The 57,671-nt window shown below is 64.9% G+C and carries 50 protein-coding genes (1 of these 50 running past the window's edge); 40 read left to right on the forward strand and 10 right to left on the reverse strand.

The window, feature by feature from the left end; translation table 11 throughout:
* The first annotated feature begins 255 nt into the window (after positions 1-255).
* Genes BG61_RS20405 through BG61_RS44990 form a run of 3 tightly spaced genes read left to right on the forward strand, consistent with a single transcriptional unit; the run spans position 256 to position 2,611 of the window.
* A complete protein-coding gene (locus BG61_RS20405; RefSeq protein ID WP_035940212.1) occupies positions 256-1,578 on the forward strand; it encodes an MFS transporter in 1,323 nt (440 codons plus the stop codon).
* A 57-nt stretch (positions 1,579-1,635) separates the two neighbouring features.
* The gene (locus BG61_RS20410) at positions 1,636-2,196 is read left to right on the forward strand and encodes an RBBP9/YdeN family alpha/beta hydrolase (protein ID WP_035940209.1); all 561 of its coding nucleotides are present in this window, start codon (positions 1,636-1,638) and stop codon (positions 2,194-2,196) included.
* 49 nt (positions 2,197-2,245) lie between these two features.
* Positions 2,246-2,611, forward strand: a complete 366-nt coding sequence (locus tag BG61_RS44990; protein WP_129572350.1) for a DsbA family protein — start codon at positions 2,246-2,248, stop codon at positions 2,609-2,611.
* Here BG61_RS44990 and BG61_RS44995 read toward each other — a convergent pair.
* The gene (locus BG61_RS44995; protein ID WP_370818107.1) at positions 2,535-3,194 is read right to left on the reverse strand and encodes a hypothetical protein; all 660 of its coding nucleotides are present in this window, start codon (positions 3,192-3,194) and stop codon (positions 2,535-2,537) included. The genes BG61_RS44990 and BG61_RS44995 overlap by 77 nt on opposite strands.
* Before the next feature lie 307 nt (positions 3,195-3,501).
* Between BG61_RS44995 and BG61_RS20420 the strand changes: the two genes are divergently transcribed.
* From BG61_RS20420 to BG61_RS43575, 12 genes are all read left to right on the forward strand, one after another.
* Complete coding sequence (locus tag BG61_RS20420) at positions 3,502-10,659, forward strand: beta-1,3-glucanase family protein (protein WP_035940207.1); 7,158 nt, start codon at positions 3,502-3,504, stop codon at positions 10,657-10,659.
* 89 nt (positions 10,660-10,748) lie between these two features.
* A complete protein-coding gene (gene gspG, locus BG61_RS20425) occupies positions 10,749-11,222 on the forward strand; it encodes a type II secretion system major pseudopilin GspG (RefSeq protein WP_051672675.1) in 474 nt (157 codons plus the stop codon).
* A 97-nt stretch (positions 11,223-11,319) separates the two neighbouring features.
* Positions 11,320-12,507 (forward strand): type II secretion system F family protein, encoded by a 1,188-nt coding sequence (locus BG61_RS20430; protein ID WP_035940206.1) that lies wholly within the window; start codon positions 11,320-11,322, stop codon positions 12,505-12,507.
* The gene (locus BG61_RS20435; RefSeq protein WP_232256448.1) at positions 12,504-14,216 is read left to right on the forward strand and encodes a GspE/PulE family protein; all 1,713 of its coding nucleotides are present in this window, start codon (positions 12,504-12,506) and stop codon (positions 14,214-14,216) included. The genes BG61_RS20430 and BG61_RS20435 overlap by 4 nt, the downstream gene beginning before the upstream one ends.
* Entirely contained in the window at positions 14,209-15,084 is an 876-nt protein-coding gene (locus tag BG61_RS20440) for a hypothetical protein (protein WP_063741069.1), read from the forward strand. Before BG61_RS20435 ends, BG61_RS20440 begins: the two co-directional genes overlap by 8 nt.
* Positions 15,081-15,632, forward strand: a complete 552-nt coding sequence (locus BG61_RS20445; protein WP_035940205.1) for a pilus assembly protein — start codon at positions 15,081-15,083, stop codon at positions 15,630-15,632. The genes BG61_RS20440 and BG61_RS20445 overlap by 4 nt, the downstream gene beginning before the upstream one ends.
* Complete coding sequence (locus BG61_RS43570; RefSeq protein WP_174479731.1) at positions 15,629-17,023, forward strand: hypothetical protein; 1,395 nt, start codon at positions 15,629-15,631, stop codon at positions 17,021-17,023. Before BG61_RS20445 ends, BG61_RS43570 begins: the two co-directional genes overlap by 4 nt.
* Positions 17,020-17,538 (forward strand): hypothetical protein, encoded by a 519-nt coding sequence (locus tag BG61_RS20455; protein ID WP_035940204.1) that lies wholly within the window; start codon positions 17,020-17,022, stop codon positions 17,536-17,538. Before BG61_RS43570 ends, BG61_RS20455 begins: the two co-directional genes overlap by 4 nt.
* A 76-nt stretch (positions 17,539-17,614) precedes the next feature.
* Positions 17,615-20,119 (forward strand): secretin N-terminal domain-containing protein, encoded by a 2,505-nt coding sequence (locus BG61_RS20460; protein WP_420912386.1) that lies wholly within the window; start codon positions 17,615-17,617, stop codon positions 20,117-20,119.
* Positions 20,116-20,667 (forward strand): type II secretion system protein, encoded by a 552-nt coding sequence (locus BG61_RS20465; RefSeq protein ID WP_081868138.1) that lies wholly within the window; start codon positions 20,116-20,118, stop codon positions 20,665-20,667. Before BG61_RS20460 ends, BG61_RS20465 begins: the two co-directional genes overlap by 4 nt.
* Positions 20,668-20,672: 5 nt before the next feature.
* On the forward strand, positions 20,673-21,068 hold the full coding sequence (locus tag BG61_RS20470; protein WP_035940219.1) for a type II secretion system protein: 396 nt from the start codon (positions 20,673-20,675) through the stop codon (positions 21,066-21,068).
* Complete coding sequence (locus BG61_RS43575) at positions 21,065-21,949, forward strand: hypothetical protein (protein WP_174479732.1); 885 nt, start codon at positions 21,065-21,067, stop codon at positions 21,947-21,949. The genes BG61_RS20470 and BG61_RS43575 overlap by 4 nt, the downstream gene beginning before the upstream one ends.
* 360 nt (positions 21,950-22,309) lie before the next feature.
* Here BG61_RS43575 and BG61_RS20480 read toward each other — a convergent pair whose 3' ends face one another.
* Positions 22,310-23,377 (reverse strand): Ldh family oxidoreductase, encoded by a 1,068-nt coding sequence (locus BG61_RS20480; RefSeq protein ID WP_035925147.1) that lies wholly within the window; start codon positions 23,375-23,377, stop codon positions 22,310-22,312.
* An 8-nt stretch (positions 23,378-23,385) separates the two neighbouring features.
* Between BG61_RS20480 and BG61_RS20485 the strand changes: the two genes are divergently transcribed.
* The 9 genes from BG61_RS20485 to BG61_RS20525 all read left to right on the forward strand — a co-directional run bounded on the left by BG61_RS20485 (position 23,386) and on the right by BG61_RS20525 (position 33,537).
* The gene (locus BG61_RS20485) at positions 23,386-24,084 is read left to right on the forward strand and encodes an FAS1-like dehydratase domain-containing protein (protein ID WP_232255960.1); all 699 of its coding nucleotides are present in this window, start codon (positions 23,386-23,388) and stop codon (positions 24,082-24,084) included.
* Positions 24,085-24,132: 48 nt separating this feature from the next.
* A complete protein-coding gene (locus tag BG61_RS20490; RefSeq protein ID WP_232255959.1) occupies positions 24,133-24,582 on the forward strand; it encodes a hotdog family protein in 450 nt (149 codons plus the stop codon).
* Complete coding sequence (locus tag BG61_RS20495; protein WP_075584193.1) at positions 24,579-25,862, forward strand: CaiB/BaiF CoA transferase family protein; 1,284 nt, start codon at positions 24,579-24,581, stop codon at positions 25,860-25,862. The genes BG61_RS20490 and BG61_RS20495 overlap by 4 nt, the downstream gene beginning before the upstream one ends.
* Positions 25,862-27,031: a CaiB/BaiF CoA transferase family protein gene (locus BG61_RS20500; RefSeq protein WP_035925139.1), complete on the forward strand. Its 1,170-nt coding sequence runs from the start codon at positions 25,862-25,864 to the stop codon at positions 27,029-27,031. The genes BG61_RS20495 and BG61_RS20500 overlap by 1 nt, the downstream gene beginning before the upstream one ends.
* 44 nt (positions 27,032-27,075) lie before the next feature.
* Positions 27,076-28,008 (forward strand): hydroxymethylglutaryl-CoA lyase, encoded by a 933-nt coding sequence (locus tag BG61_RS20505; protein WP_035925138.1) that lies wholly within the window; start codon positions 27,076-27,078, stop codon positions 28,006-28,008.
* A 120-nt stretch (positions 28,009-28,128) separates the two neighbouring features.
* Positions 28,129-29,487 carry a citrate/2-methylcitrate synthase gene (locus BG61_RS20510; RefSeq protein ID WP_051672676.1) on the forward strand — a complete coding sequence of 453 codons (1,359 nt, stop codon included), beginning with the start codon at positions 28,129-28,131 and terminating at the stop codon, positions 29,485-29,487.
* A 303-nt stretch (positions 29,488-29,790) separates the two neighbouring features.
* Positions 29,791-31,239 (forward strand): MFS transporter, encoded by a 1,449-nt coding sequence (locus BG61_RS20515; protein ID WP_035925135.1) that lies wholly within the window; start codon positions 29,791-29,793, stop codon positions 31,237-31,239.
* Between the two features lie 25 nt (positions 31,240-31,264).
* Positions 31,265-32,659: an MFS transporter gene (locus BG61_RS20520; protein WP_035925134.1), complete on the forward strand. Its 1,395-nt coding sequence runs from the start codon at positions 31,265-31,267 to the stop codon at positions 32,657-32,659.
* Positions 32,656-33,537 carry an SMP-30/gluconolactonase/LRE family protein gene (locus BG61_RS20525; RefSeq protein ID WP_051672677.1) on the forward strand — a complete coding sequence of 294 codons (882 nt, stop codon included), beginning with the start codon at positions 32,656-32,658 and terminating at the stop codon, positions 33,535-33,537. Before BG61_RS20520 ends, BG61_RS20525 begins: the two co-directional genes overlap by 4 nt.
* A gap of 432 nt (positions 33,538-33,969) precedes the next feature.
* Here BG61_RS20525 and BG61_RS20530 read toward each other — a convergent pair whose 3' ends face one another.
* Entirely contained in the window at positions 33,970-35,163 is a 1,194-nt protein-coding gene (locus tag BG61_RS20530; protein ID WP_035925133.1) for a phytanoyl-CoA dioxygenase family protein, read from the reverse strand.
* Positions 35,164-35,261: 98 nt separating this feature from the next.
* Between BG61_RS20530 and BG61_RS20535 the strand changes: the two genes are divergently transcribed.
* Together BG61_RS20535 and BG61_RS20540 are read left to right on the forward strand one after the other, a co-directional pair.
* Entirely contained in the window at positions 35,262-36,308 is a 1,047-nt protein-coding gene (locus BG61_RS20535; RefSeq protein WP_035925177.1) for a LacI family DNA-binding transcriptional regulator, read from the forward strand.
* Between the two features lie 424 nt (positions 36,309-36,732).
* Positions 36,733-36,936 carry a DUF2970 domain-containing protein gene (locus BG61_RS20540; protein WP_035925131.1) on the forward strand — a complete coding sequence of 68 codons (204 nt, stop codon included), beginning with the start codon at positions 36,733-36,735 and terminating at the stop codon, positions 36,934-36,936.
* 5 nt (positions 36,937-36,941) lie between these two features.
* Here the strand turns inward: BG61_RS20540 and BG61_RS42035 are convergent, their stop codons facing one another.
* The 7 genes from BG61_RS42035 to BG61_RS20575 all read right to left on the reverse strand — a co-directional run bounded on the left by BG61_RS42035 (position 36,942) and on the right by BG61_RS20575 (position 43,496).
* Positions 36,942-37,127 carry a hypothetical protein gene (locus tag BG61_RS42035; protein ID WP_129572026.1) on the reverse strand — a complete coding sequence of 62 codons (186 nt, stop codon included), beginning with the start codon at positions 37,125-37,127 and terminating at the stop codon, positions 36,942-36,944.
* 54 nt (positions 37,128-37,181) lie between these two features.
* On the reverse strand, positions 37,182-37,937 hold the full coding sequence (locus BG61_RS20545; RefSeq protein WP_035925130.1) for a COG4705 family protein: 756 nt from the start codon (positions 37,935-37,937) through the stop codon (positions 37,182-37,184).
* A 785-nt stretch (positions 37,938-38,722) separates the two neighbouring features.
* On the reverse strand, positions 38,723-39,595 hold the full coding sequence (locus tag BG61_RS20555; RefSeq protein WP_035925126.1) for an isocitrate lyase/PEP mutase family protein: 873 nt from the start codon (positions 39,593-39,595) through the stop codon (positions 38,723-38,725).
* Positions 39,596-39,607: 12 nt separating this feature from the next.
* The gene (locus tag BG61_RS20560) at positions 39,608-41,017 is read right to left on the reverse strand and encodes an MFS transporter (RefSeq protein WP_035925125.1); all 1,410 of its coding nucleotides are present in this window, start codon (positions 41,015-41,017) and stop codon (positions 39,608-39,610) included.
* Between the two features lie 83 nt (positions 41,018-41,100).
* Entirely contained in the window at positions 41,101-41,763 is a 663-nt protein-coding gene (locus BG61_RS20565) for a GntR family transcriptional regulator (protein WP_051672678.1), read from the reverse strand.
* A gap of 122 nt (positions 41,764-41,885) precedes the next feature.
* On the reverse strand, positions 41,886-42,584 hold the full coding sequence (locus BG61_RS20570; RefSeq protein ID WP_051672684.1) for a GntR family transcriptional regulator: 699 nt from the start codon (positions 42,582-42,584) through the stop codon (positions 41,886-41,888).
* Positions 42,585-42,728: 144 nt separating this feature from the next.
* A complete protein-coding gene (locus tag BG61_RS20575; RefSeq protein WP_174479733.1) occupies positions 42,729-43,496 on the reverse strand; it encodes a glutaredoxin domain-containing protein in 768 nt (255 codons plus the stop codon).
* A gap of 165 nt (positions 43,497-43,661) precedes the next feature.
* On the opposite strand from BG61_RS20575, the gene BG61_RS20580 reads away from it, so the two are divergent.
* The 14 genes from BG61_RS20580 to BG61_RS20645 all read left to right on the forward strand — a co-directional run.
* The gene (locus BG61_RS20580) at positions 43,662-44,549 is read left to right on the forward strand and encodes a LysR family transcriptional regulator (RefSeq protein ID WP_035925123.1); all 888 of its coding nucleotides are present in this window, start codon (positions 43,662-43,664) and stop codon (positions 44,547-44,549) included.
* 78 nt (positions 44,550-44,627) lie between these two features.
* Positions 44,628-45,404 (forward strand): GntR family transcriptional regulator, encoded by a 777-nt coding sequence (locus tag BG61_RS20585; RefSeq protein WP_232255958.1) that lies wholly within the window; start codon positions 44,628-44,630, stop codon positions 45,402-45,404.
* A gap of 251 nt (positions 45,405-45,655) precedes the next feature.
* A complete protein-coding gene (locus BG61_RS20590) occupies positions 45,656-46,681 on the forward strand; it encodes an ABC transporter substrate-binding protein (RefSeq protein ID WP_232255957.1) in 1,026 nt (341 codons plus the stop codon).
* A gap of 15 nt (positions 46,682-46,696) precedes the next feature.
* A complete protein-coding gene (locus BG61_RS20595) occupies positions 46,697-47,560 on the forward strand; it encodes an ABC transporter ATP-binding protein (protein ID WP_035925120.1) in 864 nt (287 codons plus the stop codon).
* On the forward strand, positions 47,557-48,318 hold the full coding sequence (locus BG61_RS20600; RefSeq protein ID WP_035925116.1) for an ABC transporter permease: 762 nt from the start codon (positions 47,557-47,559) through the stop codon (positions 48,316-48,318). Before BG61_RS20595 ends, BG61_RS20600 begins: the two co-directional genes overlap by 4 nt.
* Entirely contained in the window at positions 48,315-49,091 is a 777-nt protein-coding gene (locus BG61_RS20605) for an ABC transporter permease (RefSeq protein WP_035925115.1), read from the forward strand. The genes BG61_RS20600 and BG61_RS20605 overlap by 4 nt, the downstream gene beginning before the upstream one ends.
* A gap of 24 nt (positions 49,092-49,115) precedes the next feature.
* Positions 49,116-50,579 carry a 3-isopropylmalate dehydratase large subunit gene (gene leuC, locus BG61_RS20610; RefSeq protein WP_051672679.1) on the forward strand — a complete coding sequence of 488 codons (1,464 nt, stop codon included), beginning with the start codon at positions 49,116-49,118 and terminating at the stop codon, positions 50,577-50,579.
* Between the two features lie 12 nt (positions 50,580-50,591).
* The gene (gene leuD / locus BG61_RS20615) at positions 50,592-51,212 is read left to right on the forward strand and encodes a 3-isopropylmalate dehydratase small subunit (protein ID WP_035925166.1); all 621 of its coding nucleotides are present in this window, start codon (positions 50,592-50,594) and stop codon (positions 51,210-51,212) included.
* Positions 51,213-51,240: 28 nt separating this feature from the next.
* Entirely contained in the window at positions 51,241-52,122 is an 882-nt protein-coding gene (locus BG61_RS20620) for an isocitrate lyase/PEP mutase family protein (RefSeq protein WP_035925113.1), read from the forward strand.
* A 1,363-nt stretch (positions 52,123-53,485) separates the two neighbouring features.
* Positions 53,486-54,286 (forward strand): ABC transporter permease, encoded by an 801-nt coding sequence (locus BG61_RS20625; protein WP_232255962.1) that lies wholly within the window; start codon positions 53,486-53,488, stop codon positions 54,284-54,286.
* 2 nt (positions 54,287-54,288) lie between these two features.
* Positions 54,289-55,350: an ABC transporter ATP-binding protein gene (locus BG61_RS20630; protein WP_035925109.1), complete on the forward strand. Its 1,062-nt coding sequence runs from the start codon at positions 54,289-54,291 to the stop codon at positions 55,348-55,350.
* Between the two features lie 22 nt (positions 55,351-55,372).
* Entirely contained in the window at positions 55,373-56,434 is a 1,062-nt protein-coding gene (locus tag BG61_RS20635) for an extracellular solute-binding protein (RefSeq protein ID WP_035925105.1), read from the forward strand.
* A 9-nt stretch (positions 56,435-56,443) separates the two neighbouring features.
* On the forward strand, positions 56,444-57,343 hold the full coding sequence (locus BG61_RS20640) for an ABC transporter permease (RefSeq protein ID WP_081868140.1): 900 nt from the start codon (positions 56,444-56,446) through the stop codon (positions 57,341-57,343).
* A 58-nt stretch (positions 57,344-57,401) separates the two neighbouring features.
* Positions 57,402-57,671: the beginning of a M24 family metallopeptidase gene (locus tag BG61_RS20645; RefSeq protein ID WP_035925103.1), read on the forward strand. 921 nt of this gene lie beyond the right edge of the window; only the first 270 of its 1,191 coding nucleotides appear in the window; it begins with the start codon at positions 57,402-57,404; its stop codon lies off the right edge, out of view.

Consider the following 57,671-nt stretch of genomic DNA (forward strand, 5'->3'; position numbering starts at 1 on the left):
GCAATACAAGGACGCCGACGAGACGCTCGCCGCGAACGGCATGGCGCCGAGCCGCGTGGCAGGCGTGAAGAACCTGCCGCTGCGCGCCGCGTGAGTGAACATGGCCCGGTGGTGACGTGATGTCGTCACACCGGTGCCGGACATGAAAGGACTGCCCTCGGCGTGCGCCGGGGCCAACGTACAAGTATCGAAAAGCGGCCCTTTGCCCATGTGCGCAAGGTAAGTCGCTCGCGAGATTCTGGAAGGAGACATTCCATGCTCATGCATCACGCCGAACCCACGATGGGTGAAGTTTCAAAAACACGAGGCGACGTGCACGCCTATGCCTGGGTGGTGTTTGCGCTCACGGTCGGGTTGCTGCTTTCCGACTACATGTCGCGGCAGGTGTTGAATGCCGTCTTTCCGATGCTCAAGTCGGCATGGGGTCTTTCCGATACGCGCCTCGGATCGCTCAGCAGCGTGGTCGCGCTCATGGTCGGCGTGCTGACCTTCCCGCTGTCGGTGCTCGCCGACCGCTGGGGCCGCGTACGGAGCATCGTGCTGATGGCTGCCATGTGGAGTCTCGCGACGCTCGCCTGCGCGATTTCCACCAGCTACGGCGAGATGCTCCTTGCGCGCGCTTTCGTCGGCATCGGCGAAGCGGCTTACGGCAGTGTCGGCATCGCGGTTGTCCTCAGCATCTTTCCGGTGCGGATGCGCTCGACGCTGACGGCCGCCTTCATGGCGGGCGGGGCGTTCGGCTCGGTGATGGGTATGGCGATCGGCGGCGCCGTCGCGGCGCACCTCGGCTGGCGCTCGGCGTTCTGCGCGATGGCCGCATTCGGGTTGCTGCTGGTCATCGTCTACCGGATCATTGTCACTGAAAAGCGGCTCGCGCCGTTGCAACCGGCCGGCAATAGCGTGAAGGCGGCGGGCCTCGACATGCGCATGAGCTTCCGCGCGCTGATGAAGGGACTCTTTTCGACCCGGTCGATCGTATGTGCGTACGTGGGCAGCGGCTTCCATCTGCTGGTGCCGGCCGCGCTGTGGGCATGGATGCCGAGCTTCCTGAACCGTTACTACGACATGGCGCCGGCCAAGGCCGCGATAGGCGCCGCGGTGTTCGTGATGGTGACGGGCCTTGGCATGGTCGTGTGCGGGATCCTGACCGACCGGATCAGCAAGAATGCGCGCGAAAAGAAGTGGCTCACCGCCATCGCCTTCTGCGTCGCGTGCTTCGCCTTTCTCGCGATTGGCTTCCAGATGCCCGCAGGACCGTTGCAACTCGTCCTGATTGGCGCCGGCATGTTCTTCAGCGCAGGCGCAACCGGCCCCTCGGGTGCAATGGTCGCGAACCTGACGCCTCCGTCGATCCATGCTTCCGCGTTCGCCACGCTCACGCTCGCCAACAACCTGCTGGGGCTGGCGCCTGCCGCGATCCTCACGGGCATCGTCGCTGACAAGATCGGGCTTCTGGGCGCCCTGCAACTGGTTCCCTTTGCGCCGCTCCTTGCTGCGATCGTGTTTTTCATCGGCAAGCGGACTTACGCCCGGGATCTCGATCGGGTTGCAACGCTGCGCGAAGAGGCTTCGCACTGACCAGGCAGGCTGCCACGCAACGGCGCCGCGATGTTCCGACCCAAAAAGGACTGATACATGACCCTGGATACGACACCCACCATTCTCATCGTGCCGGGCTTGCGCGACCACGTCGCCGAGCATTGGCAAACCCTGCTGCAGCAGAAGCTGCCCAACGCGGCCTCGGTGCCGCCACTCGAGCACGACAAGCTCAGTTGCGCCGCGCGCGTCGCGGCGCTCGATGCGGCCCTCGCGAAAATCGATGGCCCCGTGATCCTGGTCGCGCACAGCGCCGGCGTCATGATCACCGTGCATTGGGCGCGGCAGCACGACCGCAAGATTCATGGCGCGCTGTTCGCCACGCCGGTCGATCTAGAAAATCCGCTGCCCGATGGCTATCCGACCTTCGATGCGCTCGCTGAAAACGGATGGCATCCGGTTCCCCGCAAGCCGTTGCCGTTTCCGACCATCGTCGGGGCGAGCCGCGACGATCCGCTCGCCCGGTTCGAGCGCGTTGCGCAGATGGCGCAGGACTGGGGCAGCCGCCTCGTCGACCTCGGCGAGGTGGGTCACCTCAACCCCGCTGCGGGCTTTGGTGAATGGCCGATGGCGCAGACGTTGATCCGCGAACTTGCCTGAGCGGCAATGTGCCGCCACAGCGGGCCGCGAGGTTGGCGGCCGCCTCACGATGACGGTCGAGGTCTTCTTTGATTTCATCTGCCCGTGGTGCCGGATCGGCAAGCGGAATCTGGAGGCGGACGTCAGCCGCACCGGGGCGTCGCGAATCTTCTGGCGGAATCAAGAAGCAGGGCCGACCCGACCTGCCGCCGTGTGCCGCACACGGAACATAGCGTCAGCGGCGTTCCGCACTTCGTGTTCAACGTCCGGTACACGCTTTCGGGAACCCATTCTCCCGGTGACGAAGGCAGCATGTCGAATATTCATCGCTGCTGTACCGGGACCACTTCCAAATAGGTTTACCGCCCCATACGCCTGTCGTAACTACGCGATATGCGTTGAAGCAGTGTCGGATCGCGAGCGTCTGCTGAGTTAAACCGCACGACAACACTGCCATCCGGCTGCTGCTGTACACCGGCGGTGACGGTCATGCCATTGAGATTGCCGACTACGGTGCCACTCGCCGGATCCCGGACGGTGATCGCCAGACCCTCGTCACTCATCGCGCCCGCGGCGGCACTGAAGGACCGGTCGAAGCTGGCCGGCGTCGTGACGACGGTCCCGGCGGGCACATAGTATGGGCATCCCGTCAGAGGCAGCAGGGCGGCGAACATCGTGAAGACCAAGAGTCGCTTCAAGGTGACACCCCGCTCCTGAGCATGGTGGCACTCATCATAGCCCAGATTCGGCACGCTCCAATTCAGTGACATCTGGATGACGGACGCGCTGCGAATCAGGCTCGCGCTTGCGGCAATGGCGAGATTTGGGCCGTGCAGCGGTAGAGAACGCATCTTCGACAGATTTCCGAAGCAAAGAAAAAAGGGCTTAGCTAGGCCCTTTTTTCTTTTGGCAAGCCGTCCAGCCCATGCCTTCATGCGGGCCCGAATGCCCGACAAATTCCTTTCGACGTGTTTATTTAGTTTGGCAATAGAAAGCAATGTTTCACCGATTCGACACATTCCGGCCCCTATTTCGAGTTTCGGCAGTTATTTCCGAAAATATAGGGTTTACACCTACTAATTTTCGAAATCCTGGGCCGATATCCCCCTGAGGCTAGTAAGGGAGAACCCCTAATTGGCGCAGCAAACGTTTGCTTCCATTCCGTCATGAATGGGCTGGGGCGACGGCACAAAGGTCGTGAATAGCGCACGCGGGAATGCCGGAGCCGAACTGGCCGGTATCCCCGCGCCGCATGGCATGGGCGCGCGCGCTAGCGCGGCCTTGAATGCAACCAAATACCTAAACGCAAAAATTGGGAAACTCAACATGCGCAATAGTGTTAGGCATTTAGCCTGGCAGGGTGCGGGCTTGTTGCTCCTGTTATGGGGGCTCTCCCTGCTCGCGGTGCATGCGCACGCGGCCGTGAAGCTGCCACCGAGCAATCACATCCGGATCAACCTGGGTGCGACACCGTGGAAATACGTCAAGGACGTCGACGATCCGAACTCGATGCAACCGTCGTTCGACGATTCGAAGTGGCAGTCGATCGGCGTGCCGCAGACGCCCGCCGACAACGACACCTTCATCAACATGATGTCGGGCGGCGGTCAGGGACAGTTGACGGGTAATACCAACTGGTACCGCAAGCATTTCACGCTTGATCCGTCGTTCGGCCCCGACCAGCGCAATCGCAAGATCCTGGTCGAGTTCGAAGGCGCGCATACCGGCGTGCAGGTCTACATCAACGGCCACTTCATCCCGGGCAACAGCCAGGTGCAGACGAACGCGCAGGCGACGCACGTGGTCGGCTTCATTCCGTTCATCGTCGACATCACGCCGTACGTGCAGTTCAAGGACGCCAACGGCAAGCCGGTCGACAACGTGCTGGCCGTGAAGGTTTCGCGCGGCGACCGTTTCTTCGAGTCGCCGAGCTTCTCGGGCGCGTTCCGTTTCGGCCAGGACGACACGGGTCTGTTCCGTCCGGTGTGGATGCATATCACCGATCGCGTGCACATCCCCGAAAACATCTATGCGGTGCTGAACACCTGGGGCACCTACGTGTCGACGGTGTCGGCGAGTGACGCGTCGGCCACGATCCGCGTGCAGACCAACGTGCTCAACGAATATTCGTCGAGCCAGCAGGCCACGCTGACGACGCAGATCGTCGATGCGACGGGCAACATCGTCGCGACCGCGCAGGATTCGAAGCAGCTGCTGCCGAACAGCACGGGCCCGCTTAATCCGACGCTGTTCGACCAGGTGCTGACGGTCAACAATCCGACGCTCTGGTATCCGAACAACAGCACCTTCGGTCACCCGTACATGTACCGCGTGATTCACTCGGTCAGCATCAACGGCGTGGTGGTCGACACCAAGGAAAGCCCGCTCGGGATCCGGACCATTACCTGGGACCGCAACTTCCCGATCATCAACGGCCACCCGCACTATCTCTGGGGCGCCTCGGGCCGTTACGACTACCCGGCGCTCGGCTCGGCCGTGCCGCCCGAGCTGCAATGGCGGGATTTGTCTCTGCTCGCGCAGGCAGGCGGCAGCTCGTATCGCCCGGGCCATTCGAGCCAGGGCCGCGAGTGGCTCGATGCCGCCGACGAGTACGGGATCATGATGCTGCAGCCGAGCGGCGACGGCGAGAACGGTTTCGGCGCGATCTGCGCGACCGGCAGCCAGGGTAACTGCGCGACGCAGAACAACGTGACGCTGAAGGAAGAACTCCATCGCGACATGATCGTCCACGATCGCAACCATCCGTCGGTGCTCGCCTGGGAGGCCAACAATGGCGCGATGGACGAAGGTTTCGCGAAGCAGCTCAAGCAGATTTCGCGTACCTGGGATCCGGTCAACACGCGCGCGCAGGCCGACCGTACGCCGGACCCGGTAAACGGCGACATCCTCGGCTGTAGCGGCCAGGGATGCGACATCAATGTCAAGCAAACCTTCCAGAATTCACCGGCCTACGGCTCGGAATACTGGGGTGACGGGGTCGGCCGCTGGAAGTACGACTTCGAGATCCAGTTCGCGGCTTCGTACCTTCGCGACTGGGTGCACAGCGTGGCCGGCAAGTCGTTCGGCATCGCGCACTGGTATCTCGCGGATACGCCGGGCGAAATCAACACGCAGACGGACGGCACGCTGAACACCGCAGTGCGTTCGAACGGCGCGTCGATGATGGACTGGAACCGCCTGCCGCGGCTCATCTACTACATCTACGAGGCCGCCTGGACGCCGTACTCGATCAAGCCGGTGGTCAAGCTCGCGCATACCTGGAACCGCACCGGCAACGTGCGCGTCAACGCGTTCAGCAACTGCCCGCAAGTCCAGTTGCGCCTGAACGGCCAGTTGATCGGCGGTGCGAAGGCGCCGAACGCGGTGAACTCGGATCCGTCCGCGGACCTCACGCAGAACACCACGCTGCTGCCGGGCCAGGTTCACTGGGACAACATCGCGTTCCAGCCGGGCACGCTCGTCGCCGAGTGCCTGAACGACAACCTTCAGGTGGCGGCCACCGATACGCTCGTGACGGCCGGCCCCGCCGACCATCTCGTGCTGACGCTCGACCCGCAACTGGTCAAGCCGGACGGCGACCAGTTCCAGCTGACGGCCAACGGCACGGATGCGGCGACGCTGACGGCCAAGGTCGTCGACGCGAACGGCAACCTCGTTCCGGACGCAAGCCAGACCCTGACGTTCAGCGTCAGCGGCCCCGGCACCTATCGCGGTGGTTCGGATCACTACGTGGACGACACCCAGCCGCAGGGGTATCACGCGCCGAGCGACCCTCAGCTGTCCGCCGAGGGCGGCATGACGAAGGTCGCGGTTCGCACGCAGTTCACGACGGGCACCGTGAAAGTGACGGTGACGTCGGCGAACCTCGGCAGCGCGTCGGCCTCGTTCAACGTGGTGCCGGCTGTCGACGCGCAGGGTTTCGACGGCAACGGTACGATCGTTGGCCAGCAGGACCAGACCGCGCCGCAGATCGTCACGCAACCGGCCGACCAGGTCGCCACGGTCGGCCAGACCAGCACGTTTTCGGTGCTGACGGCCGGCGCGACGCCGATTGGCTACCAGTGGTTCAAGAACGGCCAGCCGATTCCGGGGGCGAACGACTACACCTACACGACGCCGACGTTGCAGCAGGGCGACAACGGCGCGACCTTCAGCGTCGAAGTCAGCAACACGATCGGTCGCATCGGCTCGCGCAACGCGATTATGACGCTGGTGCAGCCGGCCGCGCCGCAGATCGTCACGGCTCCGCTCGCGAAGAACATCACCGCGGGCCAAAGCGCCGAGTTCTCGGTGGTCGCTTCGGGTTCGCCGGTGCTCACGTACCAGTGGCTGAAGAACAACGCACCGATCGATGGCGCGACTTCGCCGGTGTACGACACGCCGGTGATGGCGGTGACGGACAGCGGCGCGTTGTACAGCGTCCTTGTCAAGAACAGCGCGGGTGCCATCACCTCGAATCCGGTGATCCTGTCGGTTAGCGTCGCGACGCCGCCGGTGGTCGTCTCGGATATCGTCGACCAGAACGTGCCGTTCGGCCAGAGCGTGACGTTCAGCATCAGCGTGACGGGCTCGAATCCGCTCAGCTACCAGTGGACCCATAACGGTCTGCCGGTCGGCGACAATTCGCCCAGCTTCCTGATCCAGCAGGCGCAAGCCAGCGACGCGGGCAGCTACGCGGTGGCGGTTACCAACAGCGCGGGCACGGTCAACAGCCGCACGGCCACGCTCGCGGTCAGCGGCACCGACGCGTCGAACCTGGCCCTCGGCGGTACCGCAAAGTCGAGCAGCGACCAGAACGGCGGCCTCGCGGCGGCCTTCGCGATCGACGGCTCGATCGGCACGCGCTGGTCGTCGGCGCCGGAAATCGATCCGTCGTGGCTCGAGGTCGATCTCGGTTCGGTGAAGACCTTCGACAAGGTCGTGCTGTCCTGGGAAAACGCCTCCGCGACGCAGTACGACATCCAGGTGTCGAACGACGAGAAGACCTGGACGACGGTGTTCCCGAACGGCCAGCCCGACGGCGCAGGCAATACCACCGCGCCGGTGGATGGCGCGGGCGGCACCGAGACGCGCTTCTTCCCGAGCACGTCGGCCCGCTACGTCCGCATGCTGGGCCTGAAGCGCGCCACGCAGTACGGCTACTCGCTGTTCGAATTCCAGGTGCTCGACGCACCGCAGTGCGGCGCCGATACCGAGCGCTACACGATGATCCCGGCGCAAACGGGTATCTGGCATTCGACGATCCCGGGTCTGCCGGATGGTCCGTTCATCCCGACCGTGAAGGACAACGTCAGCGGCCTGACCTGGCAGAACACGTACACCACGTTCGCGGCCGACGGCGCGCAGTTCACGCAGGAGGTGGCCAACAAGTATTGCCAGTCGATCGGCATGCGCGTTCCGACGTTGAACGAGGCGTTGACGGTGGCGCGCGCGAACTATTCGTCATGCGCGTTCCCGTCGCCGTGGCGCACCTGGACGACCACGCCGGTCCCGAACCTCGCCAACAACGCGTGGCTCGTCGATTCGTCGGGCAAGTCCTGGCCGGGCATCATCAACAACACGCCGGCCTGGGTGATGTGCGTCTCGGGTCCGACGGTCCCGGTGCCCGTGATCACCGCGCCGCCGGCGAGCGCGACGGCCAGCGAAGGCCAGAGCGTGAAGTTCACGGTTGGCGTCACCGGCAACGGTCCGCTCAACTTCGAATGGAAGCGCAACGGCCAGCTCGTCGCGATCACGACGATCCCGTCGTACACGACGCCGGCCCTCACGATCGCGGGTGACAACGGCGCCGTCTATACGGTCGACATCAGCAACGCGGGCGGCACGGTGACGAGCGCGCCGGCGGCGTTGACCGTGGTCGCGGCCAACGGCGGTACGGGTGGTGATGGCGGCAATGGTGGCAACGGCGGCAACGGTGGTGATGGCGGCGATAACGGCAACGGCAACACCGGTGGCGGCACGCCGCCACCCCCGCCGCCGCCGACCGCGCCGAGCTCGAACCTTGCGATCGGCAAGCTGACCACGTCGAGCGGCAACGAGAACGACGGCTACGCGCCGGGCAATGCGACGGACGGCAGCACGAATTCGCGCTGGTCGTCGGCGTTCTCCGATCCGCAGTGGATCGAGGTCGACCTCGGTGCGGTCCAGACCGTCGATCGTGTCGTGCTGCGCTGGCAGGATTCGCACGGGGTGGATTACAAGATCCAGACCTCGACGGATAACGCGGTGTGGAATGACGCGGTGACGAAAACCGGCAGCGCCGGGGGCACCGAGGACCTGCGTTTCAACGCGCCGGTCCAGGCCCGCTACGTCCGCATGTTCGGGACGAAGCGTTCGACGCAGTACGGCTACTCGCTGTTCGAGTTCGAGGTCTACAACTCGGCGAATACGCCGACATTCCCGATCACGGCAACGTCGACGGGCAGCGGCACGCTCACGCCGAACGGCAGCGCCTCGGTGCTCCAGGGTGGTGTGCAGACGTACCAGTTCGTGCCGGCGGCGGGGACTGCGGTGACGGGCGTGAAGGTGGACGGCCAGGACATCGGCATCATCGACCACTACACGTTCGACAACGTGCTCGCGTCGCATACGCTCAACGTCGCGTTCGGCTCGGCATCGGCCGCGGTGAATCTGTCGCTGGGCGCGACGGCAAGCGCGAGCGGGCTCGAGAACGATGGTTATCCGGCTTCGAACGCAATCGACGGCGATCTGAACTCGCGCTTCTCGTCGAACTACGCCGATGACGCGTGGCTCATGATCGACCTCGGCAAGGAAACCGCCTTCAACCGCGTGGTGCTCAACTGGGAGAACGCTTACGGCAAGCAGTACCTGATCCAGACCTCGAACGACAAGGACGACTGGTCGCATACGGCGTACACGCAGAGCAACGGCAAGGGTGGTGTCGAGGATCTTCCGCTCGACAACACCACGGCACGCTATATCCGCCTGCAAGGGGTGCAGCGATCGTCGGGCTACGGTTACTCGCTGTTCGAGTTCGCGGTCTACAACGACCCGGCGAGGGCAGGAACGGGTGGCGGCACGACCCAGCCGACGCAACCGGCGACTCCGTTCATCCTCCAGCCGGTCACCCAGACGGTGCCGGTCGGGCAGAACGGCCACTTCGCGGTGGTGATGTCGGGTACGGGGCCGTACACGTACCAGTGGCAGCTCGGCGGCAAGCCGATCGCCGGCGCGACGAGCCGGACCTACGACACGCCGGTCACCGTCGCCGCCGATAGCGGCAAGGTGTACAGCGTGATCGCGACCGGCCCGGACGGGACGGCCACGACGTCGGGCGGCGCGACGCTGACGGTCGACACGACGGTACCGAAGTACACCGTCAAGCCTGGTCTGATCGGCGTCGACCTGCAGAACAACACGCAGGGCGCCTTCACCGACGACAAGGTGTACGTCGCGGTGATCGCGCGCGACCCGGCAACGGGGCAGTTCGCGTGGCTCAAGCCGGACGGCACGATCATGCCGGCGCAAGTCTCCGACAACGACGCGCCGAACCACCTGACGGCGCCGAACGGCCAGAACTACAGCAACTACTTCTTCACGCTCGCACAGAGCAAGACGCTGCAGTTGCCGCCGATGTTCTCGGGGCGGATTTTCGTGTCGCTGGGCAGTCCGCTGTTCATCAAGATCAACTCGGCCGCGGACGGCTCAATCGGTTTCGCGCCGCCGGATCCGAACAACGGCACGGACCCGAGCCTTGGCATTCCGTTCGACTGGTACGAGTTCGCCTATGGCGGAAACGGTCTCTGGATCAACACGACGCAGGTCGACGAGTTCGGCATCCCGCTCACGCAGGATGTCTACTCGGCGAACGGCACCGTGCACCAGCAGTCGGGTATCACGCAGCGTCGCGCCGATCTGTTCCAGGCGTACTCGCGGGAAGTGTCGGCGGTGTTCCAGCCGGTGCAGGCCTCGAACTTCCGGATCATGGCCCCGGCGCACGCTTCGTTTGCCGCGAACCAGCCCAACGGCCATTACTTCGACGGTTACGTCAACGACATGTGGACGTATTACGCTTCGCACGATCTGCCGGTGGTGGCGGGCGCACGTTCGTTCGTCGGCCGCGCGACGGACACGCAGCTCGTGTTCGGCGAAATCGACCAGCACAACGGCCAGTTCGCCGGCAGCACCTATGCCGTCAACAAGCCGTCCACGCAGGACGTGCTGCTTTGCAACGGCGTGTTCCTCGATGGCGACGGTACGCAGCAGCAGATCGAGGCGCAGCTTTGCGCTGCGCTCAACCGCCATGTGATGGGCGACGTGACGAAGTGGAATGTCCCGTCCGCCTATTACCAGGCCGCGCCGTCCAACGAGTACGCCCGTTTCTGGCATGACCACGGCATCAGCGGTCTGGCCTACGGCTACGCGTTCGACGACGTGAACAACCAAAGCTCGACGGTGCAGGTGCCGGTGCCGGAGCACATCGTGCTCGGTATCGGCTACTGATGCCGTGCGGTTGAGGTCCTGACCGCACGCGCGATGGAACAAGGGCGCCCGAAACATGGGCGCCCCTCAATCTTTTAGATGGATGATCGATGAATAACAGGGCGAACGGGACGCTTGTCCTGCCACTGAACAAGCGCAACGAGCGGCGCGCGCAGCGGCGCCGGGCGAAGGGTTTCACACTGCTCGAACTGCTGGTGGTGCTCGTCATCATCGGCATGCTGGCGGCGATCGTCGGGCCGCGCTATTTCGCGCAGATCGGCAAGTCGCAGGCAACTGTCGCACGCGCGCAGATCGACGTTCTGAGCAAGGCGATCGACAACTTCCGGCTCGACGTCGGCCGTTTTCCGACGGTCGAGGAAGGGCTTCAGTCGCTGGTCGTGAAGCCAGCCAGCGCGGACAAGTGGAACGGTCCGTACCTGAAGAAGGACACGCCCCCCGATCCGTGGGGCCATCCGTACGTCTACCAGGTGCCCGGCACCAAGGGCGATTACGCGGTGATCTCGTATGGCCGCGACGGGCAACCGGGCGGTTCCGGCGAGGATGCCGACATCAGCAGCGAATGAAGCATGACGGGTCCGCCGCCGGCGGACCCGTCATGGGGGTGCGCCTTACGGGACGCACCCCCATGCAGCAAGTCACGACGAAAGGTAAGACAGCACCATGCAATATGAAGTAAGAGCGCTCTCGCCGGAGAACCGGATCATCGCGCTCGTGGTCGACGCCCAGGACGAGGCCGGCGCTCGCGCTCACACCGAAGCGCGCGGCCTGCACGTCACACGCGTGGCGCCCGTGCGCGCGCTGCGCCGGCCGGCCGGCTCGCGTGGCGGGATCTCGGTTGTGCTGTTCAGCCAGGAACTGCTCGCGTTGCTGAAGGCGGGCCTGTCGATCGTCGAGGGTCTCGAGGCGCTGCTCGAACGCGAGGGCGGCGCACGGTTGCGCGGCGTGCTCGACCGGTTGCTGGCCGGGCTGCGCGAGGGCAAGCGTTTCTCGAGCCTGCTCGGCGAGCAGCCCGATGTGTTCGCGCCGCTCTACGTCGGCATCGTCCGCGCGGCCGAGGGCACCAGTGATCTGCCGCGCGCGCTGCAACGCTACGTCGATTATCAGGGGCGCATCGATGCGGTGCGCAACAAGCTCGTCAGCGCGGCGATCTATCCGAGCATCCTGCTGGTCGTCGGCGGCGGCGTGTCGGCGTTCCTGATCACCTACGTGGTACCGCGCTTCGCCTCGATCTACGAGGGCACCGGCCGCGCGCTGCCGTGGATGTCGCAGATGCTGCTGAACTGGGGCAAGTTCGCCTCGGCGCACGGACTGCCGCTCGTGTTCGCGGCGCTCGGCATCGCCGTGGCGATCTTCATGGGCGTGCGCGCGACCATCGCGCGGTTCGGCCTCGTGAGCCTGCTCAGCCGCGTCCCCGTGCTCGGTCCGCATTTGCGGATCTATCAGTTATCGCGGCTCTACCTCACGCTCGGCATGCTGCTCGAGGGCGGCATTCCGATCGTCGCCGCGATGGAGACGGCCTGCGGCACGGTCTCGCCGGCCATGCGCGACAGCCTGCTTCGGGCCCGTGCGGCCGTGCAGTCGGGCGAACCGCTGTCCGCCGCGTTCCTCGCGCAAGACCTGACCACGCCGATCTCGCTGCGGATGCTGCGCGTCGGCGAGCGCTCGGGCGAACTCGGCGCGATGCTGACCCAGTCGGCCGCGTTCTACGACGGCGAGATCAGCCGCTGGATCGATCGCTTCACGCGAATGTTCGAGCCGTTGCTGATGGCGGCGATCGGCGTGGTGGTCGGCACCATTGTCGTGCTGCTCTACATGCCGATCTTCGATCTTGCGGGGAGTCTGTCATGAGCACGCATGAGATGCAGCCCGTTGCGGACGCACCGTTGTCCGCGCCGCTGTTCGACGCCGACTTGCTGGTCCGCGCCCGCGCGGCGGCGGCCGCCACGCAACGCCACCTCGTCGAGGAATTGCAGGCGCTGACGGGCGCCGAGCCGTTCGAATTGCTGAGCGCGCTCGCGCGCCAGCTTGCGATGCCCGTCATCGAGACGGCCGGCATGCTGGCGCTGACGCCCGCGTTCGACCGGGTGCCGCTGTCGCGCGCCATGCAGCGCCGCTGCGCGTTGCTGCGCGAGACCGATGGCGCGCTGGTCGGGGTCGTCACGAGCCCGTTCGATCTGGACCTGCAGACCTGGCTCGGCGCGCAGGCGGGCGCCGCCGTCGAGATGCGGCTCGCGCTGGCGGGCGACCTGCTCGCGTACCACACGCGCATGGAGGAATCGACGCGCGCGGTCGACAGCCTCGTGAACGTCGCTGAGGGCGTGCGCGCCGACGGCAGCACCGCGCAGGTACTGTCGTTCCAGACCGTCAACGAGGTGGCGAGCCCGGCCGTGAAGCTCGTCAACTCGACGCTCTACGATGCGCTGAAGGCGGGCGCGTCCGACATCCATCTCGAAAGCACGGCGACCGGGCTCGCGCTCAAATATCGCGTCGATGGCGTGCTCGACGCCGCCGCGACGATCCATGGCATCGAAACCGCCGAGCAGGTGATCTCGCGCCTCAAGGTGCTCGCCGAACTCGATATCGCCGAGCGGCGCGTACCGCAGGACGGCAGCTTCCGCGTTGCCGCCGGCGGCCGCGACATCGACCTGCGCCTGTCGATCATGCCGAGCATCCACGGCGAGGATGCGGTGATCCGGATTCTCGACAAGCGCGCGATGATCGAGGCCTACGGGTCGCTGTCACTCGAGGCGCTCGGTTACGACGCCGAGTCGCTGGCCGCGTTGCGCGGGCTGGCCGAGGAACCCTACGGGATGCTGCTGGTGACGGGCCCGACCGGCTCGGGCAAGACCACCACGCTCTATGCGGCGCTGACCGAGATTCACAGCGGCCGCGACAAGATCATCACGATCGAGGACCCGGTCGAATACCAGCTGCCGGGGATCCTGCAGATTCCCGTCAACGAAAAGAAGGGGCTGACCTTCGCGCGCGGGTTGCGCTCGATCCTGCGCCATGACCCGGACAAGATCATGGTCGGCGAGATCCGCGACCGCGAGACCGCCGAGATCGCCGTGCAGTCGGCACTGACGGGCCACCTGGTGCTGACCACCGTCCACGCCAACAACGTGTTCGACGTGTTCGGACGCTTCAGCCACATGGGCATCGATCCCTATGCGTTCGTATCGGCGCTGAACGGGATCTGGGCGCAGCGGCTGTTGCGCGTGAACTGCCCGCGCTGCGCGACGCCCTACGTTCCGACCGACGCCGAGCTCGCGCGCCTCGGCCTCACGCGCGAGGGCGTGGCGGACTACGCGTTCCGGCAAGGCACCGGCTGCGGCGACTGCCGCGGCACCGGGTATCGCGGACGGCGCGCGATCGCGGAGATCCTGGTCCTCGACGACGAGATCCGCGACCTGGTGGTCGAGAAGCAGCCGATCCGCGTCATCAAGGAAGTGGCGCGCCGCAACGGCACGAGGCAGTTGCGCGAGGTTGCGCTCGGGCTCGTCAAGCGCGGCGAGACCACGCTGGCCGAAGTGAAACGGGTGACGCTCAATGCTTGAACGCTGGCTCAGGCGGCTCGCGCCGCGTGGACACTGCCGGCTCTCGCTGTCGCGCGAGGCGGTGACGGTGCAGTGTACCGGAGCCTCGCGCAAGGCGCCGGCGAGGTTCGTCGAACGGCCGCTGCCGGCGGCGGCCGACGCATCGGCGGAGTCGCTCGCCGCGCTGATCGCCGCCGCGCTCGACGAAGCGGGCGGCAGCGGGCTGCCCGTGCATGTCACGTTCGCCGACGCGCTGGTACGGTATTTCATCGTCACGCCGGCCGATAACGGTGTGCGGATGCAGGATCTGCGCGCCGCCGCGGCCGTGCGTTTCCAGACGCTCTACGGCGACGATCCTGCCGCTTGGCAAGTGGTGGCCGACTGGCAGGCTGCCGAGCCGTTCCTCGCCTGCGCGGTGTCGCGGCTCTGGTCGGATGTCCTGCAGCAGGCTGTTGCGGCGGGGCGCGGCTGCATCGTCTCGGCGATGCCCGAATTCGTTGCGGCCTGGAATCGGTCGCGCCGCGAACTGGGCGCCGACACCTGGCTCGCGACGCGTGGCGAACGCGCGCTGACGCTCGGCCTGATCGCGGCGGCGCCACGGCCGCGCGTGGCTGCGGTCCGTACCCTCGCGCTGCCCGAGCCGATGCCGTCGATCACCTGGCTGCGCGAGCAGGTCGCGCGCGCGGCGCTGCTTGACGACCTGCCGGTTCCGTCGACGCTGCTGCTGCACGGGCCGCGCTGCGACGCCTGGCAGCCGGGCGCGAGCGACTTCGCCGATCCGGGGATGACGCTGCGCTGGTGTGATCCCGCCGATCGCGCGAGGTCTGGTTCGGGCCGCGGTGATACGTCGCCCGCCGTGCCGCTCGCCTGGAGCGGTCCGACACGATGAGAAACCTGCCTATCGATCTCGCGCCGTTCAGCGTGCGGCGCGAGTGGTGCCGGATCCGTCCGTCCGCGCGCCTGCTCGCGCTGGCCGGTCTGCTGCTGTGCGGTGCCGCGGCGTTTCGCGCGCAGACGCTGCTGGTGCGCCTGCAGGCGCTCGACGGTGAGTCGAGCCGCATCGTCGAGCGCAACGAGCGCGCCGCGCAGGCGTCGTCGCGTGTGCGGGGCGAGCCGGTCGACGCGAAGCAGGCTGCGGTGGTCAACATTGCCGTCGCGCGTTTGAACCTGCCGTGGGACGACCTGCTCGATGCGATCGAAGCCGCAACGCCTGCGCAGATCGCGCTGATGTCGATCACGCCCGAGCCGGGCCGCGCGCTGATCCGCATCGAGGCCGAATGCACGGGCGCCAGGGAGATGCTCGATTACCTCAGCTCGCTGGGCCGGCAGCCGCTGCTCGGCCGCGTGACGCTGACGCGGCATGAACTCGTGAAAGATGGCATGGACAGCGTGCTCCGGTTCCAGGTCGAAGTGCAGTGGCGGGGGACCGGATCGTGAACGTGCAGTCATTCGCGCGGAGCCTGCTGAGGCTTCGTCTCGCGCTCGCGCGCTTCGGCGCCGGCCCGCTGCTCGCGGGCGCGCTGCTGCTTGCCGCCGCGCTGTTATGGCTCGGCCTCGTGCCCGGGATGTCGGCGCGCGTCGACGACGAGACGCGCTCAGTGGCGCGGCTGCGTGCGATGCCGGTGCCGAAGCCGGTCGTGCCGGCGCCCGTGCTCGCGGCCGCCCGGCTCGCCGATTTCTATGACCGGCTCGGCGATTCCGCGCATACCGGCGAGATCGTCACGCATCTGTTCGAGGCGGCGGCCGCCGCCGGTGTCACGCTCGACAAGGCGGAATACAAGCCGGGGCACGATACGCCGGGGCGGTTCGATACCTACACGATCGTGCTGCCGGTCAAGGGCGATTACGCGCGCTTGCGACAGTTCAGCGAGAAGGTACTGGTGGCGGTGCCGTACGCGGCACTCGACGACATGCGTTTCAAGCGCAACTCGGCGAACGATCCGGGCGTCGAGGCGAACCTGCGCTTCACCGCGTTCCTGCGACCGGTGACGATTGCGCCGATCAGCGCGTCGGAAGTCGCTGCTGCCGAGGCGGCTGCTTCGGCAGCAGGGGCTTCAGCGGCGGCGGCTGTGTCGGCGGCAGCGGGCGCTGTGGGGCCGGGCGCGGCTTCGGCCCCGGTTCCAGTTCCGGCAGTGGCGAGCGCGCCGCGCGCGGCCTCGGTGACCAATTCGGCGCTGCCTGTCACCTTTTCGCCCACGACGGCGGTTGCAACGGTTACAGCGGAGGTGCCGCTGCCGACGACCAACAGCATGCCTGCGGGTGCGCCGGACCGGACGAGGGGCGCGGCGGCCAGAGCGTTACCGGCTCGCGCAACGACGGGCGGAGTGCCCTCGGCGGCGCCGTCGCACGGCGCTGGGCGAGTTGGCACGTCGTCACGTGCGGCCACGCCTGCTTTACCGACGGTCCCGATGCCAGGCCTCGGCGTGGCCATGTCAGCCGTCGCGACGCCCGCGCATACAACAACGGCACCGTCGCTCGTCACGATCGCCACGATACCGGCGCGCGCGGCGTCGCCCGCCCTGCCCATCATCGCGGTGCCGGTTCATGGTGCCGCCGCGCCGCTTACCTTTGCGCCGAAGTCTGCTGCGGACCCCGGTGCAGCCGGGATTGCAACGCCGGTAGCGATTGCGCCACCGCCGGCAGCCGTACCCGCAAAGCCTGAATCGATCGTGGCGGCAGGGCGCGCGCCGGTTGCGGCATCCTCGCCAGCACCGGGCGTGCCGGCTTCTGCGCCCGTGGCGCCGGCCGCTCCCGGCGGGGCGAGTGCGCCGACGGCCGGGCTGAAGCCGCCGGCCGCTTCCGCCGAATCAGAAGGAGCCGCGCCATGAAGCGCCAGCACATCGTGATGGCCGTGCTGTTCGTCTCGTGCGCGCTGGTGCTCGTCTTCAGCCGCGCGCCGGACGACACGATCGTCGAGGCCGCGCCGCATGCCGCCGCGCCGTCCGCGCCGGCCGGGGACCGCGCCTCCCGCAGCGGCGGCGCCGCCTCCGGCGCGATCGCGATCGCCTCGATCCACGTGCGCGACGAGCGCGCCGCGGCCGGCACGCACGCGCTGTTCAACACACGGATGCTCGCCCCGCCGTTGCCGTCCGCCGCGCCCGATCAGGTGAACGTGCCGCCGCTGCCGGACATGCCGCTAATGCCGTTCACCTACATCGGCAAGCAGCAGTCGGCCGGCCGCTGGGAGGTCTATCTCGCGCGCGGCGACGACACGCTGATCGTGAACGACCAGACGGTGATCGACGGGACCTACCGGGTCGATTCGATCAGTCCACCGACCATGACGCTGGTCTACCTGCCTTTGAAACTTGTCCAGACGCTCGATATCGGCAGCGCCGACTAAGCGCGTTATGAGGAACGAACCGTTGCCCAAGCCATTCCCGATTCGAAACCGCTCGCACGCGCACGGCGCGAGCGCGATGCACCGCCTGCGGCGCGGGATGATCCTGGCCGCGCTGCCGGTGCTGCTGAGCGCCTGCGCGGCGCAGCAGGCCTATCGCGACGGCCAGAAGCTGATCGCCTCCGGCAAGACCGACGAAGGCATCGCGAAGTACAAGGATGCGTCCGACCAGGAACCCGAGGACGCGAATTACCGGCAGAGCTGGCTCGTCGCACGCGAGAAGACGGTCAACGAACTGGTCGAGCAGGGCGGCCGGCTCGGCGCCGCCGGCGCGCGCGATGCCGCGCGCAAGGCCTACGAGCACGCGCTCGCGCTGAACCCCGACAACGAGCGCGCGCAGGCCGGGATCGCCACGCTCGACACCGACGCACGCCTGAACATCATGCTGAGCCGCGCCGAGGCGCTGTTCGTCCGGCATCAGAGCGACGATGCGCGGCACATGCTCGATGCCGTGTTGACCGAGGCGCCCGCCAACCGCCGCGCGCTCGAACTGCAGCGCAAGCTCGGCGCCGAGACGGGTTCGGCGCGCGTCGAGGCCGCGCTCGCCGCAGCCTATCGCAAGCCGATTCGCATCGATTTCCGCGACGCGCCGCTCAAGCAGATCTTCGACGTGATTTCGCGCTCGTCGGGCATGAACTTCCTGTTCGATCGCGACGTGAAGACCGACCAGCGCACCACGATCTTTCTGAAGAACAGCACGATCGACGCGACCGTGCGCTACGTGCTCGCGACCAACCAGCTCGCGCAACAGGTGCTCGACGAGAACACCGTGCTGATCTACCCGAACACGCCCGCGAAGGTGAAGGACTACCAGGAGCTCGCGGTACGCACCTTCTTCCTCTCGAACACCGAGGCGAAGGCGATCGCGAACACGCTGAAGACGATCCTGAAGATCCACGACGTGGTCGCCGACGAGAAGCTCAACATGGTGATCGTGCGGGATACGCCGGACGCGATCCGGATGGCCGAGCGACTCGTCGCGCTCGAGGACGTGCCGGAACCGGAGGTGATGCTGGAGGTGGAAGTGCTCGAGGTGCAGCGCAACCACGAGGTCAATCTGGGCATTGCATGGCCGGGTTCGGTCAACGTCACGCCGCTGCCGCTCGGCAGCGCGATCGCGCCGGTTACCGGGCAGCCCGGCAATGCCATCGGCGCTGGATCGCCATTCTCCCCATTCGGTTCCGGCGGTGGCTCGTTCGGCGGCGGCACCAGCGGCTCGACCCCGGCGCTGACGCTGCACGATCTGCTGAACCAGACGTCGCGCACGATCGGGCTGTCGTCGCTGCAGGCGACGATCAACGCGAACGTGCAGGATTCCGACGTCAAGCTGCTGACCAATCCGCGCATCCGCGTGCGCAATCACGAGAAGGCGAAGATCCTGATCGGCGAGCGCGTGCCGAACATTACGTCGACCGCGACCTCGACCGGCTTCCTGTCGCAGTCGGTCAACTATCTCGACATCGGCCTGACGCTGAATGTCGAGCCGACCATCTATCTCGACGACACGATCGGCATCAAGCTGGCGTTGGAAGTCAGCAGTCTGGGCAACGCGGTCACGACCACCACGGGCACGGCCGCGTACCAGATCGGCACACGCACGGCCAGCACCGTGCTGCAGCTGAAGAACAACGAAACCGACGTGCTCGCCGGCCTGATCGACAACGAGGAGCGCACCTCGGGCAACAAGGTGCCGGGGATCGGCCAGTTGCCGATTCTCGACCGGCTGTTCGGCGCGACCGATAACCAGGCCAAGAACACCGAGATCGTGCTTGCGATCACGCCGCATCTAGTGCGCAACATCCGCCGCCCCGCTGCCGATCTCGCCTACTTCACGTCGGGTACCGAAACCAACCTGCGCAGCATGATCCAGTCGAACGGGCTGGCGGCGCCGGCCTCGTCGTTGAATGCGTCGGGCGGGGGCGGCGCAGCTGCCGACGCATCGCGATTCGGCGCGGGCGGACAGCCGAACGGTGCGAATGGCGTGAACGGCGCCGGTGCCGGTGCCGGCGGTTATGGTGCGGGCGGTTATGGTGCAGGCTACGGCGGCGCGGGCGGCTATTACGGCGGCGATGGCGTGCCCGTGGTCGGCGGCGGCGCGGTGATCGGCACCGCGCAGATGACGGTGGAAGGGCCGCCGCAGGTCAAGGCAGGCGATTCGGTGACCGTGTCGCTGTCGATGTCGGCCGACCAGCCGGTCGCGAGCGCATCGTCGACGGTCAGCTTCGACACCACCAAGCTGCAGTTCATCGGCGTCACGGAGGGCGACTTCATGAAGCAGGGCGGCGCGCCGACCTCGTTCTCGAGCCGCATCGGCACCGGCCAGGTGCAGTTGTCGAATTCCGTGCAGGGCGGGATGGGTGCCGCCTCGACGGGGACCTACGCGGTGCTGGGCTTCAAGGCGCTGGCACCGGCCTCGCAGACCTCGGTCAAGATCGTGCCGGGCTCGGTGGTGGGTCTGACGGGTGCGCCGATCACGTTCACGCCGCCGTCCGCCTACACGCTTGGCATCGTGGCCACACCATGACGAACGAATCCCCCGACGCATGCGGCCGTGCTGCGCATCGTGCGTCTCGCCTGCTTTGCGCGTCTCGCGCCGGCGGTCATGCGGCGCGCGGCTTCACGCTGATCGAGCTGCTCGTCACGCTGGCGATTCTCGGCGTGCTCGCGAGCATGACGGTGCCGGTCGCGCAGGTGATGCGCCAGCGCGAACGCGAGCAGGCGTTGCGCGAGGCGCTGCATCAGATCCGCGGCGCGATCGACGCCTACAAGGCCGCTTCGAAGGACGGGCGCCTGCCGGTCGAGAGCGGCGCGTCCGGCTATCCGCCGAAGCTGGGCATTCTTGTAGACGGTGTGAAGGATCAGAACGACCCGAAGGGGAACAAGATCTACTTCCTTCGCCGCATGCCGCGCGACCCGATGAACAACAATCCGCAGCTCGACGCCGTGGACACCTGGGGCAAGCGCGCCTATGCGAGCGAACCGGACGATCCGCAGGAAGGCGACGACGTCTACGACGTCTACTCGCAGTCGACAGGCGTCGGGTTGAACGGCATTCCCTACCGGAACTGGTGACGGTCATGAAAAACCCGATGCAGGGGCGACACGGGCCGAAGGGCTTCACGCTGATCGAGCTGCTGATCGTGCTGTCAATCGTCGCGCTGATGCTGACGATCGCGCTGCCGCAGTATTTCCATTCGATCGACGCGTCGAAGGAAAAGATCCTCGCCGAGAACCTGCACGCGACGCGCAATGTGATCGACAAGTTCTACGGCGATCTCGGCCGCTATCCCGATTCGCTCGAGGAGCTCGTCGACAGGCACTATCTGCGCACGCTGCCGCTCGACCCTGTCACCGACAGCACGAGCACCTGGCAGATCGTGCCGCCTGAAGAGCAATTTCCCGGCAAGGTCTTCGACATCAAGAGCGGTGCGCAAGGCACGACGCTCGATGGCCGGCCCTTCGATTCCTTATGACGGCGCGAGGGCGAGGCTTGCGGCGTGAGCGGCGGCCGGTCCAGCGCCTGACTGTGCCCGGTGCCGGCGGGCGGCGCGGGCAGCGCGGTTATGCCTATCTCGCGCTGCTGATCGGCATCGCGATCATCGGCGCGGCGGCGGCGGCCACGATCCAGCTCGGCGGGATCTATGAGCGGCGCATGGCGGAGAAGGAGCTGCTCTATGTCGGCGGCCAGTTCCAACGCGCGCTGCTCAGTTACGCCGATAACACGCCGGTCGGCCAGCCGACGCAGCCGCGCACGCTCGAGGAGCTCGTGCGCGATCCGCGTTATCCGAATCCGATGCGGCATCTGCGCCGTGTCTATGTCGATCCGATGACGGGCAAGGCCGACTGGGTGCTGGTGCGCTCGCCGAACGGGCAGACGATCGTCGGCATCCACAGCGCGTCGCGCGAGCGGCCGATCCAGTTGCGGCAGTTTTCCGAAGAGTTTCGCGGTTTCGAGGACCGGCGCAGCTACGCGCAATGGGTGTTCGTCGCGCGGCCGCCGCAACTGGCGCAGGGTCAGCGTCCGCCGAGCGCGACGGGGGCCGTGGTGTTGCCGGGCGGGATTTTCCCGGGCGGGCCGGTGCCGGTGGCGGGGGATGGCAGCGGTTTGCCGGTGGGCGGTGTCGATGCGGCGGGCGGGGGAGCGCCGGCGAGTAGCGGGTCTGCGGCGGATGAGGGCTTCGGCACCGGCGGCGGGTTCGGGAACAGCGGGGGCTTTTCGAATGGCGGCGGTTTCGGGAGCGGCAGCGGTGGGTTTTCGAACGGCGGTGGGTTTTCGAATGGCGGCGGATTTTCGACGAACGGTGGGTTCTCGAACGGCGGTGGCTTTTCGTCGGGCAGCGGCATGAGCCACTGAGCGGCGCGGCCAGCCGCCTGCGCGGGCGGCACGCGTTATGCCGCCACCTCCACATCGCCGATTCCACCGGGGTCCGGAACACGCTGACCGTCTCCAGCAAGCGTTCGGCCTGCGAGACCAGCACCGTGTGCGCTAGGGCAACTGGCGCCGGACCAACTCCGGAGATTGAATCAACCAGAATCGGTTGAAACCCGCTACGCCGGAGTACATGAAATGATTGCCGCATTGCCAATGCACCTGCTTCGTCCCATCCTGTGAGCGATGATGTTGCGAGAGATGTACGGGCGAAAGGGACATGGATCGCAAGTGCTCACCTACGGGATTCACAAGCTGTTGAAACAGTGAACCTCCCGTAAAAGTTCACGCCGCCTGCGCCTCCGGAAAAAACACGTCATATCGCGCGCCGCATGCTTCGAGCGGAGCGCGGATGGCGGGATGCAAACGCACACCATGCGCGAGTTGTTCGGCGCGTCTGGCCATCGCACGGTCGCCGGGCAAGCGCACCGGGTCATCCATCACGCGCGGCGGATTGCTGCGGCAGGCGTCGCTCAGCCAGGCCATCTGCCTCTGGAATGCTTCGATGCCTCCAAAAGCATCCGGATCATGCAGCGTCATGAACACAGTCGCGCCCCAGCCTTCATGAGGATCCGCGCGGCCAAAGCCGGCGAGGCCTCCGGTGAGCGCTTCGATCATCAATGCCAAGCCGAATCCCTTATGACCCGCGGATAGTCCGCCAAGCGGCAGGATCGTGCCCGGGGGGTCGGCGAACAACACGCCGGGATCATGCGTTGCGTTGCCTTGCGCATCGATCATCCAGCGTTCGTCGAACAGTCGCCCGTTTTGGTGATAGCGTGCGCTCATCGCGTTCGTCGTTATCGATGACGAAATATCGATGAGTATCGGCGTCGTCGATGTCGGTATGCCGAGCGCGATGGGATTAGGCGTGAACAAGGCGCGCGTACCGCCGAACGGCGCGACGCTTTGCACGCTCGGATCGGAGCTCGCCAGCATCATCACGAGATTCATCTCGGTGGCGCGCAGCAGATACGCGGCAAGGCATGCGATGTGATGACTGCGTCGAATCACGAGCGTGGCAGAACCGAGTTCGCGTGCGCGCGGCGCGAGGGCATCGATACCCGCGTGCACGAGTGCTGGACCAGGCAGGCGGCGGCCATCCCAGAGCAACGCGGCAGGATAATCCGAGACGATGTGCGGCGAACCTTCGCGCGTCATCGCGCCCTGTTCCAGTTCCTTCAGATATCCGGGCAACAAAGCGAGTCCATGCGTGTCGTGTCCCAGCAAGTCGCCGTCCACGAGCGTGCGCGCCACGGACTGCGCATGACCGCTTGCAAGCCCCGCCTTGCATAGCAGGTCGGCTGCATAGTCAAAGAGCGCGCTTGCGTCGTAGCGGATCGGTTCCATCGCCATCTCCCGTGATGAATGTGATGCAGCAAACGCGCGAAAAAAATGCGGGTCCGTTGCGGTACGAGATGGACGATAGTCGATCGAAGCAACGCTGGGAAGACGTTGATTCAACGATCAAGTATTGTGCGCTGCATGGCGGCTCACCTAGACTGGCTTCGTCGATGAAGCAACAGGAGACTAGAGCCGTGAGCAACGAATACATCACTGGCAAGGTGAAAGCCATCATCGGCGCGCAGACCGATTGGGTCACGTCGACCCATCCCGTCGAAGCCAGCGAAGTGCGCCGCTTTCATCACGCGACCATGGACGACGCGCGCCGTTACTGGGACGAAGACTGGGCAGCGACCAGCCGTTACGGAGGTCTGGTTGCCCCGCCGGGGTTTCCGGTTCATGCGTTTCGCCGCCCGCCCGCATCGCCCGATCCGCTCGATGACATGAACAAACCCGACTACGACGGCCTGAGCCGCAGCTTCAGCGGCCTGCCCGCAGTCGACGTGGAACTGCCGCGCGATCTGAACGGCGGCTACGAATACGAGCTTTATCGTTATGCCCGGGTCGGTGAAAAGGTGCTGCGTCAGGCGCGCTACAAGGACATCGTGCAGCGCGACGGCAAGAGTGGACCGATGGTGTTCGTCATCATCGAGGAAACCTATGTGAACGAAAAGGGCGAGAAGCTCTTGAAGGTCACCAACACTCAGATCATGCGCTAGGCGAGGACCATCATGGCCGGATTGTATTTTGAGGACATTGAAACAGGCATGGAGATCCCGCCTCTCGTCAAGGGACCGATGACCACGGCGCATATCGTGCGCTGGTCGGCGTCGATGGAGAACTGGCATCGCATCCATTACGACTGGCGCTTCGCGACCCAGCACGACAAGTTGCCCGATGTGATGGTCAACGGTTCGTGGAAGCAACACATCATGCTGCAATTGCTGACTGACTGGGTCGGCGAGAGCGGCTGGGCGTGGAAGCTCCAGTTCCAGTTTCGCGGTATGAACGTGCCGGGCGATCTGCTCACGGCATGGGGGCGCGTGACCGGACGCGAAAAGCGCGGCGGCTATGGTCTCGTGCATCTCGAGATCGGCTTGCGCAATCAGGAAGGCAAGGAAAGCACGCCCGGCAGCGCGACGGTCGTGCTGCCCTTGCGCAACGGTGCGCCCGTGCCGTATCCCTTCGATCCCGCCGTGCTCGAAGAGGCCGCATGAACGCCGCCAACTCCACGTTGCAAGCACGCGCGATCGCCGCGCCGCTCGCCGGTGTGCGCGTGATCGAATGGAGCCACTCGATGCCCGCCGCGTTCTGCGCGCGCGTGCTGCGCGATCTCGGCGCGCAGGTGCTCAAGCTGGAGCCTCCCGGCACGGGCGATGCGCTGCGCCGCATCGGCCCGTTCGCGCCCGATGCACCCTATGGCAACGATGCCGCGCTCTTCGCCTATCTGAACCATGGCAAAGAGAGCGCGACGCTCGATCCGTCGCATCCGCAAGGCGCCGCGTTGTTCCGGCGTCTGATCGAAACCGCCGATCTGCTGATCACCTCCGATGCAACGGGTCTTGCCGAACTGCAACTCGACGGCGATACGCTGAGGCGAATCCAGCCCGCTCTCGTGACGCTCGCTGTGACGTCGTGGGCGACCCGTGCTGAATCCGGCACGCCCTCCGCGTTCACCGATTTCACCCTCACGCATCATGCAGGCTATGCGTTTCATCAGGCGCGGCCCGTGCATGCGCCCGATCAGCAAGCGCCTGTCGCCTGCGCCGATCGCGAAGTGGCGCTCGCCACCGGTGTCGCGGCGGCGAATGCGGCACTCTGGGGTCTGCTCGAAGCGCAAATGAATGGTCATGGCCGCAGTATCGAATGCGCGGAACTGGATGTTATCGCGCATCTGCTGATCGAACCGGTCGCCGATTACGGACGCGGCGAACGCAGCTTCAGCCGTCTGCGTGAGGAGCTGCAAGGCACCGAGGTCGCGGGCGGGCTAATCTGGCTTTTGCCATGCAAGGATGGCTTCGTGATGATTTCGCCGCGGGAACAGCATCAGTGGGAACGCTGGGTCGAGTTGCTCGGCAATCCGACGTGGTCGCGCGATGAAACGCTTTGCGGCGAACGCACGGCGCGCAACGAGAACTGGATGACCTTGCAGGACGAGATGTCGAAGTGGACGCGCGAGCACACGCGCGCCGACGTGTTCGAACGCGCGCAGGCGGCGCGCGTGGCGTGCTTCCCGGTAAGCGGTGCGCGCGATCTGCTGGAGAACGCTCAATTGAATGCACGCGGCTTTTTCGATCGCTGGCAGGGCGCAGGCAACACGCCGTTGTCGATGCCTGGACTGCCATTTTCCATGCGCACGACATCCGGCGCCGAGCTGCCGCGTGCACGCGAGGTGGTATCGCCCGTACTTGGCTCGGCCAATCGCGCCGTGTTCGAAGCGCGCCTCGGGCTGTCTGCGGAGGAAGTCGAAACCTTGCGCCGGCACGGAGTGGTGTGATGACACAGAAAACATTGGCGGGCTTGCGCGTCGTCGATTTCAGCTGGGTGCTGGCCGGCCCGATGACCACCAAGATGCTCGCGGGCATGGGCGCGGAGATCATCAAGATCGAATCGTCGACGCGGCGCGAACATACGCAGCGTCAGCCCTGGTGGGCCGTGGTGAACGCGGGCAAGAAAAGCTGCACGATCAACCTGAGCCGGCCGCAGGGCCCCGAGCTGATTCGCCGTCTGATCGCGCAGAGCGACATGGTTGTCGAAAATTTCTCGAATGGCGTGCTGGCGAAATTTGGCCTCGACTACGCGACGCTCGCCAAAATTCGGGCCGATCTGATTTTTGTGTCTGCGTCGGGAACGGGCCGCGAAGGGCCGCAGCGTGACTCGCTCGCCTACGGTTCGCTGTTGCAGGCGTACAGCGGCCGCGCCAGCGTGGTCGGCACGCTGAACGAACGCGTCGAGGCAATGGGCATTCTGCCCGCGTGGACCGATCCGATCACGGCGTTGTGGGAAAGCTGCGCGGTGCTGGCGGCCATTCGACATCGGCGGGTGAGCGGGGAGGGCGCTTACATCGACCTTTCGATGCTGGAGAGCACCGTCGCGCTGCTGCCGGAATTGCTGTTTCGCGAGGCGCTCGGCAGCGAGACGCCGACCGCGACCGGCGCACGCGAGCCGGACGCCGCGCCATCCGGATGCTTCCGCTGCGCCGGCGACGACGCCTGGCTCGCCGTCTCCGTGAGCGACGACCGGCAGTGGCGCGCCCTTTGCGACGCCATGCGCAAACCGGAATTAGCAGCCGATTCCCGCTTCGCCGATGCCGTCAGCCGCGTCACGCACCGCGCCGCGGCAGACGATCTGCTGGCTGCGTGGCTGCGCGTTCAACCGCCCGCGCGCGCGCTCGATGCACTGCAATCCCGCGGCGTGCCCGCGGCGCGTTCGCGGCACATCGGCGCGGTGATTGAAGACCCGTATTTCGCCGATGGCGGGCTGTTCCCCGTTCTCGCCGATGGCTCGCGCAGCATCGCGCTGCCGTGGCGCGACAGCGAAGGCTTTCGCGGCGACTTCGCGCCGCCGCCGCGGCTTGGCGAACACAACGACTACGTATTCGGCGAACTGCTCGGCCTAGATGCGCACGAAATCGAAACCTTGACCGAAGCGGGCGTGCTGCGTTGATGGCATCGGGCCCGTGGGAAGACCTATCCGAAGGAGCAGGGAAGATGAAAGAAAAAGTGATGATTTGCGAAGTCGGGCCGCGCGACGGCTTGCAGATGGCGCACGAGATCATGCCGACCGCGCTGAAAGCGCGCTGGATTGCGGCGATTGCCCAGGCGGGCGTCGGTGAGATCGAGGTCGGCAGTTTCGTTCCGCCGAAACTCGTTCCGCAGATGGCGGACACCGACGCCATCGTCAAGGCCGCACTGCAGCAGCCGGGCTTGCGCGTGATGGCGCTGGTGCCTAATCTGCGCGGCGCGCAGGCGGCGTACGCAGCGGGCGCACATGGCGTCGGCGTACCGGTCTCGGTGAGCGAAGGCCACAGCCGCTCGAACACGCGCAAGGGCACCATGGAGCAGGTGGCGGAAGTGCGGCGCATCGTCGAATGGGCTCGGGAGCAGGAGCGGCCCATGGCGATCGAGCCGGGTTGCGCGACCGCCTTCGGCTGCGCGATCGATGGCGTCATTCCGCTGCAAAAAGTGATCGAGACGGCCGTGGCGCTGGCCGAAGCGGGCGTGGATGCTGTCGCGCTCGCCGATACCGTCGGCTATGGCAATCCCGTTCAGGTGCGCAGGATGGTCAAGGCCGTGCGCGCCGAAATCGGCGGCAAGCTAACCAAGCTGCATCTGCACGACACCATGGGGCTCGGGCTCGCGAATGCGCTGGCGGGACTCGAAGAGGGCATCCGTTTCTTCGATTCGGCGCTCGCGGGTCTGGGCGGCTGTCCGTTCGCGCCGGGCGCGTCGGGCAACATCGTCACGGAAGATCTCGTGTTCATGCTGGAGAGCATGGGCTTCGATACCGGCATCGACCTGGACCGGCTGATTGCCGCGCGCGAGCTGCTGCACGAAGGCCTGCCCGGCGAGCCGATGTACGGTCAGGTGCCGAAGGCCGGCATTCCGAAGACGTTTCGTCAAGAGGCCGAGCTTCATGTCTAGCGGGAGTGTGCGCTCGCCCCTTCCTACTGGCATGACCCGATTGTGAGCGTTCACGCGTTTGATTATCTTGTGGTTCACTGTGCCCCCGTCCGGCGCGCTATTGCCGGCAAGGAGACCGAGGTGCAACCCAGCCCGCAAGATAGTCCGGGCGCGTCCCCCGACGCGCCCGGTGATTACCTGACGCGCGCCGAGACGCTCGCGCTGCTGCAAATCAAGCTGCAAACGTTGTACGCCTACGTCAGCCGCGGCTGGATTCGCAGCGTGCCGCAGGGCGACAAGGGACGCCGCCTCTACGCGCGGCAGGACGTCGAACGCATGAAGTCGCGCGCCGATGCCCGCAGCGGTCACGCGCCCGTCGCCGCGGCCGCGATGCGCTGGGGCGAGCCGATCATCTCGAGCACGCTCACCGAGATCACCGCAGAAGGCCCGCGTTATCGCGGCGTCGCAGCGCTCGAACTGGCCCGCAGGGGGCAATCCTTTGAACAGGTCGTGAAAGCGCTTTGGAATCCCGGCAACGACGTGACCTTGTCGTGGCAGCCGTGCGCGCGCACGCTGCGCTTTGCCGACGCCTGGTCGCGCACGGCGGGCCCGCAACCGCGCCGCGAACTCGTGCGTTTCTTTGCCGACATCGCGTTGCGCTTCGGGGGCGAGCATCTGCGCGCGTTGCAGGCCGGCGATGCACAGTTCATCGAATGCAGCCGCATGATCGCGACCATGGCGCACTGTCTCGCTCATCTGCGCCGCGCGTCTTCGGGCGCCGCAGCCAGTCTCACGCGCAAGCGCACGGACGGCCTCGCGGCGACGCTCTTGACTGTGCTGGGCGGGACCGCATCGCCCGGGCACTGCGCCGCGCTCGATGCCGCGCTCGTGCTGTGCGCCGATCACGAACTCGCGCAGGCGACCTTCGTGGCGCGCATCGCGGCATCGGCGGGGGCGGATATCGGCGAATGCGTGGCGGCGGCGATCCTCACGCAAACCGGACTCACGTCCGCGCGATCATACGAAGCCACCGAAGACCTGTTGCGCGCGTGCAGGACGATCACGCAGGCGCAACGGCTCTTCAAGGAGCACTACGCCGCGCATCGCAATCTGCCGGGCTTCAACCATCCGCTGTATCCGGACGGCGACCCGCGCGCGAAGTATCTGATCGACCTCGCGCGGCGGCTCGAAGGACGACATGCCGCGGTTGAACCGCTCTTCGCGGCGCTCGATATCGCTGCCGGATATGGCTGCCTGCCGAGCCTCGAAATCGGCCTGACGATGCTGACCGTTGCATTGGGTCTGCCGCCGCGCAGCGCGTTTTCCTTGTTCATCATCAGCCGTTCGGCGGGGTGGGTGGCGCATATCATCGAACAGCGCGAGTCCGGTGCGCTGATTCGTCCGCGTGCCGATTACCTTCAGGCAGGGCCGGCGCAGGGAAGGGCGGAAGGCCAACAGTCCGTCGATGGCGCATGGTTGGCGACGATCTTGCCGCCCTGAACCCTGAGCACGACACAGCACGAGACAAGCGGCCCGCGCAAGGGCCGTTTTTCATTTGGCGCCTCGGCGCGCGCCACGCCGGGTTCATGTTGATTCAACGATCAAGTATTGTGGGCCATCGCGTGCGTCACTAGACTGGGCCAATCGAAAGGAGACAGCGGCCCGGACGGCGATTCAGACAAGCTCGCGCGCCACACGATGCGATGCAAGCCCGCAGGGTCCTCATCGAATAACTAGTCCCGACATTCACGACCGGCACGGTACGCCTTCGATATCCAGCCGGCTGCACAGGAGGAGAAGAGGATGAATACCCCCAACAGGGCCATCGGCGCGGATGTCGTCGGCTCGCTCGACAGCGCGGATTATCCGTCGCGCGTCATCACGGCTGGCGGCGTGACCGCGCGCTTCGACCGTCTGCCGATGACCGCCACGCTATGGAAGCTGCTCACCCTCGTCGCACTCGGCGGCTTCTTCGAACTCTATGACGTGTACTTCGCGGGCTATATCGCGCCGGGTCTGTTCCGCTCGGGCATCCTCACACCGACCACGGCCAGTTTCTTCGCGATGAACGGCCTCGCCGGCTTTCTGGCGTCGCTGTTCATCGGGCTCTTCATCGGCACGATCTGCTTCGGCAGTCTCGCGGACCGCTTCGGCCGCCGCCGTGTGTTCGCCGCATCGATGCTGTGGTATTGCATCGCGACCATCTTTATCGCGTTTCAGGACACGGCGCTCGGGCTGAACGTGTGGCGCCTGATCTGCGGCATCGGCGTCGGCGTGCAGTACGTGACGATCGATTCCTACGTCTCGGAGCTGACGCCGCGTCATGCGCGCGGCATGGCATTCGGGCTCGTGTACGGCGTGGCGCAAATCTGCGCGCCGCTGATCGCGTTTCTCGCGTGGGTGCTGGTGCCGATCGCACCGCTCGGCTTCGAAGGCTGGCGCTGGGTGATCGCGCTCGGTTCGGCGGGCGCGCTGCTCGTGTGGTATCTGCAACTGCGTCTGCCGGAGTCGCCGCGCTGGCTCGTGCAGAAAGGCCGTCTCGAAGAAGCCGAGCGCGTGATGCAGATGATCGAAACCCGCGTACGCCACGAATACGGCAAGGCACTGCCCGCGCCCACCGAAGCGCCGGAAGCCGAGGAGCAGAAGGGCACGCTGCGCGAAGCGTTCAGCCCGCAGTATCGCAGCCGCACACTGATGCTCGTCGTCGTGAACTTCTTTCAGACCATCGGTTATTACGGCTTCGTGAGCTGGATTCCGACACTGCTCATCGCCAAAGGCATCATGGTGACGCGCAGCCTCGAATACACCTTCCTGATCGTGCTGCTCTATCCGATCGCGCCGTTCATCGTCATGCTGGTTGCCGACCGTTTCGAGCGTAAATGGCAACTGGTGTGGAGTGCGATATCGGTAGCGGTGATCGGCGTGATCTTCTCGATGCTCAAGGCGCCTGGCTGGCTGATCGCGGTGGGTATCGCGCAGACGCTGGTGGTCAACTGGCTTTCGACGATCGTGCATACCTATCAGGCCGAGTTGTTCCCGACTCGCATGCGGGCGGGCGCGGTGGGCTTCGTGTATTCGTGGAGCCGGCTGTCGTCGATCTTTGTTGGCTTCGTCATTGCGTTCTTCCTGCGCGAGTTCGGTGTGCCGGGCGTGTTCGCGTTCATCGGCGCGGCGATGGCGATCGTCGTAGTTGCGGTTGCGCTCTTCGGACCACGCACGACGGGCCTTGCCCTCGACGATATCGCGCGGTGATCAGTCAGTCTTAGCGGAGCAGCCAATGGATTCCGTAGACCCCAGCGTCGTATCCGGCACCATCAACGGACGACTGGACCGCCTGCCGATGACCCGGCACATGTGGACGCTCGTGATGCTGATCGCTGCGGGCGGCCTCTTTGAGCAATATGACATCTACTTCACCGGCTATATCGCGCCGGGTCTGTTCCAGAGCAAGCTGCTGACTTCGACCACTGCGTCGTTTTTCGATCTCAACGGTCTGGCGGCCTTTCTCGCGTCGCTGTTCGTGGGCCTTTTCATCGGCACGATCTGCTTTAGCTATATCGCGGATCGCTTCGGCCGGCGCGCAGTGTTTCTCGGTTCGATGATCTGGTACAGCGTCACGACCTTCATCCTGGCGTTTCAGGGTTCGGTGCATGGTCTTGAAGTCTGGCGTCTGATAGGCGGCATTGGCATTGGTGTCGAGATGATCACGATCGATACCTACATCTCCGAACTCGCGCCGCGCGGCGCGCGTGGCCAGGCGTTCGCGCTGTTCTACGGGCTTGCGCAGATCAGCGCGCCGCTCGTCGCCTTTCTCGCGTGGATGTTGGTGCCGGCCAGGCCCTTCGGCTTCGATGGCTGGCGCTGGGTGATCCTGTTCGGCTCGTTCGGCGCGGCGCTCGTGCTGTACCTGCGGCGCGGCTTGCCGGAGTCGCCGCGCTGGCTCGCGCAACACGGCAGGCTCGCCGAAGCGGACCGCGTGCTGTCCGCGATCGAGGCGAAAGTGCAGGCGGAGTATGGCAAGCCCTTGCCCGAGCCGGAGAAGGTGGTCGGCACGGTGCATCCGCAGGGGCGCATCGCCGAGATGTTCGGGCCGGTTTATCGCATGCGCACCATCATGCTGATGATCGTGAACTTCTGCCAGACCATCGGCTATTACGGCTTCGTGAGCTGGATTCCGACTCTGTTGATCGCGAAGGGCATTCTCGTCACGCGCAGCCTCGAATACACGTTTCTCATCGTCCTGACCTATCCGGTTGCGCCGCTCATCGTGATGCTCGTCATCGACCGGTTCGAGCGTAAATGGCAGCTCGTTTGCAGCGTGATTTCGGTGGCCATCATCGGCACGATCTTCGCCATGCTCGATGCGCCCGGCTGGCTCATCGTCGTCGGTTGTCTGCAAACGCTTGTCGTCAACTGGATGTCGACCATCGTGCATGCGTATCAATCGGAATTGTTTCCGACGTGGATGCGGGCGCGCGCGGTCGGCTTCGTGTTTTCGTGGAGCCGGCTGAGTTCGATTTTCGCGGGCTTCTTCATTGCCTACTTTCTGCGGGCGTTCGGGCAGGCTGGCGTATTTGCATTCATCGGCGGTGCGATGGCGATCATCGCCACGACGGTTGCGTGGCTCGGTCCGCGCGTGACGGGGCGTGCGCTGGAGGAGATCGCGCATTGAACCCGATAGAGCGGGTCGGCGATACGCGCGATGTGCTCGGCGAATCCGCGTTCTGGTCCGCCGCGGAGCAGGCGCTGAACTGGGTCGATATCCGCAGCCAGTTGATTCGCCGTCGCAAGTGGAGCGATGACCACACGGAAAGCTGGCCAATGCCCGAACTGGTCGGCTCGATCGCGCCGTGCGCGTCGCGGCGCGGCCTCATCGTGGCGCTGCGTTCGGCCATTGCCTTCTTCGATACGGCGACGGGCGCGCTCGAACGCTTCGACGCGCCGCACGCCGGCCAGCCGCAGATGCGCTTCAACGATGGCAAATGCGATCGGCAGGGCCGCTTCTGGGTCGGCTCGATGGATGACATCGGCCGGGGTCCGGTGGGCGCGCTGTATCGCTTCGAGGCGGGGCGTTACACGCGCGTGATCGAAGGCGTGGCGGTGCCCAACAGTCTGTGCTTCTCGCCTGATGGCGCGACGATGTACTTCGCCGACGGTATCGAGCCGGTGATCTGGGCGTTTCCGTTCGATACCGTGACCGGCGAGCCGGGCGAGCGGCGTCTATTTGCGCGGCTTGCGCCCGGTGCAGGGATTCCCGATGGCGCAACCGTCGATCGCGACGGCTATCTATGGAGCACGCAATATGGCGGCGGCGTTGTGACGCGTTACGCACCGAACGGACGCATCGACCGCGTGGTGCCGATGCCGGTCACGCAGCCGGCAAGCTGCACGTTCGGGGGGCCGGACATGCGCACGCTGTTCATCACGAGCGCGACACGCAAGCTTTCCGAGGATGCGTTGCAACGCCAGCCGCTTGCGGGCGCGTTGTTCTCGCTGCACACCGATATCGAAGGCTGCCCGGAATCGTCGTACGCCGTTGGTGTTCGCTGATTCTGCTAGCGGCGTTCACGAATTGCGCTGGCGAAAAGGCTGCCAGAGTTCACTAGCAACGACGCGGGAAGAGGCAGACAGCCGATTGACCCGAATTGCGTTTCAGCAACCCGCGAGCGGTCGAATGTCCGTCAATTTTGCTGGCGCGTTCAATGCGTCCTTTGATTCCGTTAAGGCGTCCGGCAATGGGCGGTAAGGCTTCCAATGACGGTGGCGGACGACACAGGTAGTCGAGTGGCGAAGGTGGCGGCGGTGCTTCGGCCGTCTGGCCCAGGCCCGCTCACGCGCGTCCGATCGGCGCGGCAGATCAGGCGGATTGACAAAACGCTGCCGAAGTCGTGTCACTTTCACGTCCGTCCACGGCAGCCGACAGATCACTCAACAGTGATTCGACGCAAAGCAGAGGGCCCTTGGCCTGCTCGCTAAAAATTCCTACGCCTCGCGCCGTTCAGCCTGCTCACGAATTGCGGCTACGAACCTGTCCATGCTCCATAGCTCTGTCAGCGCCCGGCGGAACAATCCCTGCTGACTCTCCGGAGCGAGGCCACCTAGCGGCGGATCCCTGTCCAGATTCGTCGGAAACGGATAGCCTTCGGCGCACGACGCAATCACCGCGTCGGCTTCTTCGCGCTCGATACTTTGCGTTCGCACCCGGTCCAACAGGACTGGATAAAGCACTTCGCACATCCTGGTGCGATTCAGCGACTCCATCGCACGACCGTAGGCCGAGGAAATCTGCAGGAGGTTGGCCATGCGGTGCACAGAGGTCGTCCTGTTCGGACCGGCTGCATGAAAGAGCGCGGGATTGAAGAACAGCGCGTCGCCTTTTTCGAGCGGCTGTTGTACATAGTGCGCCTCGAAGTAGTCGCGGAAATCCTGGCGGCGCCATGCAAGGTAGCCCTCGGCATACCGCTGCGAGAAAGGCAGGAGCTTGGTCGGCCCGCTTTCCACCGGCATGTCGCTGTGAGCAATGGCTCCTTGCAGCGTGAGAAAGGGGGATATCGCATGAACGTGCGCCGGATAACGCTCGGCTTCCGCTACGGTTTGAAATCCAAGGTGATAATCCCGGTGCACCTGTTGCGCCTGTCCGCCGGGGCGTACGACGTTGACCTGCGAGGTCATCTGAAAGTGGGGACCAAGCCACGCTTCAGCTATCGCGCAAAGTGCCGAACCTGCGTAGTAGCGGGCAAAAACCGAGGGAGCGCGCAGGCAAAGCTTCTCGTGCGCATTCCAAATCCGGTCATTTGCACCTGCATTTGCGAAGTGGTCTGCGGCGGCGCCGCCCGTTTCGCGCTCCTCGCGGATGATCGACTCAAAGACCTTCGTCGCCTCATCAACTGGTGTGGTGTCATCGTAAGCCCGCTTCAGCACCAGCACACCCGCCCCGCGATTCAATATGGTCGACCACTCGGACTGCAGGTCCGCGCGTCGCGATGCGTCTTCAATGTCACCCCTAAGCTCGCGGCAGTCATACACTGGAACGTGTTCGCGTATTTCAGCGGCAAACCTCAAGTCGCTGTCCGCTGGAACAGGGTGAAGTTGGGCCACGAAATTCTGTAGCGAGCAGTCCTGCTCCCGGTACCAATGGCGTAACCCAGCGTCGCGACCCGATTCGACAGTACTCATGGTGTCTCCTTCTGTCCTTTCCACAACAATAGCCCTCCAGCGGGTGCTTGCGTTACCATAAACACCTCAAGAACACATCAACTGGGGGCGTGCTCGCAGTGGCTCATCGATTTCTCATGAAAGAAATCGCCCTTCAGGCGGGCCTTGGGCTAGCGACGGTCGACCGGGTGCTGAACGGGCGGGAACACGTTCGCGAGCACACGCGCCAACGGGTCCAGCACGCGATAAAAGAACTGGAGAAACAGCAATTCCAGCTGGCAACCAGCGGGCGCAAGCTCGTTGTCGATGTCGTCGTTGAAGCGCCGAGCAGATTTTCCGACGAGCTTCGTGAAGCACTGGAGTCGGAACTGCCGGGCCTGCATCCGGCTGTGTTTCGGCCGCGCTTTCTGCTGCAGGACACGATGACGACGGCAGAAGTGGTGGACGCCCTGCAGGGGATTGGCCGACGAGGTAGCCACGGCGTATTTCTCAAGGCGCGGGATGTCCCTGAGGTTGCCGACGCCGTTGCGGGGTTGCAGCAACGGGGTATCCCCGTCGTCACGATTTTTACCGATATTCCGCAATCCGCGCGCATGGCCTACGCTGGTCTCGACAACCGGATGGCGGGTGCGACGGCCGCTTATCTCATTGGTCAATGGCTCGCTCGCCGGGAAGGTGACGTCCTCATCACAATGAGTGACGAGCGCTTCAGGGGCGAGGAGGAGCGCGAGATCAGCTTTCGCGACGAGTTGCAGCGGCGGTATCCGAAGCTCACGCTCGTCGATGCCAGCGGAGGTCACGGTCTTGATGCCCAGACGGAGGAACGCGTAAAACGAGCCGTGGGTTCGAAGCGAAAAATCGTGGCTGTGTACTCAATGGGCGGGGGAAATGGCGCGATACTTCGTGCGCTTAAGTCGATAGGCCAGACGCCGAGGTGCTTCATCGGGCACGATCTGGATAGGGACAATGTCGAGTTGCTGCGTGACGGAAAACTTAGTGCTGTGTTGCACCACGACCTGCGTCAGGACATGCGAACCGCGTGCCATCACATCATGCACTTTCATAAGTTGCTGCCGGCGTCCGCGGTCGGACCATCGTCGTCGGTGATGGTGGTCACCCCGGTAAACGTCCCGCAATTTGTCGAACAACGATTCCGCCGGCGGTAGCCGGTCGGCCGTGCCGCTCTACATGCCGCACGGCCACACGAATCTGCGCGCGCGGTTCGTACCGAATGCGCCTTGTTCATTTAGCACGGCCCTCACTCGGCCAGCTTAGCTCGGCGAACAACGCCCGAATGAGCGGCACAAGGCCCAAAAACTTCGTTCAGGGCGCGGTCGAGTCGGCGGGTCCCGACCGCACGACTGCGAATTGCGACCGCATAAAGGCCCGCCGATGCGCGGGGAAAACGAGGTCGGTGGATAAGGAAGAGGTGACTGGCCGTTCGTGCGAACCGGCATACCGAGTGCCAGCGTGCGACGATTCGCCGCGCGGCAGGCTGCTCTGCTTACCTCGTATTTTACGAAGCTGCTGCTGTTTTCGATTCGTGACTGCGTTGATCATGGAGGTAAGCCAGATCAACAGGAGTCAATCGTGGAATTCCTTCGCCTCGTCCGCATCGTTCTTTCGAGCTTCTTCGGTGTGCGCAAACGTGCATCGCATGAGGCCGACTTCGCCAACGTCAATATCGTCCTGCTGCCGTTCGTAGCCGTGTTCATGGCCGCATGCATTGGCGCGATCATCTTCGGCATGGTGCACCTTGTCGCGCAGTCGACCAGCACGATGCAGGGCTTTTGATCTGCTCATGCATCGTAGGTGGCGCACACGGGCCGGCCTTGGCGTTGGTCGTTGCGCATCAGTTGCTTGTTCCAGCGGTCGATGATGAGCGCCAAACCGGCGGTGGGAGACCGTGTCCACCGCTTTGTTGCCGAGGTCGTCACGTTGCCGGGAACTTCAGGATAGCCATGTATGGCTTCCTTGATTTTCACGCCGACGTGGTGGGGCGCGACGGCGTCCGCGCCCCGCTCGCGAATTGCTTGCTGCTAGTGGGCTGCTTCGGCAGGCCGCTGCCGAAATATGGACCCGCAGACCAGAATGAACAGCACGAGCGCGATTGAGGCACCATATCGGCTCATTGCAAGACCGCCGTTTGCGATGGGTTTGTCGAGGAAGTCGCCGACCACTGCGCCCAGCGGCCGGGTCAGGATGAACGCCGCCCAAAAGAGCAACGTCCTTGGGATCTGCGTCGCGTAGTACGCAATGACGAGCGCGAGCAACAATCCACCGAAGATGAGCGCGGCACCTGAATAGCCAAGACCTGCCGTGTCGGCCGTCCAGTCTCCCAGTGCGGTGCCGAGCGTCTGGGAGAACATGATCGTCACCCAGTAGAACATTTCGGCTTTCGCGGAGGAAACCGTTGTCACGGCTACCGAACCCATCGTTCGATACCAGACGAGCAGTGATGCAAGCAACAGGAAGATCAGGAGTAGGCTGCCGCCCGCATAACCGATGCCGAGCGATCGATCGGCAAAATCTGCGAGTGTCGTGCCGACCGTTGTGGTCGCGATGATGGTGACCCAGTACAGCACGGGGTTGAATCGATCAGCCTTGACCTGTGCAACGACCGCTATGAGAAAAACGACGGCGAAGATGATCGTACTGACCAGATAACCCAGATTCAGGGACATCGAAGCGGCATCCCCGCCGGTTTCACCCAACGTGGTTGCGGCGATCTTGATGATCCAGAACACTAATGTGATCTCGGGAACTTTGGCTACGGCGCTGTTCAACTTTTCCATGGCGTTTGGCGTGGAATAGGGTTAGGACGTCGTGGTCGACAACTCGCTGCCCCGATGGCTGCCGTCGAATGAACGCTCGGGCCAGGCTGTCAGCGGAGCAAAGGCGATAATGTTACGGGGTGGTTCCTTAAGAGAGCATTAGAGCCTGCATTTCGGTAGCTCAGTCAATGTCGTAGTCGCACTGCGTGCGATAGATCGCTATCGTGCATCTCGGAAAGGAATAAGGCCGCGGTGGCGCGCCAGCAAAATTGGCGAACGCCATTAGCGGTCCGGCAAACACCGCTAGCGGAATTGAACGGTTCGAGGAAATCAGTCAGGCCTTTGCGGGCGGCAGTGCCAGGCTTGCGCAAGCAATCGTCACGTCGTTCATAACGGAAGGGCACTTCGCGCGCCACATCCAGCGGATGCGCAAGCGCTATGGCGCGCGTCGGTAAGCGGAAGTTGCAGGCGTGCAAAGCATGCTGGGGAAGCACATACGTATCGATACACAACCGGGAGGCATGCACTTGACCTTGCGGTTGCAGGCGCGACGCTCGGATCTCCGGCTTGTTGCACGCATGCGGGAAGAGGGCCTGTACGGTGAAGCATTGACGGACTGGACGAAAGGCAATGAGGGAGCGTCGGCCGTGCTTGTCGGCTTCACGAGTATCGACCCTCAATGCATCGCAGAGCGTCTCGGAAGGCGCATTCCGAGGCCGACTGAGGGAATGCCAGTCTGTGCTCGCCACCATGGCGATGATGCGCGAGCACACGCGCGCTTGCGCGCGCCCGCCATCACGACACGCTCACTCCGCGTGTGTCCGGTCGAACTCCCATACCTGCGCAAAGCCCATCAGCTCGCACATCTTCGCGAACGAATACATCTCGCGCTCGCTCGCCACGGTCCCCTTCAGTGCCTTGAGTTCGCCGTAAACCTGTTCCAGCGCCTTCGCCACGGAAAGGAACCCCGATGCCGGATAAATCGCGAGGGAAAATCCGAGCTTCTGCAACTCGGCAGGCGCAAGCTGCGGGGTGCGGCCGCCTTCAACGACATTCACGAGCAAAGGCACGTCGAATGACTTGCCGATCTTCTCCAGCTCCTCGACGCTCTCGGGCGACTCCACGAACAACACATCCGCGCCTGCCTTGAGATACGCCTCGGCGCGCCGCAATGCCTCGTCGAGCCCGAGCGACGTGCGCGCATCCGTCCGCGCGATAACCTGAAAATCCGGGTCTTCGCGCGTCTCGATCGCGACCTTGATCTTGCGCACCATGTCGTCGACGGGGATCACGCGGCGCCCCGGCGTGTGCCCGCACTTCTTCGGGAACTCCTGGTCTTCGAGCTGGATGCCCGCAGCCCCCGCCTTCTCGTAGCCGCGCACCGTATTCGCGACGTTCAGCAGGCCGCCGTAGCCGGTGTCGCCGTCGCAGATGATCGGCGTGGTGCTTGCGCCGCAAAACGCGCTCACCCGGTTGACCATGTCGGTATAGGTGGCAAGTCCGGCATCGGGGATGCCGAGATACGACGCCACCGTGCCGAAGCCCGTCATGTACAGGCAGTCGAATTGCATCGCATCGGCGAGGCGCACGGAGATCATGTCGAATACGCCTGGTGCGACCACGATGTCCTGCTGCTTCAAACGTGCCTTGAGCTTGCTGCGAGTGTTGGTAGTTGCCATGATGGACTCCGGTTAGTGATGTTGCCTCGATGCGATATCGCTGCCCGCGAGCGCCGCGCCGGCCTCGGTTTCGGCTTCGGCTTCGGGCGCGTCCGGGGCGATTTCCTCCAGCGAGCGCTGGTTCGTTTCGATGCCGAAGAAGAGCAGCACGGCAACCATCACGGCGAGCGCGCCGATGATCACCAGCAGCACGTCCTTCACGCCTCCGGTCGCGTACATGTACACGACCACCTGCGGCGCGACGATGCCTGCGATGCGCCCCGCGCAGCCACTGATGCCGCTGCCGCGCATGCGGTTCTCCGTCGCGAACAGCTCGGGAATGTAGGTGGCGATGCCGAGCGCGACCATCAGATACGTGAGCGCGAAGAGCAGGAAGCCGAGGCCCGTGGCCATTTCAACGCTCGTCGAATGGCTGTACAGCCAGCCGATCACCGAGGCGATGACGCCGATCACGATCAGCCCGTTCTTGCGCCCCACGCGGTCTGCGATCAGCACGCCCACGAGCGCGCCCGCCGGTCCGCCCAGCGACATCAGCGCGGTGTACCCCAGCGACGAAGCCATGCCGAGGCCCTGCTTCATCAGGAAGGTCGGCACCCACACGACGAAGCCGTAGATCACCGTATTGATGGCGATCTGCACGAAGATCGCCAGCAGCGTGCGGCGCAGGAGCGGCGGGCGAAAGAGGCTCGCAAGCGACGTCTTCTGCGTGACGATGCGCCGCTCGACGACGGGCGGCAGCGCGTGCTCGCGCGCGATTTCGCTTTCGATGGCCGCGAGCGTGGCTTCCGCTTCGTCGTAACGTCCCTTCGATTCGAGCCAGCGCGGCGATTCCGGCATCTTCTTGCGCAATGCCCACACCACGAGCGCGCCGACGCCGACGAGCGCGAACATCGCGCGCCAGCCGATCGCCGGAATGATCAGATAGCCGAGCAGGCTGGACGCGAAGAGCGCCGAGTTGGTGATGAGCGAGAGATACGCCGACCATCGGCCGCGCACTGCGGGTGGAATGAACTCGCCGACCGAGCCGTAGCCCACCACGATCTCTGCGCCGAGCCCCAGCCCCATGAAGAAGCGCGCGGCGATCAGAAAGGTCATCGAGGGGGCGAGCGCGCCCGCGATCGACGCGATGCCGAACACCGCAAGGTTGAACTGGTAGGTAAACTTGCGGCCCTTCGCATCGCCGAGCACGCCCGCGAAGAACGCACCGATCAGCATGCCCACGAAAGTGGACGAGAGGAACGCGGCGTTGAGCTGCATCGTCGACCAGCCGCTCTTGGTGAGCGCGCCGAGCACGCTGCCGGCAAGGTAGATGTCGAACGAATCGAGGAACATCCCGCCGCCTATAAGCCACAGGATGCGGCGATGAAACCGCGCGATGGGCAACCGGTCCAGTCGTGCGCCTGCGTACACCGAACTCTGCATGTCTTCCTCCGGATGGATGAACTCCCGCCTCTGTGTGCGGTGAATGCGGCTGGATGCTGGCGTCCGCGACGGGCGCTAGCTGCTCACGAATTGCCCCTGAGACGGTCGAGCACCGACTTTTCGGCCGCGGCGATATGGCAGCGCGTGACGGCTTCCGCCCAAGGCGCGTTGCGTTCGGCAAGCGCCGTCACGATTTCGAAATGCTGGCGGGTGCTGCGCTCGCGGTCCTCGGCGCTGAAGGTGTCGAAGGTCCACTTGATGAGCGGCATCTCCTTCATCGACTTGAGCGACTGGTCGAGGCGCTCGTTGCGCGCAGCGGCGGTGATGATGGCGTGAAACGAGGCATTGGCGGCGAACCACGCTTCGGTGGTTTGCTCGCCGGGCGGACCATCGGCGATGGCGCGCATTTGCGTGGCAAGCTGCGTGAGGCGCTCGATCTCGTCGGCGGTGATGTGCGCCGCGGCGCGGCCCGCCAGATAAGGCTCGATCAGAAGACGCGCTTCGAAGATCTCCTCGACGTCGCGCAACGACCAGCGTTTGACGCGCGCCCCATAGTTCGGACGCACTTCGAGCCAGCCCTCGGCGCCCAGCCGCCGCAGCGCTTCACGCACGGGGGTGCGGCTCACGCCGAGTTGCTGAGCGAGTTGCGCTTCGCGCAGATACGCGCCGTCGGCATAGCGGGTTTGCTCCAGCGCCTGCCGGATCGCGACGTACACCTCTTCCGAGGAGCGCGAGATTGTATGCAAAACCGGTCCTCATTCCCGAAATTCGCTTGAATTGCGCGATAACTGAGGATGATTGTATGCAATGTGCGTCGGCTTGCGATATAGGTTTTACCCTTGCTCCGGGCGGCACGTATTCGCGAAACTCAGACTTCGAGGATGCCCAGGCGGGTAAGGGTGTCGATCTGCGCGCGCAGCGTGGCCGCGCGATGGTCACGGCAGAGACTTTCGGCGAGCGCGGCGTCGCCTGCGCGCATGGCGTCGATCATCGCGCGATGCGGGGCGCTCGAAAGCTCGATGCCCGCGATGACGCGTGCCGTGAGGTCGCGCACGCGGCGTATCTGCTCGCGGCATTCGCCGACGATCTGCGCGAGCCGTGGATTGGCCGGCAATTCGACGAGTCGCATGAAGAACGCTTCGTCTGCGCTCCACCATGCGGCGTAGTCGGCTTTTCTGGCGGCGCGGTCCATCGCGTCGCAGGCGGCCGAAAGCGGCGCGAGGCCTTTCGCGCGGGGCTTCGTCGCTGCCACCATGGCGATGGCGGAGGCTTCGAGGCTCGTCTGGATCTGGTCGATATCTTCGATGTCGGCAAGCGACACTTGCCGCACGCGCACGCCGTGGCGCGGAATGATCTGCAGCAGGTTCTCGCGTTCGAGCCTGAGGAGCGCCTCGCGTACGGGCGTGCGGCTGACGCCGAAGAGCGCGACGATCTCCTGTTCGAGCAGTTGCATGCCAGGGCGCAGCTCATTGTTCAGGATTTTGGCGCGCAGCCCCTGATACACCGTCTCCGTCGATTTCTCCCGGGGCGGTTTGATCGGATCGTCGGCTGGCTCGGCTCGGGGCATCGGAACACGCTCGCGAAACACGCATTGCGCCGCCGGCGATGCGCCGCAGCGTATCGACCCATTATAGAAGAACACATTAACGTATTCATTGGCGCACGCAAAAACGCTGAATGTTTGCGCATCCGGCGCTCCACAAGGGCGAATTCAACGATCCCAGACTTCGTCCGGCAAGGGTAGCCCGGCCAGATCCTGCGCGGTGAGCGGCCTCTTGGGCGCGACGTCCTCGCTTTGCAGCATCAGCATGACCTGGCGGGTGTGCTGCGCGCTGTGCCACGCGGTGCGTTCGAGCACTTCGTGCATGCTGCGGCGGCCGTAATACGTGGGCACTTCGTACGAAAGCGTCGGATCGCGCTCGCTCGCCCACCAGGCATGCAGCCGGTCTCGCACCGATTCCCCCCAGCGCGCGATGTCTTCGGGTGTCCAGTTCTCGGGCGGGAGGTCATCGAAGCCTTCGAAGCGCAGTTCGATCTGGTGCGCCGCTTCTATGCCCATCTCCGCGACACGGAACACGTGAAACGCGAGCCCCGCGGGCGTGCGGTTGCGGTTGCGAAACGGCTCGCGAAACGACTTGCCACTGAACTGCTGGACATAGCGCGCATTCGATTCGAGCACGAGATCGAGCCGCTTGACCAGTTCGGCGGGCGGTAGCGGCTCGATCGTCTTCGTCTTCAGGTCGAGAAACCTGATGACGTCGTTGATCGACTGGCAGAACGTGTACCTGCCGCCGAGCGCGACGACCGGCACGCTGCGCGCGCCTAGCGCGGCAAGCTCGGCGCGGCCTTGAGGGTCGTTGTGCACGTCGATCGATTCGAACTTTATGCCCTGACTCGCCAGAAACTCCTTCGTGCGCAGGCACGACGAGCACCCGGGCTGCCAGAACACCTTGATGCGCGCAGGGGTGGCCTTTTCCATGATTGGCTCCTTGTGTTGCTCATTGTGTCCCACGCCATTCTTCGCGCTCGGCCCGACGCGGCAAAGCGCTATCTCGCCATGCCGCCATCGCGAGCGGCGATGACGGCGCGCGAGCACGACCCGCTTTCGCTACACTGCATGGGACCTCGACTGCGAGTCCGTGCCATGCCGACCCTTGATCCGCTCTCGCTCAAACTCTTCGTCGCCGTGGCCGAAACAGGCACGATTGCGGCGGCGGCCGAGCGCGAGCATATCGCGGCGGCGGCGCTCAGCAAGCGCATGAGCGAGATCGAAGCGACGCTCGGCGTGGCGCTGCTCACGCGCACCAACAAGGGCGTGGCGCCCACCGAAGCAGGGCAGCGGCTGGTCTCGCTCGCGCAACACGCGTTGCATCAGCTCGACGATATCGTCGTGCAAATGCGCGACTACGCGAGCGGCACGAGAGGGCTCATCCGCATGGCGGCGAACATCTCCTCGGTCGTGCAGTTCCTGCCGGGCGACATCCAGCGGTTCGCGGCGCAGCATCCGCAGATCAGCATCCTGATCGAGGAGAAGCCGAGCGCGGGCGTGCTGCGCGCGGTAGCGGAGAATGCCGTCGACATCGGCGTGTTCACGTCCGTGCCGCACGGCTTCGCGCTGGAGACGTTTCCCTATCACCGTGACAGGCTCGTGCTGGTGTGCCCGGCCGGTCACGCGCTCGCGAAGCGCGCGTCGATGCGGCTTGCCGAAGCCCTCGCTCACGAGTTCGTGAATCTGCCGCCCGATACCGCCATCAGCCAGCAGGTGACGCAAGCGGCGCATGGCCTCGCGCAGCCGCTCAGGGTGCGCATTCAGGTGACGAGCTACGATGCGCAGGCGCTCATGATCGGCGCGGGGCTGGGTGTCGGCGTGATGCCCGAGGCGGTGGCGCGGCACCAGGCGGTGGCGCAGGCGCTCGGCGTCGTCATGCTCGACGAGGCATGGGCCGAGCGCGACCTGCTCATCGCCGTGCGCTCCTCGCAGGCGTTGACCGCCGCGTGCCGGATGCTCGTCGAGCACTTGCGCGCGGCGTGAGGGACAATGCGATCGGGCCGGCATCGCCGCCCGTGTTGCGAGTCAGAATGCGGGTCGAAATGTTCAAGGAGGAAAGCCGTGGCACGAATCCGACCGACGCCGGGCGCGTCCGAACGCAACGCCCGCAAACCCGTGTCGAACGAGGATTCGGGCACGAGTGACGCCGCGCCGCGCGATCGGCTGAGCGCCTCACAGCGCCGCGCAAATTCCACGCAGCGCGCGTATTCGCAACTGCGCCACAAGATCATCGAGAACGAACTGACGCCAGACTCGTGCTTCCTCGAACAGGAACTCGCGCTGATGCTCGGCTTGAGCCGCACGCCGGTTCGCGAGGCCGTCGTCCGCCTGCAAGGCGAAGGGCTCGTGCAGATCGTGCCGCGCCATGGCGTGCGCATCGTACCCACTTCGATCTCCGACATCATTCACATCTATCAGGTGCTGATCAGCCTCGAATCGGCCGCGGCGGGGCTCGTGGCCGCCCGCGCAGGCGTCTCGCTCGCGCCGCTCGAAGACGCCTGCGCGCAGATGACCGATGCGCTCGAACGCGGCGACATGCAAGCCTGGGCCGCCGCCGACGAAGTCTTTCACGAGTCGCTCGTGAAGCTCGGCGGCAACGCTCGCCTCGCGCAGGTGGTGATGAACTGCCGCGACCAGGTGCATCGGGTGCGCCGCTTTACGCAGATGGTCCGCCCGCATCCGCAGCCGCGCGAGTCGATCGCCGAGCATCACGCGATCATCCGGGCAATGAAAGAGGGCGATGCCACGCTTGCGACGCGGCTCTATCGCGCGCATCGCGAACGTGGCTGGCGCGAGCAGACTGAGGTGCTGCGGCGCTACGGCATCAATCAGGCATGAGGTTTTCAGTTCGCCTGCGAGCGCCGCGTGCGGCGCGCGGCGGGTAAACCCACCCTCGCTTTGCCTGGACAATCCGCTAAACAATGCATACATTAATCTGCACGGTCAGGGACGAGCGTCGTTGCGTTCAGGTGTTTTTTCCCCATTTCTCATTTCCCTGCCACGCGATGCGCGCGAACCACGCGCCATAAACGTAGCGGCTCGCGCACGCGATCAACAATAAACGGCGGCCTTCAGACCGTCGATCGTGGATGGAGACGACACTCATGATGGCCGTGGACAAGCCTGTTGGTTCAGTGCGCCCGATGCATTTCATCCGTGCGCTCGGCATGAGCGCGCTCCTTGCAGCGGCAGCCGTGAATGTGAAAGCGGCGTCGCTCACGGTGACGCACTGGGGCGACGGCATGTATGGCGTGCCCTTCGCGGTCGCGCTGGAGAAGGGCTACTTCAAGGAAGAAAAAGTCGACGTCACCGGCTTCATCACGTCGGAGGGCGGCGGCACGAGCATCCGCAATGCAATGGCTTCCGAAATTCCTTATGGCGAAGTGGCGCTGCCCGCGGCGATCGCGGCGATCAAGCAGGGCGTCGATCTCACCATCGTGCATGGTGGCGTCCAGAGCCTCGCCGATCTGATGTGGGTGCAGCTGAAAACGGGCAACATCACCGGCATCAAGGAAATGAAGGGGCGAACGCTCGGCTACAGCAGCCCGAAGTCCACCACCGATGTCATCTCGACCATTGCGCTCAATCGCGTGGGCTTGCTGAACGAAGTGCAGCGCAAGCCGGTGGGGAGTTCGAGCGGCATGCTCACGTCGTTGCAGCAAGGCGCGGTGGATGTCGGCTACATGACCGAGCCGTCCTACAGTGCGAAGAAAGCCGGCCTCAAGATCGCGTTCCGCGCAAGTGACGTGGTGCCGAAAGAGACACAGACCGTCGGCGTCGTGCGCACCGATTATCTGAAAGCCCATCCCGAGGCGATTCGCGGCATTATCGCGGCCCGGCGCAAGGCGGTGCAATACATGGCGGCGCATCGCGAGGAAGCCGCGCAGATTGTCGCGCGCGAATACAAGATGGAGCCGGCCATCGCGGCGTCCGCGATCAACAACGTGCTCGACACCGACGCGAAATACTGGAGCGAAGGCGGCTTCGACTACCCGAGCATGCAGGAGGTACTGAAGGGCCTCGTGCTCGTGAAGGCGATTCCCGACGGGCCGTTCGACTGGACGAAGATCGTGGATGAATCGCTGCTGCCCGTCGACCTTCGCACGAAAAAATAAGCAAGGAAGGACACCATGAGCGCACTCTCGCGACGCCGGGCGACGATGTCGGTCGTATCGGCGACCCCGCCGTCGCCGGACGGCTTGCGTTACCAGGCGCGCCTCACCGACGTCACGCGCATCTATCCGGGCACGGGCGACAAGCCGCCGTTTCACGCGCTCGGTCCTGTCGCGCTCGAATTGCGCGCGGGTGAGTTCTTCTCGGTAGTCGGGCCTTCGGGATGCGGCAAGTCGACCCTGCTCGACGTGCTCGCGGGGCTGAACGCGGCAAGCGGCGGCACGGTCGAGTTCGAAGGCAAGCCCGTGGGCAACGAAGTGCCCGATGGCGTCGCGGTGGTGTTCCAGGAAGACGCGAGCTTTCCGTGGCTCAACGTATTCGACAACGCCGCGTTCGCCGCGCGGCGCGCGGGCGTGCCGGAGCGCGAAGTGCGCGAGCGCGTGAATCATGCGCTCTCGTTCATGGGACTCAAGTCGTTCGCGCGTGCATATCCCGCGCAGCTCTCGGGCGGCATGCGCCAGCGCACCTGCATCGCGCGGGCGATGGTGGTGCGTCCGCGCCTCATGCTGCTCGACGAGCCGTTCGGCGCGCTCGACCAGCAGACGCGTCTCCTGATGGGTGACGAGATGCTGCGTCTGTGGCGTGATACCGGCGCTACCGTGATGCTCATCACGCACTCGATCGACGAAGCCGTGCTGCTTTCCGATCGTATCGGCGTCATGTCGGCGTGCCCGGGGCGCTTCATCGAGACGATCGAAACCGCCTGGCCGCGAATGCGCGACAGCACCATCGCGCTCGATCCGCGCTTCGGCGCACTGAGCGCGCAGGTCTGGGGCCTGTTGCGCGAAGAGGCGATGAAAGCGCTCGGGAGCCAGTCGTGAGTACGGCGGCGCGCTGGCGTGTGGGACTCGTCGTGGCGCTGCTCGTCGTGCTGGAGGTGGCAAGCCGCGCGGCGTGGATCAATCCGGTCTCGTTCATTCCGCCTTCGAAGATGATCGCGAGTGCGTGGGACCTGCTCGTCTCCGGGCAGTATGCGAATGACATCGCGCTCACGCTGAGCAGTGCGCTGTGCGCAGTGGCGCTCGCGGTGGTGGCGGGCTTCGCGGGCGGCGTGCTGCTCTTTCGCCTGCCGCGCGTGCGCCGCGTGCTCGACCCGCTGCTGCTCTCGTATTACGCGGTGCCGGTGTTCGTGCTGTATCCGATCCTGATCGTGATCCTGGGCCTGAACCGCTGGCCGCTCGTCGCCATCGGCTTCCTGTTTGCGGTAGTCGCGATGGCGGTGAACACGCTCAACGGCCTCGAACGCGTGCCACGCGTGCTGTTGCGCACGGCGCGCGTGTGCCGCCTGCGCACGCTCGACGAGATTCGTCTCATCACGTTACCCGCCAGCCTGCCCTTCGTGTTCACGGGCATCAAGCTGACGGTGGTGTATGCGTTCATCGCGGTGGTGGCCGGGGAATTCGTGCTCTCGGGCTCGGGATTCGGCTATCAGATCGCCTTTGCCTACAACAACTTCGACAACCCCACGATGTACGGCCTGATGGTGCTGATGCTCGTTTTCGTCGGCACCGTCAACGCGCTTTTGCGCGCAGCCGAAGCGCGGCTTTACCGGCGCATCCGGCGGGAGGGAGCAGCATGAGCACGATCGCTGTCACGCACACCACGAAGCCGCGCCATGCGCGCCGCCGGCTCGACGGCGTCGTGCTCGTCGTCGTGCTGGTCGCGCTGTGGCAGATCCTGAGCGAACTGCTCGGCGCCGACGTGGTGACCACGCCCTGGCACACGGCGCTGCGCGCGTTCAAGATCGTCTCCGATCCCGACTTTCCCGGCAGCCTCTATGCGACGGGCCGCGCATTCGTCTCTGCCTTCGCGATCTCGGCGGTGGGCGGGGTATGCCTTGGCTTGCTGCTCGGTGCGCGCCGCATCGCGGGCGATGTGATGGAGCCGCTCATGATGGGCTTCTATTCCATCCCGAAGGTCACGTTGTATCCGGTCGTGCTGCTCGCGTTCGGACTCGGCCTGTGGGCGAAGATCGTCTTCGGCGTGATGCATGGCGTCGTGCCCGTCACGCTCTTCACGATGAACGCCGTGCGCAATTTGCCGCCCATCTATACGCGGGCTGCGCACACGTACCGGCTGAGCCCGCTCGGTTTCGCGCGTTTCGTGCTGTTGCCGGCGTGCGTGCCGGAAGTGGTGGCGGGCCTGCGCATCGGCTTTTCGCTCACGCTGCTGGGCACGTTGATCGGCGAGATGTTCGCCTCGCAAACGGGTATCGGCCATCAACTGATGATGGCGATGAACCGCAGCGAAACCGGCACGATCATGGCGCTTGCGCTGATGCTGTTCGTCTTCGCCACGCTCGTGAACCTGGTGTTCCTGGCCTGGCAGCGCCGTCTCACGCACGCTGATTGACGTGCGCGCCTTTGGGAGAATCACATGAGCACGCCGAGATCTCCGGCGGGCGCGGGACCGCGCTCGCTCTTCGACAAGCTGTGGTCGAGTCACGTCATCGCGAGTCTGGGCGGGGGCGCGGATCTGCTGCAGGTGGACCGCCATCTGATGCACGAGCTGACGGGCGTGGAAGCCGTGCGCGTGCTCGAAGCACGCGGACTGCCGGTAGCCAGCCCGGCGCAGACGTTCGCCACGCTCGATCACGTGATCTCCACCGCGCCCGGCCGGCGCGCCGGCGACGCCGGCTGGAGCACCACGATGGTCGACGCGATGCGCGCGCAGATGGCGCATCACGCGATCCCGATCTTCGAGATTGGCGCCGACGGCGCGTTCAGTGCGCAAGGCGCGAGCGGCGCGCAGGGCATCGTGCACGTGATCGGCCCGGAGCTCGGCCTGTCGCTGCCGGGCACGACCCTCGTGTGCGCCGACAGCCACACCTGCACGCATGGCGCGCTCGGCGTGCTGGCGTTCGGCATCGGCTCTACCGAGCTGGTGCACGTGCTCGCCACGCAGACGGTGCGCCAGAAGCGCCCGCGCACGATGCGCGTGACCTTCGATGGGCCCTTGCGTGACGGCGTCACCGCGAAGGACATGATCCTGCATCTGATCGGCATGCTTGGGGCCGCGGCGGGCACGGGCCATGCGGTGGAATACGCGGGCGAGGCGGTGCGCGGGCTGTCGATAGAAGGGCGGCTCACGCTCTGTAACCTCACGATCGAACTGGGCGCGAAGTACGGCCTCGTCGCACCGGACGACACCACCTTCGCGTATTTGCGCGGCCGTCCGTATGCGCCGAAGGGCGAAGCGTTCGAGCGGGCACTGGCCGACTGGCGCGCGCTTGCCACGGACGACGGTGCGACGTTCGACCGCGAAGTCGGCGTGGATGCCGCGGAGATCCGCATGCAGGTGACGTGGGGCACGAGCCCGGAGCACGTGATCGCCATCGACGGCGAAGTGCCCGATCCCGCCGGGCAAGCCGACCCCGCACGCCGCGCGGCGATGCAGCGTGCACTCGACTACATGGGGCTGCACGCCGGCCAGCGTCTCGACGAGCTGACGGTGGATCGCGTGTTCATCGGCTCGTGCACGAACAGCCGCATCGAGGACTTGCAGGCGGCGGCGCGCGTCGTGGATGGGCAGCATGTCGCCGATGGCGTCAAGGCGTGGGTCGTGCCGGGCTCGATGAGCGTCGCGCGCGAAGCCGAGCAGCAAGGGCTGGCGGACGTCTTCCGCGCGGCCGGTTTCGAATGGCGGGAGCCGGGCTGCTCGATGTGCGTCGGCGCGAACGGCGACGTGGTGAGCCGGGGCGAGCGCTGCGTCTCGACATCGAATCGCAATTTCGTCGGGCGGCAAGGGCCGGGCGCACGCACGCATCTGGCGAGTCCCGCCGTTGCAGCCGCAAGCGCGCTCGCAGGGCGTATTGCCGCGCCCGACGCCGCCGTTTCCTGAGGGAGCATGCCGATGAAACCGTTCACCGTCGAGAAGGGCCCTGCCGCGCCGCTCTTGCGCAACAACGTGGACACCGACCTGATCATTCGCGTCGAGCGCATTGCGCAGCTCGCGCGCGGCCAGTTGGGGCCATGGCTGCTCGAAACGCTGCGTTATCGCGAAGGCGGTCCGCACGAAGGCGAGCAGGAAGGCTTCGTGCTTAACCAGCCCGCCTTCCGGCGCGCGCCCATCCTGCTTGCGGGCGCGAATTTTGGCTGCGGCAGTTCGCGCGAGATGGCCGTCTGGGCGCTCGAAGAGTTCGGCATCCGCTGCGTAATTGCGCCTTCGTTCGGCGATATCTTCTACGCCAACTGCCTGCAGAACGGCCTTTTGCCCATCGTGCTTGATGCACCGTCCATTGCGCGTCTTGCGGATATCGCGAAGGACGGCACGCCGCTCGAAGTGGATTTGCGCGCGCTCGAAATTCGCGCGCCCGGCGTGCCGACGCAGCGCTTCGAATTCGACCAGGCGCGCCAGCAGGCGCTGATCGAAGGGCTTGATGAGATCGACCAGACGCTCCGGATGAAAGCCGGCATCGACGCGTTTCGCGCGGCCGACCGCGGCGCGCGCAGCTGGGCTTATCCGATTCTATGACGCACGACAGGACCCCAAGGAGAGTTAAGTGACCCGCAACGCACGATTCAGGGAACTGCTGAAGTCGCCGCCTTTCGTTTGCTTGGGCGCGCATGATGCCATCACCGCAAAGCTCGCCGAAGAGGCGGGCGCGAAGGCGATCTACGTGAGCGGCTTTGCCGCGTCCGCGATCGTCGCGGGCCAGCCGGACGTGGGCGTGCTCACGCAAACGGAGATGTTCGAGCACATCCGCCGCATCTGCCGCGTGACGAAGGTGCCCGTGTTCGCGGATGCGGATACCGGCTACGGCGGCATCCTCGACGTGCAGCGCACGATGCGGCTCTGGGAGGAAGCGGGCGCCTCGGTGCTGCATCTGGAAGACCAGGCGGTGCCGAAGAAATGCGGGCATTTCGCGGGCAAACAGCTTGTTTCGAAGGAAGAGATGCAGCAAAAGCTGCGCGCGATGCTGGCTGCGCGCAGCGACCCGGATTTCTTCATTGTCGCGCGTACGGATGCGATCGCGGTGACTGGACTAGACGATGCCATCGCGCGTCTCGAAGCGTATGCCGAAGTCGGCGCGGATGGTCTCTATGCGGATGCGCCCGAAAGTGTGGAGCAGATGCAGGAACTGGTGCGGCGCCTCACGCCGCTTGGCAAGCCGATCCTCTTCAACATGGCGCGCACGGGCAAAAGCCCGTACCTGTCGCTCGACGAGGTGTACAAGCTAGGCTTCGACTACGCGCTGTGCCCCATCGAGCCGATGCTCGCCATGCACAAGGCCGTCAAGGAAATGATGGAGCGTTTCATGCGCGAAGGCTCGACCAGTGCGATCGCGGATCGACTTACGCCGTTCGAGGAGTTCAACCGGTTCGTGGGACTGGAACAGGCGGTGGGCGTGGAGGCGCGGTATGAGAGCGGCAAGGAGGCTTGACTCGCATCCGGCCTCGTTCCATCCAACGTCCCGCTCGCGCTGGGAGTCAGCTCGAAGGACCAACAGTCCTGGAAACCGTCTGCCTTCAGAACTTCGTCTGCAACCCGATTCGCACCAGATGTTGAGGTCCGTTAATTTTGCCGGCGGCGTCCATTAATTCGAATCATCACACGCCGACCGCGAGTGTGCTCATGACATGTGGAGGTTCGACGCACAGCGGAGTCAGGGGGGCTGTGTGAACGGCGCAGCTCGCACCAGATGTTGAGGTCCGTTAATTTTGCCGGCGGCGTCCATTAATTCGAATCATCACACGCCGACCGCGAGTGTGCTCATGACATGTGGAGGTTCGACGCACAGCGGAGTCAGGGGGGCTGTGTGAACGGCGCAGCTCGCACCAGATGTTGAGGTCCGTTAATTTTGCCGGCGGCGTCCATTAATTCGAATCATCACACGCCGACCGCGAGTGTGCTCATGACATGTGGAGGTTCGACGCACAGCGGAGTCAGGGGGGCTGTGTGAACGGCGCAGCTCGCACCAGATGTTGAGGTCCGTTAATTTTGCCGGCGGCGTCCATTAATTCGAATCATCACACGCCGACCGCGAGTGTGCTCATGACATGTGGAGGTTCGACGCACGGCGGAGTCAGGGGGCTGTGTGAACGGCGCAGCGACGCCAAAGCTCATCGCCAACGGTGAATCAGTGTCTCCCAAGGTGGCTTCGGAAAGCCCCTGTCACGCCAGGATTCGAAACGGACCTCGAGCAGCCAGCTTGGCCAGGCAGCACAGAGAGATCTATCGAGGATTCGAAATTCTCGTTGATGCCGTCGGAGATGGCGACCTCAGGAGGACAGGTCGTTCTTCTGCCGGTCCGGCGGAAGAGGGCGCGTCCGGAGAACTTCATCTTTGTCTCCGATATAGAAGAGCGTCGGCTTGAGTCGATCGACGAAGCCCTCATTGGACAGAAACTCCCCTCAAGCTGAGGAAAATATCGGCCATCCCGGCCGGCTGCATCTATCGGCGAGCCGCGCGGCCTGTGACGATCGACAGCAAGCCGCCCCTGCCTTGCCGGACGGGCCTCAAGCGTATCGGTGGAGCAGGACGACCCTGCAGCCACCTCAATCTGAAAACTTGCCCAGTCATTTTTTTCCATGCTAATTTAAATAGCCGGCACGTATCCCATGCAGAAAGGCATAGCATGAGGGTGGCCGGCAAGCAGCAGACTGGACGTTCAGAGTCTCCTTGGTCAAAAGCAAAAAGGCATAAACGAGCCGCGCGCCCGTTGCCTTTGAGGAAGGGTTCCGGTGGCAAGTACAGTTTTCGACGACAAAGCAACCGCCACGCGCACCCCAGCGCCGCGCCGACGCATTAGCGCGTCGACCCTGGCCGCGCGCGCACTGGTCGTAGTCGTCTATCTGTTCATCCTGAGTCCGCTGGCTTTCGTCGTCTGGCTGTCCTTCTTCAAGGACGTCGTCATCACGTTTCCGCCGTCCGGGTATACCGCAGCGTGGTACGTGAACGCGTGGCGCAACGCGGCATTCGCCGATGGTTTCATCTTCAGCGTGAAGATCGCGCTATGCGCAGCGGTGATCGGCGTGAGCCTCGGCGTAGCCGCCGCACTCGGCATTGCGCGGTACCGCTTCATGGGCGGCTCGCTCGTCAACATGTTGCTGCTCTCGCCGCTCGTCGTGCCCGGCATCGTCGCAGGCGTCGCGGTCTATCTGTTCTATCTGCGCGCCGAGAACGTGCTCAACATGGACATCGTCGGCACGTTCTCAGGCCTGTTGCTCGCGCATGTATGCCTGACCATTCCGTGGACGATGCGTCTCGTGTCGGCCGCGATGACCGGACTCGATACGACCATCGAGGAAGCGGCCCGCAACCTCGGCGCCACCGGCTTCCAGACCTTCTGGCGGGTCACGCTGCCAATGCTTCGGCCGGCGATCGTTGCCTCTGCGCTATTCAGTTTCATCATTTCGTTCGAGAACCTCGAACTCACGCTGCCGCTCGTCGGCCCAGGCCACACGACGCTGCCGATCGCGATCATGCAATACCTCGAATTCAATCTCGATCCGACCATCGCCGCGGTCTCCGCTGTGCAGATCGTTCTGCTCGGAATCGTGATGCTGGTCACCGACCGGTTCGTGAAGCTCAGTCAGGTGATATAGAAATGGCCCGCGTCGCGATTCACAATCTTCGCAAGCAATTCGGGCAGACCACGGCGGTCGCCGATTTTTCCCTCGACATCGCCGACGGCGAGATGGTCGCCTTCCTCGGTCCAAGCGGCTGCGGCAAGACCACGACGCTGCGGATGATTGCCGGCTTCGTCGAGCCGAGCGGCGGTGCGATCCTGATCGGCGGCAAGGACGTCACGCATACGCCGCCAAACCGGCGCAACACCGGCATGGTGTTTCAGCGCTATGCGCTGTTTCCGCACATGACGGTTACCCAGAACGTCGAGTTCGGCCTCAAGATGCGCAAGCTGCCCGCCGCGGAACGCGACGCGCGCATCAAGCAGGCGCTCGACATGGTGCGTCTCACGTCGCTGCGCGACCGTTATCCACGGCAGCTCTCGGGCGGCCAGCAACAGCGTGTGGCCATCGCGCGCGCGCTTGCCATCCGGCCCGAGGTGTTCCTGCTCGACGAGCCGCTATCGAACCTCGACGCAAAGCTGCGTGTCGAGGTGCGCGAGGAGATTCGCGCGCTGCAGCAGCAGTTGGGACTGACCACCATTTTTGTCACGCACGATCAGGAAGAGGCGCTGACCATCGCCGACCGGCTGGCCGTCATGCACGACGGCCGCGTGCAGCAGATCGGCAGCGCCGATGAGCTCTACGAGCGGCCGGCCAATCATTTCGTCGCCGATTTCCTCGGCAAGATGAATTTCTTCGAGGGCGCATTCGACGGCGATGGACGCTTCGTTACGCAGCGCGGCACGCCCATCGGCATCGGCGCGCTGCAAGCCGCGAACCCCGGCACACGCGTCGTCGGCTTGCGGCCCGAACGGCTTTCGCTCGACGCCGCACCGTTGCCCGATACGAACAGCCTCGCCGTCACGGTCTCGTCGCTCGTCTATATGGGCGCGACAGTGGAAGTGCGCGCGCTCACCGAGCGGGGCGACCCGATCGTCGCCCACGTACAGAACAATTTTCGCGGCGACGTGGGCCGCCTGGTCGCCGGCAGCAAGGCCTTCGCGAGCTTTCGCATCGATGACTGTGTTCTCTTCAACTAAATCAACCGCACGGAGTGTAGCGATGACCGACCGAACTGCCCGCCGCAATTTCCTCAAAACCGCTTCCGGCCTGCTGATGGCTCCGTCACTCGGGCTCGTCGTGGGGGAGGCGCGCGCGGCGGCGGCCTGTCCGAGCGTGGTGGTCGGAACCTGGGGCGGCGACTACCAGAACCTGCTCAGCTCGAACATCGGCGGCCCGATCATCAAGGCCGAGGGCGGTGACGTGGTCTACGCCACTGCCGACCAGGTCTCGCGGATGACGAAGATGCGCGCGGAGAAGGGCTCGCGGCGCGGCTCGATGGACGTCACCTGTCTCGCCGATATCGACATGTACGACATGAACCGCGCGGACCTGCTGCTGCCGGTCGACGCCGCCGAGGTGCCCAACGTCGCCAGCACGTTCGAGCTGTTCCGCAAGCCGTATTCGATCCCCCACATCTACAGCGCGATGGTGATCGTCTACAACCCCGCGAAGTTCAGCAGCGCACCCGATTCGTTCAACGCGGCGCTCGATCCGCGCTACAAGGGGCGCGTCGGACTGTCCGACATTCTGTACAACTTCAACGCGATGACAGGCGCGCTCGCCGCCGGCGACAAGAGCGGCACGCTCACGTCCGGTATCAAGTTCCTGCGCGAGCTCAAGAAGAATCAGCCCAAGGTTTATCCGTCCAACGAGGCGGTCGCGGCCGCGCTGAAGACCGGTGACGTGTGGATGACCTGCATGTGGAAAGCGCGTGCGATCCAGTGGAAGAAGGCGGGTGTGCCGATCGATTTCGCGTTTCCTCAGGAAGGCGCCGTGCCGGCAGTGTTCGAAGCGGCCGTGCCGAAGACCAGCCGGTCGCAGCCATGCGGCTTCAACTACCTGAACGCGATGCTCGACCCGCGCGCGCAGCTCGGCTTCGCGCAGACGATGGGCTACGCGCCGACGGTCAAGAACGCGTCATTGCCCGCCGATCTGCAAAAGATGGTCGGCTTCTCCGACGCGCAGCTCGCGAAGCTGCTGCACATCGACTACGCGAAGACCGCCGAGCAGAAGCCGGGACTGCTCGACTACTGGAATCAGGACTTCAAGGTTGGCCTCTAGGAACCCGCGATGAACGGCACCTTTGTCGGCGATGCCGGGCGCACGGCGCGGCGCGAGCCGCGCGCGCTCGGTGTGTCGCTCGCGCTGCCTGCGTCCGTGGTGGTCGTGCTCGTAATCGTGGTTCCGGCGCTGCAGCTGTTCCGCTACAGCCTGAATCACTTCGACGTGCAGGCGCTGATGCAGGCGGCGTGGACGCCCGAGAACTACATCAAGTTCTTCACCGAGCCCTATTACCTTAATGTACTCGGCACCACGCTCAAGATTGCCGCGCTGTGCACGGCGCTGTCGCTGGTGTTCGGCTTTCCGGTTGCGTACTCGCTTGCGAAAAGCCGCAGCCGCTTCAAGAGTCTGCTGATCATCCTGCTGGTGTTTCCGTTGATGGTCGGCAATGTCGTGCGCGCGGCCGGCTGGATGGTGATGCTCGGCAACGCAGGCTTCGTCAATGCACTGCTGGTGCACTTCGGCATCGTCGCGCAGCCGGTCCGGCTGCTCTACACGCCGCTTGCCGTCGTCCTCGGCACCACGGGCGTGGTGCTGCCGTACATGATCCTGACGCTGCAGAGCGTGCTCGAAGGCATCGACCTGTCGGTCGAGGAAGCCGCGCGCAATCTCGGCGCGAGCTTCGCGCAGACCTTTACGGCCGTGGTGTTGCCGATGTCGCTGCCGGGCGTCGCCGCCGGGTCGATGCTCGTGTTCATCCTGTGCATGAATGCGTACGCGACGCCGGTTCTGCTCGGAGGCACCGGGCTCACGATGATGACGCCGGCGATCTATGACCAGATCGGCAAGGCGGCCAACTGGCCGTTCGGTGCCGCGCTCGCGCTCATATTGATGGTGGTGACGCTGGTTTGCGCCATCGCATCGAACTGGATCATCCACCGCCGCTACGCGAAGACGATGCTCGCGTGAGGGCGAATCCACCCGGCGCCGGATCGGTGGCGTCCAATTTTGTCCAGGATATCGAGCAATGCCCATATTGACCCGCAAGACGCGTGACTACCGGCTGCAGGCGATGCGCAACCTGATGAAAGAGGCGCAAGTCGACGCGCTGGTTCTGACGAGTGCCGACTTCTTCCAATGGGCGACCAATTTCCATGTCGACGTGCTGACCTGGGAGCGGCCGATCATGGTGTGCGTGCCCGCCTCGGGCGAGCCGTTTGCGGTGATGAACGAGCTGTCGACTCATCATATGCGGCTATCGCAGGAGCGCGCCTCGGTCTGGCTCGACGATATCGCG

It is taken from the genome of Caballeronia glathei (assembly GCF_000698595.1).
In the GTDB taxonomy this organism is placed as follows: Bacteria; Pseudomonadota; Gammaproteobacteria; order Burkholderiales; family Burkholderiaceae; genus Caballeronia; species Caballeronia glathei.

What these genes read in the sequence shown, in the direction of transcription:
- BG61_RS20640 (WP_081868140.1), top strand. Translation starts at nt 56,444, where the DNA reads ATGAACGGCACCTTTGTCGGCGATGCCGGGCGCACGGCGCGGCGCGAG.
- BG61_RS20605 (WP_035925115.1), top strand. Translation starts at nt 48,315, where the DNA reads ATGAGCACGATCGCTGTCACGCACACCACGAAGCCGCGCCATGCGCGC.
- leuC (WP_051672679.1), top strand. Translation starts at nt 49,116, where the DNA reads ATGAGCACGCCGAGATCTCCGGCGGGCGCGGGACCGCGCTCGCTCTTC.
- BG61_RS20490 (WP_232255959.1), top strand. Translation starts at nt 24,133, where the DNA reads ATGGAGATCCCGCCTCTCGTCAAGGGACCGATGACCACGGCGCATATC.
- BG61_RS20635 (WP_035925105.1), top strand. Translation starts at nt 55,373, where the DNA reads ATGACCGACCGAACTGCCCGCCGCAATTTCCTCAAAACCGCTTCCGGC.
- BG61_RS20515 (WP_035925135.1), top strand. Translation starts at nt 29,791, where the DNA reads ATGAATACCCCCAACAGGGCCATCGGCGCGGATGTCGTCGGCTCGCTC.
- BG61_RS20505 (WP_035925138.1), top strand. Translation starts at nt 27,076, where the DNA reads ATGAAAGAAAAAGTGATGATTTGCGAAGTCGGGCCGCGCGACGGCTTG.
- BG61_RS20500 (WP_035925139.1), top strand. Translation starts at nt 25,862, where the DNA reads ATGACACAGAAAACATTGGCGGGCTTGCGCGTCGTCGATTTCAGCTGG.
- BG61_RS20590 (WP_232255957.1), top strand. Translation starts at nt 45,656, where the DNA reads ATGGAGACGACACTCATGATGGCCGTGGACAAGCCTGTTGGTTCAGTG.
- BG61_RS20485 (WP_232255960.1), top strand. Translation starts at nt 23,386, where the DNA reads ATGAATGTGATGCAGCAAACGCGCGAAAAAAATGCGGGTCCGTTGCGG.
- gspG (WP_051672675.1), top strand. Translation starts at nt 10,749, where the DNA reads ATGAATAACAGGGCGAACGGGACGCTTGTCCTGCCACTGAACAAGCGC.
- BG61_RS20435 (WP_232256448.1), top strand. Translation starts at nt 12,504, where the DNA reads ATGAGCACGCATGAGATGCAGCCCGTTGCGGACGCACCGTTGTCCGCG.
- BG61_RS20495 (WP_075584193.1), top strand. Translation starts at nt 24,579, where the DNA reads ATGAACGCCGCCAACTCCACGTTGCAAGCACGCGCGATCGCCGCGCCG.
- BG61_RS20575 (WP_174479733.1), bottom strand. Translation starts at nt 43,496, where the DNA reads ATGGAAAAGGCCACCCCTGCGCGCATCAAGGTGTTCTGGCAGCCCGGG.
- BG61_RS20530 (WP_035925133.1), bottom strand. Translation starts at nt 35,163, where the DNA reads ATGAGTACTGTCGAATCGGGTCGCGACGCTGGGTTACGCCATTGGTAC.
- BG61_RS20455 (WP_035940204.1), top strand. Translation starts at nt 17,020, where the DNA reads ATGAAGCGCCAGCACATCGTGATGGCCGTGCTGTTCGTCTCGTGCGCG.
- BG61_RS20545 (WP_035925130.1), bottom strand. Translation starts at nt 37,937, where the DNA reads ATGGAAAAGTTGAACAGCGCCGTAGCCAAAGTTCCCGAGATCACATTA.
- BG61_RS20470 (WP_035940219.1), top strand. Translation starts at nt 20,673, where the DNA reads ATGAAAAACCCGATGCAGGGGCGACACGGGCCGAAGGGCTTCACGCTG.
- BG61_RS20580 (WP_035925123.1), top strand. Translation starts at nt 43,662, where the DNA reads ATGCCGACCCTTGATCCGCTCTCGCTCAAACTCTTCGTCGCCGTGGCC.
- BG61_RS20410 (WP_035940209.1), top strand. Translation starts at nt 1,636, where the DNA reads ATGACCCTGGATACGACACCCACCATTCTCATCGTGCCGGGCTTGCGC.
- leuD (WP_035925166.1), top strand. Translation starts at nt 50,592, where the DNA reads ATGAAACCGTTCACCGTCGAGAAGGGCCCTGCCGCGCCGCTCTTGCGC.
- BG61_RS44990 (WP_129572350.1), top strand. Translation starts at nt 2,246, where the DNA reads ATGACGGTCGAGGTCTTCTTTGATTTCATCTGCCCGTGGTGCCGGATC.
- BG61_RS20570 (WP_051672684.1), bottom strand. Translation starts at nt 42,584, where the DNA reads ATGCCCCGAGCCGAGCCAGCCGACGATCCGATCAAACCGCCCCGGGAG.
- BG61_RS20480 (WP_035925147.1), bottom strand. Translation starts at nt 23,377, where the DNA reads ATGGCGATGGAACCGATCCGCTACGACGCAAGCGCGCTCTTTGACTAT.
- BG61_RS20440 (WP_063741069.1), top strand. Translation starts at nt 14,209, where the DNA reads ATGCTTGAACGCTGGCTCAGGCGGCTCGCGCCGCGTGGACACTGCCGG.
- BG61_RS20595 (WP_035925120.1), top strand. Translation starts at nt 46,697, where the DNA reads ATGAGCGCACTCTCGCGACGCCGGGCGACGATGTCGGTCGTATCGGCG.
- BG61_RS20420 (WP_035940207.1), top strand. Translation starts at nt 3,502, where the DNA reads ATGCGCAATAGTGTTAGGCATTTAGCCTGGCAGGGTGCGGGCTTGTTG.
- BG61_RS20555 (WP_035925126.1), bottom strand. Translation starts at nt 39,595, where the DNA reads ATGGCAACTACCAACACTCGCAGCAAGCTCAAGGCACGTTTGAAGCAG.
- BG61_RS20465 (WP_081868138.1), top strand. Translation starts at nt 20,116, where the DNA reads ATGACGAACGAATCCCCCGACGCATGCGGCCGTGCTGCGCATCGTGCG.
- BG61_RS43575 (WP_174479732.1), top strand. Translation starts at nt 21,065, where the DNA reads ATGACGGCGCGAGGGCGAGGCTTGCGGCGTGAGCGGCGGCCGGTCCAG.
- BG61_RS20520 (WP_035925134.1), top strand. Translation starts at nt 31,265, where the DNA reads ATGGATTCCGTAGACCCCAGCGTCGTATCCGGCACCATCAACGGACGA.
- BG61_RS20560 (WP_035925125.1), bottom strand. Translation starts at nt 41,017, where the DNA reads ATGCAGAGTTCGGTGTACGCAGGCGCACGACTGGACCGGTTGCCCATC.
- BG61_RS20430 (WP_035940206.1), top strand. Translation starts at nt 11,320, where the DNA reads ATGCAATATGAAGTAAGAGCGCTCTCGCCGGAGAACCGGATCATCGCG.
- BG61_RS20630 (WP_035925109.1), top strand. Translation starts at nt 54,289, where the DNA reads ATGGCCCGCGTCGCGATTCACAATCTTCGCAAGCAATTCGGGCAGACC.
- BG61_RS20445 (WP_035940205.1), top strand. Translation starts at nt 15,081, where the DNA reads ATGAGAAACCTGCCTATCGATCTCGCGCCGTTCAGCGTGCGGCGCGAG.
- BG61_RS44995 (WP_370818107.1), bottom strand. Translation starts at nt 3,194, where the DNA reads ATGTGTCGAATCGGTGAAACATTGCTTTCTATTGCCAAACTAAATAAA.
- BG61_RS20460 (WP_420912386.1), top strand. Translation starts at nt 17,615, where the DNA reads ATGCACCGCCTGCGGCGCGGGATGATCCTGGCCGCGCTGCCGGTGCTG.
- BG61_RS20405 (WP_035940212.1), top strand. Translation starts at nt 256, where the DNA reads ATGCTCATGCATCACGCCGAACCCACGATGGGTGAAGTTTCAAAAACA.